Origin of the sequence: Alteromonas gracilis (assembly GCF_002993325.1) — a bacterium.
Lineage (GTDB): Bacteria > Pseudomonadota > Gammaproteobacteria > Enterobacterales > Alteromonadaceae > Alteromonas > Alteromonas gracilis.
Genome location: NZ_PVNO01000025.1, coordinates 461,372 through 519,042 on the forward strand (window position 1 = coordinate 461,372; position 57,671 = coordinate 519,042).

Consider the following 57,671-nt stretch of genomic DNA (forward strand, 5'->3'; position numbering starts at 1 on the left):
TGGAGTGTTTATCGTATCCGGTGCTTTAATTCTCAAGTGGATTTATCAATCAAATCAAAATGCGCGTCATTTTGGTGCGAAAGATATGTCGTTTTCGCCAGGCTGGTCGATAGGTTTTTATTTCATTCCAATAGTATCGCTATGGAAACCCTATCAAGCGATGAAAGAAATCTGGCAGGCTAGTCAAAACCCAGCTGATTGGTCGGTTGTAAAAGTGAGTTCAATTCTAGGTATTTGGTGGTTTTTCTGGATTGCGAATAGCATGGTGGGGCAGGCGGTGTTTCGAATGTCCAGAAGAGCAGAAGAAATCCCAGAAATTATGAATGTAAATTTGGTCTCACAGGCTTCAGAAATCATTTCTATTCCTCTAGCGCTAATTACATGGTTACTGATTAAAAACGTTTCTAGAGCCCAGCTCGCGTTGCACAGGAATGGTGATAGTCGGTCAGAAGCTGATGAGATATCAGAGCTAGAGCCAGCAAATTGAAGTTAGTTAGCTTATCACTTAGTTAGTCTTATAAAGAACGTAATACCCGCTAGAAACGAGTATTGATTAAAAGTGCTTTAAAATACTCTTTATTGATTAAAATAAAACGTTCTGGCTTACTAACGCATTATTTTTCCGATGAGTTTTCAACTATGCGATTTAAAAACAGAACACTAGCCTTCGTCGCTATTTCTCTCTGCTGCGCGTTTAGCCTAAATGTTAGCGCAAATGAGCCCTTTGAATTGATGGGTGTGACTACGCAAACCGGAGAGAAAGCATCTTATCTTGCGAAAGAAAGAAGTATAACCTTGCCGGTAACGGTGATTAACGGAAAAAATGACGGCCCTGTCTTACTGCTTACCGCCGGGATCCATGGCGATGAGTTTCCATCTATGTATGCGCTACAACAACTCCAGCAAAGCATCGATCCAAAGGAAATGAGTGGTGTGCTGGTTGTGTTGCATTTGGCAAACTTAGACGGGTTTCATGGAAATAGAATTGCGTTAAATCCTAAAGATGAAAAAAACCTGAATAGAGAATTCCCAGGCAGTGCACAAGGCACACCGACAGAGCAAATAGCTGAATTGTTGACTAGGGAATTTATCAGCAAAACCGACTTTTTAGTTGATATGCATTCAGGGAGCGCAAATCAAACATTGCTTAATCACGTTTATTCCCCTTTTGTGGGCGATGAAGAACTCGATGCGTTAACTTTTGAATTTGCAAAAGCAACGGGTATGCAGCATATCGTTATGTATGGCGACAGACCTAGAGATCCAAACAACTCGATTTCTTATCCAAATACGGCGATGACCAGAGGTAAGCCAGGCCTTACAACGGAGATAGGTCATTTGGCGCAGTCAGATGAGGCGTCTATTGCTGAAGCACTGAAAGTTGCTACAAATACAATGTACTTCTTGAACATGTTGCCAGGTAAGCCCGTTGAACACCCTGAGCCTGTTATTTACGAAACAATTAAATATCCATCAAGCACAACCACTGGCTTTTTCAGACCGTCCAAGGCAACAGGAGACAAGGTTAAGAAAGGGCAAGAGGTGGGAAAGGTAGTCGATTACTTTGGTAATCACGTCGAAACTATTCAAGCACCTGTTGATGGTACCGTGATGATGGTCAATCAAATGCCTGCAATTAAGAACGGGCAATCCGTAATGGCTATAGGTGTTGAGCAGTCTGAATAACCGAGTTGATGATTAAAACAGGCGTTATGATCTATTTCGCCCACTTAAACCAATAAATGTTAAAGTTATTTCACAAAATTGTGATTAAGGAATGATATGGACTTTCTTTTTAACGTATTAATTTGGGTAGGCGTGGTTATTTTCGCCATTTTTTTTATTGGTTTTATGGCAGCAGCTAAATTAAATAAACGCCAAGACGCTAATAGTGCACGAACCTCTAGTGAAGATGTACGTGAAGGCGAAAGGCCCAGCGAATAAAATAAATAAGGGTTTTTGCTTTATCTACGCTTAACGTAAATAAAAAATAATTATTTTCACCCCTTTCTTTGAGTTCCCCCGTTTAGTGAAAAAAGGGGGAACATTATGCAAACTACCATACTACCAAGCGCTAATTCACAGCACCTATCACAACATGGTGTTCTACCGTTTGAGAAAGCGCCTCTACTGAAACGCACTGTTAGTACCGCTGTAATCGCAGTTGCGGGTGGAACCGTCACCGCAGGGCTTTTTGTCTTGATGGCAGAACTTATTAAGCAAGATGAGGTAAACACAAGCGAAGCGCCACCTGTGCTTTTTGAACCCATCATTTTCCAGCCTGAAGATGAGCGCACTATTACTAAAAAGCCCATTGCGCCCATTGAGCAAGTAATTAAAACGCCACCACAAAAAGTTGTCGAACTCGATCCTGAGCCCAACGATGGCCCTGGCAATTTTGATATAAAATCACACATTCCTAATACAGAATTAGACCTATCGATAAATTTGAATAGTGCTCAAGGTGATATGCAGGCTACACCTCAATTTAGAGTAGATCCTACTTATCCACCAGAAGCTAGTCGTGATGGTGTTGAGGGCTGGGTCAAGCTTGGGTTTACGGTGACTGCTAGTGGCGCTGTATCTGATATTGAGGTACTAGATTCACAGCCCAAGCGGGTGTTTGATAGAGCCGCACGCAGAGCCCTTAAAAAATGGAAGTACAAGCCCAAGCTGAATGGCGGTAAGCCTGTTAGTCAGCCAGGTATGGTTGTAGTATTAGATTTCAAACTAGAACAATAAGGATTGCCTATGAGTATAGGCGCAAGCTTACAAAACCTGTTTCAAGGTAAGCGCGAAAAAGCGTTGGGTGTGAGTGAAAGGCTGATGCTGCAGTACAGCGCAAAGGGTGATGAAGCATCCTTAGCCGCACTTTTTGATTTACACAACAACAAGCTATTCTATTTTCTAAAGGTGTTGAGCGATAGCACAGTAGCTGAAGATATTTGTCAGCGCACTTGGATAAAAGTTATCGAAAATAGTCATTTGTTTAAGAGCGGCGACAACTTTCAAGCATGGCTTTTCACCATTGGTAGGCGAACGCTTATAGATGAGTTAAGAAAAAGCGCCAAGCTTGAATATAACAACGACGCGGTTGAATTGTTCTCGTCAGGTGAATTGACAAAGCATGCCCAGTCTACGATAGAAGAAGATGTGGCAAAAGGGTTAGAAAAAGACGTGTTCAAGGCTTGTATTCAGCAATTGCCTTACAAGCAAAAAGAAGCGCTTTCGCTACAGCTTGAAGGGTTTGGACTTAGGGAAATAGCCGCCATTTGTAGCGCTGAAAAAGAAACGGTCAAAACACGAATACGATATGCAAAAGACAGTCTTAAAACTATGCTGGAGAAATTGTAATCATGTCTATTTCAGATAAAGAGCTACAAGATGCATTTAGACGCAGCCAGCAAATACAGAAGCAAAATGGTACATCATCCGACAAGGTAAACGCCCGTATACGCGCCAATGTGCTTGCACATAACAAGGCTAAAGGACGTGAAAATGAAAAAGAACGTATGTTTGAGCTCGTGGGCTCGCATGTTCGCGCCTATTTTGCTTCTTCAACCCTGCGATTTACCGCGGTGGCATTTGCTATTGTAGCTATGCTAGGAGTATATAATGTTGGAACATTCCAAAGCCGTTTTTTGCCAAGTAGGCAAACCGCTGCACATACTGTAGACATTGTTCACTACCACGGTTTTGAAGGTGAAGATAAATTACTCGCTAATAAAACGAGTAACGACTATCAAGCGCGTTTCAACGCCTACACGCGCCAATATGTTGAAAGTAACTTAGTCGCTAAAGCGGTAACTCTGCAGCCAGCTACTTTGCAGTCGCAAGATGGGGACTGGCTTCTAGTGAATTGTAATAAACAGCAGGTTGTGGTTTCTGAAAACCTAATTACATCGTTGAATATAAACGGTCGCATACAGGGAGATATTAGTGTTGGTGCTAACGTGGCGCTGGCCCTAGATGCACAGGGAAGAATACTTTCGATTAAGCAATCAAATAAGCCGCTGATATGCTGATAAGAATAGAGCAGGGTATATAAATTCGTAAACGAGGCAAGGGCAGTAATGTTTCGCTCAAGCCTCGCCTACGAACAGTGTTTCGCAGTAAGCTTATTTGTCTAGATCGTGTGCCCGGAAAGCGTTGGGAAGTAATTCACCAATAGTGGTTTCAAATGTTTCTCCACTTTGACTTACCATGGTAACGGGGGTTTCATCAGGCGCGAACTCAGCAATTTTCTGCCTACATCCGCCGCAGGGGAAACAGAATTCGTCGTTGGGGCTGGCAATAACAATATGTGAGATGCGCTTTTGGCCTTGTGTCACCATATTGCCGATGGCGGTTGCTTCTGCACATTGTCCTAACGGGAATGCAGCACTTTCTACATTACAACCAGAGAAAGTGTCGCCTGTCGGAGTGAGCACTGCAGCACCAACTTTGAAATTGGAATAAGGTGAATGAGAGTTTTTCTGTGCGTCAAAAGCAAGTTGTGATAGTTCTTCTAAATTATTTTTCTTCATAGCTACCTGTGTTAACCACCCAATACGCTTTACTTTTATCATCAAATGCGAGAAGGTTGGCGGCATTAACGCCGCGACAAGCGTATACTAAATACTCAGGCGGTTTTTTCTTTTTTTATAGAATGCTTTTTTACCATGCGCAGAAACGTTAGTCTCATCTTTTTTTCTATATTCGCTGCTATTTTAACCGGTTGTGCACAAACACCACCTGTTTCAGAAAGGCCTCAAATGGGAAACTTGCTTTTAGCCGAGCCTGCGCCCGTTAATCCGCGTTCCGAAATGGCAATTGCCCGTTACAATCAAGTTTTAAGTAGTCCGGCGCTTTCCGATGAAGACAAAGCCGAGCTACATTTTCAACGTGGAATGCTCTATGACAGCGTTGGCTTAGGTGGCCTTGCTCAATTTGATTACTCTCAGGCGATAAACTTAAAGCCTGACCTCGCTGAGGCCCATAATTCGATGGGCATTCATTACATTCAGCAAAACGATTTTCTTCAAGCCTATGACGCATTCGACTCTACTTTAGAAATTAACCCGGATTATGATTTTGCATTTTTAAACCGGGGCATTGCGTTGTATTACGGCGGAAGAGCAGAGCTTGCAATTACTGATTTAAACCGCTTCTTTGAAAAAGATGACACTGACCCGTTCCGTGCTCTATGGGCGTATTTTGCTCATCATGACGTGTCTGAGCTTGATGGACAAACCTACTTAGCGTCTATTCGACCTACGCTAAACAATGACCATTGGGCAACAACGCTGGTGGATTTGTTTCTAGGTACCGTTAATGAAAATGACGTGCTTAATTCGTTGCTTGACGGAGTGAAAAGCCAAAAAGAGCTGACAGACAGATTATGCGAAGCGTATTTCTACTTGGGCAAATTCCACAGTCACCGCGGAAACAGTGGCGTAGCGTCTAACTACTTTAAGCTAGCGCTTAGCACTAACGTTTTCGATTATGTTGAACACAGATACGCAAGAATGGAGCTTAATCGTTTGCGTGAGAACGCAGTAAGCACACCAGAAAACGAAGAGTAATAGACCTATAATATGCGAGGCCTATTTCTAGCCGTGTTCGCGCTGCTTATTGTTGCTGGCGACAGTGGGCGATATGCACCTCAACTTATCGCCAATGCATTAAGCGTGCTCCAACTGCCACGAATTAACGACGATTTAGTTGGAGTTGCAAAAACGCCAAATGATCAAACGTCATCTTTGTCACACTCTTCTGCCAGTCAAACTACAGAAGCGCTCGCGTTACTCTGGTTGGCATCTAAGCAGGGCAGTGAGGTGGCGCAATCTGCGTTATTAATGCAATTTGAAAAGGCGCACGAAGAACAATTTGCCCCCCAAAACGGTATAGAAGAATCAACCGCTACTTATTATCTCGAAAAACTCGTCAATCTTGAAAACGCAGATGCGGCATGGCTGCTTTATCAGATTCTAGGAGAGGAAGGCGCGTCTCAGCGCTTTATGCGCTTAGCGGCATTGGGTGATGTCGCTGAAGCTCAGCTTGCATTTGCAATGTCGACAGAATCACCAGAAAAGCGTGAAAAGTGGTTGATCCGGGCAGCTTCGCAAGATTACTTGCCTGCTCAAGCAGCATTGGCTGATTGGTATCTTTTGCATGGACAACAAGCCCTTGCAAAGCCTCTTTTAGCGGCAACAGCGACACTAGATATGCAAAGTGCTTTTAAGTATGCCCGATTACTGTGGGATGAGGGCGAATACTCAAAAGCCAAAGAACACTTCCAATTCGCTGCTGAAAAGGGTCACCTACAAGCAAAGAAAGCCTTAGAAGCGACTGGCCTCTACACGCCATTCTCTGAAAGCCAAGCGATAAAACTTGCAGATTCATTTAGTTGGGAAAGCAAAGCAGATTGCCTGCAGCGGATACAGCCATTTGCAACAAGCTTGGCCACGATTATGCGCGCGCACAGTCTTTATCAATCGTTTGAAAATGATGAGCGTTTAAAAGGGCTCTCTATCTGTCTTGCTCCACCAATTTGGCTTAAAGCCGACGTACTGCGCTGCAATCCAGACTTCAACAACACGGGCGTTTTAGGTTGTAATATCACGCCTTTAGCAAGTATTGCCAAAAAGCGTAAGTTTAGTCATGCCGTTGTTGTGGCAGAGCAAGGAAAAGCGAATGTTCAAAATGGGGTAATGTATTTAGATATCAGCGACGCATACTCGGTTTTCGTTCATGAACTGGCCCATTTCGCTGGCTTTGCTGATGAGTATCCTATTGGCAAAGGAATGGCGAAGAGACTGTGTGATGAAAACGATATCAGTGACTTTTCGCCCCCTAATCTCATTGTCGACTCGGAGTTCTGGTATGCGCCTTACGCCACGGTTAACAACTGGCTGGATATAGACCCTGCTACAATAATCGCGCGCGCTAAAACCTGTACAGTATTAGGGAAAAACAGCTATAAGCCAAGCCGACGGATCACTTTTATGGAGCATCACGACAGCGGTGTGATCCCTCCTTTATATCTTGTGCTTTGGCAACAGCAGCTCGAAAGACAAAATGTACAGCGACCTATATCGATGAATTTTTTTCAAGCCTTCCACAACAGTGGAAATCAAAAAGAAGCGGCACACTGGTTAGCAGAATATGAAGCTTTTACGGGTTCTAAAGGGTAGCTAACCTGTTTTTCAATAGCAGCAAATGCGCCTCATATTCACTTAAATAAGTAAATAAATATAGGCGCAATATTTTCTAGCTTTCTAATTGAATGTGTTCGTAACCATTTTTGATACGAGACGTGTGGTCTTAGTCGTGAAGGGTATGCTTAAGTTCGCGAACCCACATAGACGTAGCGCCGCAAATTGCCACTGGCATTACAATAAAGTTAACCACAGGTATAAGAGAAAAAACATTAACCATCATTCCGAAGGTCATCGCTTTGCCTTTGTGTTCGCCTAAGTGCAAACGCATACGAGTAAAATCTACCTTGTGATTATCGTAAGGATAATCGCAGTATTGAATAGCCATCATCCATGCGTTAAATAAAAACCACAGTATTTGACCGATGACGGGGAGAAAGAAAAATAATAGTAAAAAGCCAATGGCGCGAGGCACGTACCAGATGAATTTTGTGAATTCTCGGCCTACGGTGCGAGGAATATCTTTAACCAAAGACATTACGCCTTCATCGCCTAGGTCTTGACCAGTTAAATGTCGCTCTACTTTTTCTGATAGCACCCCATTGAAAGGTGCGGCTATCCAATTAGCGAGGGTGCCAAAAATAAGCGCGAAAATTAAGAGTACGCTGATTACCGCTAAGGGCCACAAGAAAAAGCTGATTGCTGTTTTTATCCAACCCAACCATTCTGGGACAAGGTCTATAACATAGGCAATGCCCATTTCTATCTGGCCAAATAAGAAATAAAAGGCCACGGAAAACAGCACTAAGTTGATGGTAAGAGGCACAAAAACAAAACGCTTAAGCCCTTTGGTTTTAATAAGCGAGAAGCCTTCAAAAAAATAATGTACACCACCTGAACTCATTCCTACTCCTTTTGCGTGAAAACGCCACGTTTTATGACTATCTGCTTTATCATACGCGCAAGGCGCAAACTCTGCCTCACTCACTTAAATGGTAATTGTTACAAGCTGTTAGATTTGGTAGAGTCGAAACATAATAACAAAAGAATCTTACGTGTGATTGCATCATTCCAAATTCGTCAGCTTTTTCGTTCGTACTTCTTGCTCTTTCGGCCGCTGACTCTGTTTTACAGAGGAATGATGTATGCGACTTAAAAAGATAAAGCTCGCGGGTTTTAAATCCTTCGTCGAGCCCACTACCATTCCTTTCCCCGGTGAAATGACGGCTATTGTTGGCCCTAATGGATGCGGGAAATCAAACGTTATCGACGCCGTTCGCTGGGTTTTAGGAGAGAGTTCCGCAAAAAACTTGCGTGGTGACGCTATGACCGACGTGATTTTTAACGGCTCATCTTCCCGTAAGCCGGTCGGGCAATGCAGTGTCGAACTCGTTTTCGATAATAGCGCGGGGCGTATAGCCGGTGAATTTGCCAATTATAATGAGTTGTCTGTTAAACGTTTAGTTACACGCGATGCTACTTCTACCTATTTTCTTAACGGCACCAAATGCCGCAGACGGGACGTAACGGATCTGTTTTTGGGAACAGGGTTAGGACCACGTTCTTATGCCATTATTGAACAAGGCATGATTTCACGGCTAATTGAGTCTAAACCACAGGATCTCCGCGTTTTCATTGAAGAAGCCGCAGGCGTTTCAAAGTATAAAGAACGTCGCAGAGAAACTGAAAATCGCATAAGGCACACACAAGATAATCTTGAACGATTGAATGATGTTCGTGATGAACTTGGCAAACAGCTTGAGAAACTACAGCGGCAAGCTGCCGCTGCTACCCGTTATAAAACACTACGAGCACAAGCCAGAGAACTCAAAGGTCAGCTAGCGGCTATCCGCTTTCTAAAAAATAGTGAACACATAGAAGCGTTACAAAAGCAGCAGCAAGCCCTCCAGCTTGAAGTTGATGACTTAGTTGCAAGGTTACAAGGTGACGAGGCAGGGCTTGAGTCATACAAAGTTAAGCAGGTAGAAACCAAACAGATTATTGATGATCTGCAGCAACAGCTTTTTACAACTAGCAATGCGATAACCCGTCTTGAGCAAAATGCGCTTCATGCTAAACAGCGTAAAGTGCAGGTAGAGCAAGAGTTAGCACGAATTAGCGAGCAGCATGAAGTGCTCAACCAATCCATTGAGGAAGCGCAAGAGGCACTTGCAGTATCAAGCGAGGCGCTAGAAAGTATTGAACCCGAAATTGCGTTGAAAGAAGCTGAATTAGAAAGCGCGAAAGAGCGGTTCGAAGATGCTGAGCAAGCGCTGAGAGAATTTAACGCAAAAGCCCGAGAGCAAGAGCAAACTTACAATCAACTGCGACAAAATGTGCAGCAGTGTCACAGCCAAATTCAGTCGACAATGAGCATGCAGCTGCGAACATCGCAGCGAATCAGTGAAATAAACGATGAATTAACACAGATAAATAACGAAGATTATACGAATCAAATTGCGTTGTTGACCGGTCAATGTGAAGAAATTGAACTTGAGATAGAAGAGATTCAAGCCTCGCTCGGTGCTGTAGACGAGATGTCCTCAAATCAAAAAGCTCAGGTTAAGGAATTGGAATTGACGCTTCGCGAGGCGCAGGGAAAGCTGCAAACAGCACGCTCGACTATGGCTGCACTCGAAGCGCTTCAACAAGATGCGACTCATAATGACGATACTCGTCTTGAGGGTATCGAAAAGCTGTGGCAACAATTTCAGCCTAAAGAGAGCTTAGCACCTTGTGTCGAAGCCATACTACAACATGTAAAAGACCCAGTTGTTGCAACGAGCCACAGTATTGAGGCGCTTCTTAGTCAACAAGAAAGCTTGCCCAGCGGAATAAAAGTTTTTTCGAATTCGGCGTTTGTTACCAACGCAAAATCAGGTTCACTGGCGAGCGCGTTAGTTAATGAAGTTAGTGAGCAAGGTGGAAGCCCTCAAAACAACGTGTTGTCGCGCAATCGCGTGCCGGCATTTTTTAATGATATTTATCTTTGCGAAAATGATGAGGAACTTACCTCTCTAATTAATAGCGTTACTGATGATGGTAAAAAGCTGCATTCCTATTTTTCAAAGGGGTTTACTAGCTTCATTTCTCCATCAGGACTATGGGCAAGTGAGCAATGGGTTGTGAAGCCTGGTGAGGTGAATGACGGTGCATTGCAAAGGGCAAATAAAATTCAGGCACTTGGTTCTACTGTTGAGGCTACCGAGCATCTAATCGCGGAAGTTGAAGTGTCACTGAATAACGCGCAGGATTCACTTGCAGAAACTGAGGCACAAGCCCTATCACTCAAACGCAATATAAGTGAAAAAGAAAATCAGCTTACCCAGTTAAAGAACAAGCTATCACTGCTTGAAATGCAGCAAGAACAGCAGTCTTCACGTACTACAAAGCTTAATGAGGAACGTGAGAAGCAAGAAATTATGCTAGCTAAAGAAGAGGAGCAACTTGCGCAACTTTCGGAAAAGCTAGAGCTTCAAGAAGCACAAATTCTTGAACATGAAGTGCACATTGATGAAGTGAACACCAAGCGTGAAGCTAATGAGCGAAACACCACAGAACTGCGCGCTTTGGTAGACTCACTTACCTCGCAAAATCATGAGCTTGCGCTTAAAAAACAGCAGCTAGAAAATCATCAAAATCTATACAGTCAACAGGTTACACGTAACCTTCAGCAGCGCGAAGAATACATCACAAATAAAGATAGGTTAATGCAGGAGCTCACTCAGCTTACTTCGCCACAGGAAGTGCAAGCGGCCGAGCTTCAATCGTTGCTTGATAGTAAAGCGGAACTTGAAGAAATGCGGCGCACAAAGCAAGCGGCGCTAGACGATATAGAACAGTGGCTACGTGAGGCTGAAAAAGGCCACCAATTGCTTGGAAAAGATATCCAGGCGCGCCAAACCAACATCGATAAACTTAATATAGATATTGAAGGGTATCGAGTTCGCGCGAACACTATTTTGGAGCAGCTTAATGAAACTCAGCAATCACTAAAAAGTATCCTTGAAACGCTACCAGATGATGCGGAGGAAACGCGGTGGCAGGACGACCTTGAAAGAACCCAAGCAAATCTACAGCGTTTAGGCGCAGTCAATCTAGCCGCGGTGGAAGAATATGAAACCCAGTTTGAGCGAAAATCTCATCTAGATACTCAGCATAACGATTTAACCGAAGCGCTTGAAACCTTGCAGTCAGCTATTCGTAAAATCGATAAAGAGACGCGCACTCGCTTCTCTGCAACATTTGAGCAAGTAAACGAAGATTTGAAATCACTCTTTCCAAAAGTGTTTGGTGGGGGCTCTGCTTATCTTGCGTTAACCGATGACGATTTACTTGAAACGGGTGTGACTATAATGGCTCGCCCTCCCGGTAAGAAAAATAGTACGATTCACCTTTTAAGCGGTGGAGAAAAAGCGTTAACCGCTTTATCATTGGTGTTTGCTATTTTTAGATTAAATCCAGCACCATTTTGTTTGTTGGATGAAGTAGATGCACCATTGGATGATGCAAATGTAGGGCGCTTTTGTAACCTAGTGTCAGAGATGTCACAAACAGTGCAGTTTATTTATATCACCCATAATAAAATAGCGATGGAAATGGCAAGTCACCTTACCGGTGTAACCATGGCGGAACCTGGTGTTTCTCGCATGGTAGCGGTAGATGTTGACGAAGCTGTCGCCTTCGCAGAAGCATAACAAAGGGCGAAAGAAATTAAATGGAAGATCAATTACGTCTATTTTTACTCCTAGGGGGCACGGTATTCATTATTGCAGTGCTAGCCCACGGTATTTGGAAAATTCGTAAAAACAGTAAGCCAGCTGCAAAAGAGCGGTTAGAGCCAAGACAATGGCAGGATGCTGATGATAACGATGTCGATTCAGAATCGCAGGAGGGCTTTGACGAGCTAGGAATTGGTGCAGTAAGAGTTGTTGGACAACCAGAAGATGCGAAAAGCGCGTCGTCAAATGCTTATAACGACGATGAACGTTTAGTTGAGCATGACGTGGTTGATGCAGACCTTCATACAAAAGCGCCGCAATCTGAATCATCTAGCGCTTATAAAGAGACGATTACCGGCGAAAGCCGAGAAGACGCTGTAGGCGATGGGGACAAAAACAAGCCCTCTAATCAACCTCACAAAGCGCCGCAACCTGATGAGCCAAAACTTTATGGGTCTGTGGTCACCAATCCAAAGCCTCACATGAAGGGGGTGTCCCGTTCTGCAGATACCTTATCGAGTGACGGTAGTGGAACTGCATTTCCAGAACCTCCAGGTTTTCTACTTCGGGAAGGTGCGGATGAAGAGGTTTCAACACCGACTCAAGGTGTAACATCAGCTGAACAAAGTAACTGTAACGCAGAATCAGACAATGTACCTGGTACTTCAGACAGCGAATTCCATCATTTACAAGGCAATACTGCTTCGACAGGCGAATACGCTGATACTCAAAGTGAAAAGCCCCGTGAAGAGCAACGCAGAGCGGCGCAAAAGTTTTACATTGATCCTACGGTTGAAGAAGAATTGGTAGACACTGCTCCACCTGCAAGAAATGAGAGGGAAGTGGCTGACTTCAGTTTAGATGCGCCTGAAGAGCCTCATAAACCAAGTGATGCGCAACAAGAAAATGAACAGCCAAGGCGTTTTGCGCGTAGCAAGCGCAGTAAATCGCCAATTAGAAGACGGGAAGAGCCAAACTTTGGCGACGATCAGATGCGCATAGACTTCGACACCAGCGAAGAAAATATCTCTGACTATGAACGAGGTAGCTTCAATGCAAATGGCACTGAAAACACAGAGAATGGAAGTTCAGCGTCTAAGGGCAAGTCGTCTAGTATTGACCCTGAAGTTTTGGTATTAAACGTTAGAACCCCAGAAGGTGAACCAATTTCTGGCGCTGCATTGTTACCCATGTTACTTACGCTTGGATTCAAATTTGGCGACCAAGATATATTCCATCGTCACGTTAACTCTAACGGTAAGGGGCCTGTATTATTTAGCTTAGCCAATATGTTTAAACCTGGGGTATTTGATATCGATAACCTTGAAACGTTTGAAACCCAAGGTGTTTCCTTATTCATGATTCTACCTATCGAAGGCGATCCGCATCAGGTGTTTAATATGATGCATAATGCGGCACGTAAACTAGCCGATGAATTTGGCGCTCAGGTTTTAGATGGAAGACGTAGCGTTTTAACTAAACAGGGTTTGCAGCAATATGTTGAGAAAATTCGTGAGTTTGAACGCAAACGAATGATCTCCCGTAATTAGCTTACCTAAACGCTATTTTTTGCGCTTTCACTACGCTCAAGGACTTGGCTTATACCCAAGTCCTTTTCAATTAGATTGAGCGAAAGAGTGGCTGATTCATTCTCACTTTTAGTGGAATGACGCTAGCGCGTTGTTATTGGTGCCTGAAAAAAATAAATCGTTGTCTCAAGTTATTTCAAAAGACAACACCCTGTAAAACTCTCAATTATTAATACGTGACAACAATTTCCATGTCTGACACTTTAGAACAAGCACAACAAAAAGTTGCCGAGCTTCGCAACACCCTAAATGAATACAACTATCAGTATTATGTACTTGATGAACCGTCTGTTCCTGATGCGGTCTACGATCGAGACATGCAGGCGCTAATTGCGCTAGAAAAGCAATACCCAACGCTCCTAAGTCCAAATTCACCGAGTCAAAAGGTGGGGGGAGCGGCTCTCTCATCATTTGAACAGGTTACGCACGATATGCCAATGTTATCGCTAGACAATGCCTTTGATGAAGAATCATTGCTTGCTTTTGAAAAGCGATTGAAAGATCGATTGAAAGACTCAGCAACTATGGACTTCAGCTGTGAGCCTAAGTTAGACGGTCTCGCAGTGAGCATCTTGTATGAAAATGGCGAGTTGGTTCGCGCAGCAACGCGTGGTGATGGTCAGGTAGGGGAAAACATCACCGCAAATGTTCGCACTATTTCTAATGTGCCTTTAACGCTTCGCGGCGATCATTATCCCGCTCGTGTTGAAGTGCGCGGTGAAGTATTTATGCCAAGAGAAGGTTTTGCAAAACTAAATGAGCAACAAAAAGAAACCGGAGGAAAGGTTTTTGCTAACCCTCGTAACGCAGCAGCAGGAAGCCTGCGCCAGCTAGATTCAAAAATAACGGCTAAACGCCCGCTGATGTTCTACGCCTATTCATTAGGTGTAGTACAGCCTGAGAGTTTCACTTTACCCTCTACACACAGTGCGCGATTAGCGCAACTTGGCCAATGGGGTTTGCCTCTTTGCCCTGATATTGATACTGCAGAAGGCGGTAGGGGTTGCCTCGACTACTACAACCGTATTCTAGAAAAGCGTGATAACCTGCCGTACGATATAGATGGCGTGGTTTTTAAGGTTGACCGCATCGAACTTCAAGCTGCGCTTGGATTTGTGGCTAGGGCACCACGCTGGGCGATAGCACAAAAATTCCCGGCGCAGGAAGAAGTGACTACTTTACTTGATGTTGAATTCCAAGTTGGACGTACGGGTGCTATAACTCCAGTTGCGCGACTAGAGCCGGTATTTGTTGGTGGCGTAACGGTATCGAATGCAACACTTCACAATCAAGATGAAATTACGCGCTTGGGCGTGAAGATTGGTGATACGGTTGTTATTCGTCGCGCCGGTGACGTTATTCCTCAAGTGGTATCAGTTGTAGAGGCTAACCGTACAGGTGATGAAACCGACATCACTTTTCCAAGCCAGTGCCCAGTGTGTGACTCTCAGGTTGAAAAGCTTGAAGACGAGGCCGTTGCACGCTGCACAGGTGGTTTGATATGTGCAGCGCAGCGTAAACAAGCACTTAAGCACTTCGCCTCGCGTAAAGCATTTGATATCGACGGTCTGGGAGACAAATTAGTTGACCAGCTTGTAGATGCTGACCTGGTTCATAGCCCCGCAGACTTTTTTACGCTTTCATTGGGTGACGTAGTTGGCCTTGAAAGAATGGCGGAAAAGTCAGCGAGCAAGTTGTTATCTTCGTTGGAAGCATCGAAGAAGACTACCCTTGCGAAGTTTCTTTATGCATTAGGTATACGGGAAGTTGGGGAAGCGACCGCTGCTAATCTAGCCGCGCACTTCGAGACCCTTGAAGCTATTCGAGACGCATCGCTTGAAGCACTAGTTGAAGTGCAAGATGTAGGTGGTGTGGTAGCTACGCATATTTTCAATTTCTTTAATGAGTCTCATAACACAGATGTAATTGATGCACTTTTAAAAGAAGGCGTGCATTGGCCAGCCATCGAAAAACCTGATTCTGAAAACCTGCCTTTGGAAGGTAAAACTTGCGTTATTACCGGTACACTTAGCGAAATGGGACGCTCAGATGCAAAAGCACGGTTACAGTTATTAGGAGCTAAAGTTGCCGGCTCGGTAAGTAAAAACACTGACTTTTTGGTTGCTGGAGAAAAAGCGGGCTCAAAACTTACAAAAGCGCAGGAACTTGATGTCGAGGTATGGGACGAAGCTGCCCTGATAGCGTTTTTGTCTGAGCACGAATAATCTGACGTGCCCTTTATGAGTTTTTTGTAAAGGGCATAGAGAGTAATCCGAAGATATCAATTTCGAAAGTGCCCATATCGAAAGGGCTTATCAGTGAATCTGATTTCATCATAAAAAACGCCACTTCAATGAAGTGGCGTTTTTATTTATCCGGTGATGAAATACACCTTAAACCTTAAGGTCTAACAATATTTTAGTAAGGTAATGGTTTAACTTGCTTGCTGACTACGCAATTGACGACGTCTTTCCCATGCCTTTTTAACTTGAAAGCGCCAAACCCAATTTAACGAAAAATATCCCGCCAAGCCAAACACCACCGAGCAAATACCACAGCCCACTAAAAATGCCGGCCCTATAGTATTAATACTTTCCACTACCCAATGCCAGCTGAACTGGAATTCAAAGTGTTCAGGTTTGGTCCCAAGTACAGTAGTTCCAACTTTGTATGCGCCGTAAAATATAGGAGGAATAGTGAAGGGATTAGTTATCCATACGGTTGCCACGGAAAGCGGTAAATTCACTCGAAAAGGAATGGCTAAACCAGCAGAAAGCCACATCTGAAAAGGCACTGGCCAGAACGCGAAGAATAGACCGATTCCAAAAGCGCCAGCCGCTGAACGCCGATTTAGGTGCCATAAATTAGGCTCGTGTAGGACGCTTCCGAATATTTTTAAAGCTTTGTTTTGCTTGATGCTTTGATGGCTTGGCAAAAAACGTCGAATAAATTTCTTAGGCATAAATATCAATGCATCTCGAAAAAAAATCAAAAAAGACAGAACATGGACCAATACTGCGTGTTTTTACTTAAACCATATCCGATAACTAGAAGTTCCTACGTAAAAACATGGTCAATAGTATCACAATTTGGCTAAGCTGTTTTTGCGCTGGCGCAATAAGTGCAGTTTTCTGGCGAGAACTTCCCTCTACACAAAGCATGGCGGTAATGCTTGCCTCACTTGTAGTAACCAGCTCGATTATACTGTTCTATCAAAACCACGGTAGCATTGCTGGGCAAGCAGTGATGGAAGTCCTGCTGTGCTTGGCGATTAATGGTTTGTTTGTAGGTGTTCTATGGGTGGCGAGTTTAGGGCATTTTTACTATGCTTGGCAACTGCCTCAGCACAAAATTCAACAAGATGTCACAATAGTAGGGCGCGTTATCTCTGGCGGATGTGTATCAGATGATTTGCTTAACGGGCAAGATTACCATCAATATACTGTAGCTATTCAGTCTGTAGACGGACAAAGTACACGGGAATTTTTAAATCCTCCATTCTTTAAAGCATTGTTGTTTGCCGGCCTTAAATTTAAGGTTAGGCTCAGCCATTCCCACTATCGCGCTGAAAATCATGGCGTTACTAGCCATTCATTTACTTTTAGGCGTAGCGACGATGAATCTCTACCCAAAAAAGCAAAGGCATCCTGCTTGCACGATGGAGACGTTTTTACTGCGGTAGCTAAACTAAAGCCCGCTTATGGCGTTGCGAACCCCGTTGGTTTTAGTCGACAGCAATATTTAGTGAGTCAGTTTATCTATGCAACTGGTTACATTAAGGCATTACATATAGAAAGGACTTTCCACAAGCACAGCCATCGTAACGAGCTAGCCGATTGGTTGTCGTTTTTGAGTCTTACACATCACTCATGGTGGAGTGCATTGTTACTTGGTAATAAAACGCACTTTACTCAAAACGACTGGATCCTATTGCAGCGCACAGGAACGGGGCATTTGTTCAGTATTTCGGGTATGCATCTATCGATAGTAGCTGGAGTGTGCTTGCTTGTATTCGTTCCATTCATTTTTATCCTAGTGCAAATATTTGAGTTATTACGCACGCTAAGACGCTTTGCTTCGTTGCAGGTAGTGGGGTTTTACGCATACAAAACACAGCATAAAGGTTGCTTGTTTGGTTTAAAAAATACTGGCCTTAGAGTATGGGTTTTAGTTTGTGTAATTGCCGTATGTTACTTATATGCGCTATTAAGTGGTATGGCACTGCCAGTAGTACGCGCTTTACTTCTACTTACACTTGGTTGCCTACTCACGATATTCAAAGTGGCGTGGAGGTCAGTTAATATTGGCTTGGCCATGCTAGCACTATGCTTACTGCTATTTCCTTTTTCTGTACTAAACGCGAGCTTTTACTTGAGTATTGGTGCAGTTATTTGCATCTGGTTTTTTATAAACACGCTTAGCATACAGCGAGAACCCTGGTATTTCGCAATAATAAAACTTCAATTAGCGTTGACGGTTATCATGATGCCGCTGACGACTATTTGGTTTGGCAATGTGAGCGTTGTATCGCTTGTCGCTAATCTATTAGCGCTGCCCGTTATAACGCTTTTGTTACCGATTTGCCTTATTTCGCTACTCATTAGCTATTATTTTAGTACATTTTTTGTTGGTAATTTTGCTGTAGAAGTACTGAAATGGAGTGACTACCTATTCGGCTATTTGCTTTCACTCTTGGCTTTTTTGAGTGATCTAGATTTGAGTGCCTTTACGCTATTTATAGACACATCAAGTGCACTTTGTTTTTTAGGCGCTATCATTCTTTTCTGTTTACCCTACTGGCGATTTAAGCGCCTTTGCATAGTGTTACTCTCGCTACCGTTGGGTACCTCCTTAATCCAATGGTTACCGCCTAATGATGAGATTTGGGCGCTGCATGTGCTTGATGCAGGGCAGGCCAGTGCCATCACTGTTACCAAAGGTGATAGAGCCATCATCATCGACTCTGGCGCGCAGTTTCGTGGTATTGCTATGACAGCCACGCAACATCTGTTTCCACTGCTTGAAAATCTTAAAGTGAAGCACGTGGACCATGTTATTCATACCCATAGTGATAATGATCATGCCGGCGGTCTAAGTACAGTGATGGCACACCCCATTGCAGGTAATGCCACGTTTTACTCTCCAACCTTTGGCTGCGAAAGAGATACAATGTTTGATTGGCAGGGGTTAACCATCAGTTTTTTGTGGCCACTAAAAGGCAATGATCAAGATAATAACGCGATGTCGTGTGTTGTCAGAATTGCAGCTCAATCTGGTAGTGTGCTTATTCCAGGTGATATCGAAAAAGAAAGTGAGTATGCTTTAATTACCAAGGAGTTAGCGGGAGGAACGTCAGCGCTTAATGCGGATATATTGATTGCGCCACACCACGGAAGTAAGACCTCCTCAACGGATATTTTCATTAAGCATGTGGCACCGAAAGCGGTAATTTATACCCAAGGGTACGAAAATCGATGGAAGTTCCCAGCGTTAAATGTTGTAGAGCGCTATAAGCAGCACAACGTACAGCAATACCTTACTAGCTCAGAAGGCTATACCCTTGTAACCTTTAGGAAAGGGAGTTTTGAAGTGAATACGCTACGTGGTGATTTGAAAAAACGATGGTATTTAAAGGGCAAGCCACCGCGACACCTTTAAGCTGGTTTCTACGGAATCCACTGACTGCTGAGCGTAGTTTTGGCAAAACCTTTAAATGAGCTGCAACTGACCACACATTACTCAAGTCGTCGACAGACTAATCAATTTTATCGCTATATTAGTGAATTAAAGCGAGAACGAGTACAATAGAAAAAACGCGTTTTTGCCAACGTTTTAGACAGGTTAAAATAACTACATGCAGAAAGCCGACAACTCGGATTATCAAATTAAACGTTTTTTACAGTATTTAAAGGCGTACAAAGTTCCATTCGTATTTGCCATTATCGGTATGATTGGCTATTCCGCGGTAGATACGTTTGTATTCTCTCAGCTTCAGCCGATGATTGACGAATCTCTTGGGAAAAACGATCACGACTATCTTCGTTTAGCAGCCTTTGCAATTGTACCGCTATTTTTGCTGCGTGGTGTGTTCAATTTTCTAGGCAGTTATACGCTGAGCTGGATTGGTGCACAAGTTGTGATGCGCATGCGCCAACAGTTGTTTGAAAAATATATTCATTTACCGGTGTCTTTTCACGATCATCACGCGGTGGGTGGCTTAATAAGTAAGGTTACGTACGATACCGAGCAAGTGGCTAACGCTTCTGGTAAAGCGCTGCTTACTTTAGTGAGAGAGGGGGCGTTAGTAATAGGTCTTCTTTGCGTCATGTTTTATTACTCGTGGCAACTATCGCTAATTTTTCTTCTCATTGGCCCGGTGGTTGCGATTATCGTGTCTATTGTTAGTAAACGGTTCCGCGTTGTTAGCAAAAATATCCAGCAATCTATGGGAAACCTTACCTCTTCGGTAGAGCAGGCGGTAAAAGGTCATAAAGTTGTGATCATGTTTGGCGGTCAGGACATAGAGCAAGAGCGCTTTAAACAGAAAAACAACCATAATCGCCAGCAGTCAATGAAGCTGAACGTCACGTCTATTTTAAGTGTGTCATCTATCCAAGTTATTGCATCCATAGCACTTGCCGTAGTTTTATTCATTGCCAGTACACCAGGCATGTTAGAAAAGCTTACCGCTGGTGTTTTTATTAATGTCGTGTTCTGTATGGTTATGCTGCTTAAGCCTCTTAAACAATTGACCACTATTAATAATCAATTTCAAAAGGGAATGGCTGCGTGCGCCAGTATTTTCGAAATCCTCGATGAAGCGGATGAAGAAGACCAAGGTGAAACCAAAATCAAGCGAGCTACGGGCAAAATAGAGTTTGATGACGTTACCTTTTACTACCCAGGAAAGCAGACGCCAGCATTAACCAATGTAAGCTTCACCGCCAACCCCGGGCAGTCCATTGCACTAGTAGGGCGTTCAGGAAGCGGGAAATCTACTATATCTTCTTTGCTTACTCGTTTTTATGTTCCGCAAAAAGGGCAAATTCGGCTAGATGATGTTGGGCTTAACGACATCGATTTGAAAGACCTGCGCGCTCAGTTTGCAGTGGTATCTCAAAACGTCACTCTGTTTAATGACTCTATCGCTAACAATATAGCTTATGGCGCTCGGCAGAATGTTTCGCGCAAAGAGATAGAAAATGCAGCTAAAATTGCGCATGTTGAGGAATTCCTCGCAAACCTTCCTGATGGTTTAGATACTGTTATCGGGGAGAATGGCCTTATGCTCTCTGGTGGTCAACGTCAGCGCATAGCGATTGCTCGCGCCATACTTGCAGACGCACCTATACTTATCTTAGATGAAGCTACATCAGCCCTTGATACAGAGTCGGAACGTTTAATCCAAGACGCATTAGAAACATTGCAAAAACGATGCACCAGTATCGTGGTAGCACACCGTTTGTCTACAATTGAAAATGCAGATTGCATTATGGTGGTAGAACAAGGTGAGATTATTGAAAAGGGTAAACATGACGCGTTGCTTGAAAAAGGCGGCCATTACGCACAACTTCATGCACTGCAGTTTGGTGAGACAAAGTGAGCCAAAGGCAAAACGCTACCCTTCACGATAAGTGGTATTTTGGTCACGGGTTTGTTTGGGTTTTTGCGCCGCTCGCTTTGCTTTTTTACTTCGTATCCGCTATTCGACGACTATTATTTAAAATAGGGATTAAAAAAGCATTTAAAGCTAAGGTCCCCGTCATCGTAGTGGGCAATATATCTGTTGGCGGCAATGGCAAAACCCCCGTGGTTTTAGCTTTGGCGACTTACTATCAAGCGAGAGGCCTAAAGGTAGGTATTTTAAGTCGCGGCTACGGCGCTAATTCCCCCGTATACCCAAGATTAGTGAAAGGTGATGACGACGCTTCTGAAGTAGGCGATGAACCCAGATTACTGGCAATCCGCAGTCAGTGTGATGTAGTGATTGATCCCATACGGGCGAGGGGAGCTGCCTACTTAACGAGTGAATTAGATTGTGAACTGATAATTTGCGATGATGGATTGCAGCATTATGCGCTTCATCGAGATGTTGAAATTGTAGTCATGGATGATAGAAAGGTAGGTAGCGGATATTTGCTTCCAATGGGACCGCTTCGAGAAGGCCAATGGAGACTGGGTACCGTAGATGCTCTTGTTCATAACAGCCGTTCTATGCCAACATTTGATAGTGCAGTATCTCCACAATTTCTTATGACGTTAGTTCCTGGAGACTTCACATCAGTTTCTAATAGGATGAAAACCACAACGGTAGAAGAAATTAGAAAGCTTCCCTGTAGTGCAATCGCAGGTATCGGTTCTCCTCAGCGCTTTTTCAGTCAGCTTAGGGAAATGGGAATTGACTTAACGGTAACCCATCCTTTAGCCGATCATCACGCTATCTCGTCGTCTGACATTCCAGATGGAAGGGTGCTAATGACAGAAAAGGATGCAGTAAAAGCCGCACCATTTGCACATAATGAATGTTGGTTTTTGCCTGTTAGTGCGCATTTAGCCCCAGATTTTTTTAACTTAATAAACGTGAAACTTGCAAACGCAGGTTTAAATATTCACCAGAACGGACAGGAATAACAACAATGGCGTTCGATAAAAAACTTTTAGAAGTTTTAGCTTGCCCAGTATGTAAGGGAAAACTCGTACTAAACGAAGATAGCACCCAGTTAGTGTGTCGGTTTGATAGGTTAGCCTATGAAATTAAAGACGGTATTCCAGTGTTAATAGAAAGCAAGGCAATATCACTGTCGCTAGACGAAGTAGACGCGACTCGCTGATAACCCGTTTAACTAGTAGACAGTAAGGGCGAAAGAAATATATGTCATTTACAGTTGTGATCCCCGCTCGATACGGTTCAAGTCGTTTTCCTGGCAAGCCATTAGCACTTATCGACGGAAAACCCATGATACAACATGTGGTTGAACGTGCCACAGAAGCGGGTGCTGATAACATCATTGTAGCTACGGATGATGAACGGATTAAAAATGTAGTTCTTGGCTTTGCTCACGTATGCATGACTTCAGTAAACCATCAGTCAGGGACTGAGCGTATCGCAGAGGTCGTAGAAAAAGAGAGAATTTCTCCCGACACAATAGTGGTGAACGTTCAGGGAGATGAACCCTTTATTCCTGCCCAAAATATTAATCAGGTTGCTACTAACTTAGCGAATGCGCCGCAATGCCACATGGCTACATTGTCGACGCCTATCGCGAGTGTTGAAGATGTATTCAATCCCAACATTGTAAAGGTAGTGGTTAATCAAAAAGGAGAGTCGATTTATTTTTCACGCTCGCCAATACCGTTTGAGCGGGATTATATGATGGCTAACCCTACGTCTGCTAATACCGCACTTTATAATCGTCATATCGGTATTTACGCCTATCGTGCCAATTACATTAAACAGTACGTTTCATATGTGCCAAGCGCTCTTGAACAAATTGAGTCACTAGAGCAGCTTCGCGCAATATGGTACGGCGATAAAATCCACTGTGAAGTAGCGTCGGCGCCACCGCCTGTTGGAATTGATACGCCGGAAGATCTAGAACGTCTTTTAAAGACTATAAAATAGCGAAGTAAACGTGATGATTCGTTTTATCTGGTCTTCGCCAATTGGGTGTAATTGGCTTACTCACACGTTTATTTTTAAAATTATAAGACTGATTGAAGCACATAAAAAATAACAAGGGATTCGTTATGAATGTAGTTATTACAGGTGGTAACCGAGGCATTGGCCTTGCGCTTACCAAGCAATATAAAGCAAGAGGCGCGAAAGTTTATGCGACGTGCCGTAATAGTTGCGACGAGTTAAACAGTGCCGGCGTTAACATTGTCAGTGGTGTCGATGTAGCACGGCCGGAGACGTTGGCTGAAAAACTGGCGCCCTTGATGGACGTAAAAATTGATTTGCTTATCAATAATGCAGGAGTGCTTGGCCGAGAGAGTATTGATGACTGGGATCCCAACACGATTGATTATCAGTTTCGCGTTAACGCGATGGGACCGTTATTAGTATCTCAAACGCTATTACCAGCACTAGCAGAGGATGCAAAAATAGCGTTGATAACAAGTCGAATGGGCTCCATGTCTGATAACGGCTCGGGTGGGTATTATGGCTATCGCATGTCAAAGGCCGCGTTAAATGCTGCAGGTGTATCGATGGCAAATGATCTTAGGGCGAAGGGAATTGCAGTTGGCATTTTCCACCCAGGATTTGTGCAAACCGAAATGGTTAACGGAGCGGGCGACATCGACGCTGATACGTGCGCAGAGCGTTTGGCTAGTCGTATTGATGAGCTTACTGTAGAAAACTCTGGCCGCTTTATTCACTCAAACGGTGAAGAATTACCTTGGTAGCGTGGCTCAAAATCACCGTTAACTAAAGGTTTACTAAGCCTTAAATGCGAAAAACCCTATCGAAAAAAAGTAATCGATAGGGTTTTTTTATTGCCAGGTATAACAGCAAGAGTTCTGGTAGCGCATTGATGTAATGTGTGTAACTCTGGATTGATTATTTATTCTGCGGTATCGCCGTCTTCGTCTTGGTCTTCAGAAAGTACGGCCCACACATCGTGTTCGTTAGCGTGGATGACTTCAGCCCACACTCGATCGCCAGGTTTAACATCGTAAACGCCGTTTAGATGAACTAAACCATCCACTTCAGGTGCATCAGCGTAGGTGCGACCAACGGCGCCTTCCGCATCAACGCTGTCGATGACGACTTGATACTCATTTCCAATTCTCGCTTGTAACCTAGCAGCGCTTATTTCGCCTTGTACTTCCATAAAGCGAGCAAGACGAGCTTGTTTCACCTCTTCTGGTACAGGATCAGGTAAATCATTTGCGCGAGCGCCTTCCACAGGTGAGTAAGCAAAAGCGCCAACGCGATCAAGTTGTGCTTCACGTAAGAAGTCTAGCAACTCTTCAAATTCTTCCTCAGTTTCCCCTGGAAAACCTACTATAAAGGTTGAACGAATTACTAGAGAAGGGCACTGTTCACGCCACTTCTTAACACGCTCAAGCACGCGTTCAGCACTACCAGGGCGTTTCATCAGTTTCAGGATGCGCTTGTTTGCGTGCTGGAATGGAATATCTAAATAAGGAAGGATTTTACCTTCATTCATCAGTGGGATCAGGTCGTCGACATGAGGGTAAGGGTAAACGTAGTGAAGACGAACCCAAATCCCCATTTCACCTAACTTTTCGCATAGCTGCTGCATATGAGTTTTAACAGGCATGCCATTCCAAAAACCTGTTCTGTGTTTTACATCCACGCCATACGCACTGGTGTCTTGAGATATAACCAGAAGCTCTTTAACTCCAGCATCTTTTAAGCGCTTCGCTTCATCGAGCACGTTGCCGACAGGGCGGCTAACAAGGTCGCCTCGCATTGAAGGAATAATGCAGAACGTACAGCGGTGATTACAGCCCTCTGATATTTTCAAATAAGCGTAATGACGAGGGGTTAATTTTACCCCGTGGTCGGGGATGAGGTCTGCGAAAGGATCATGTTGGGGCTTTGGCAAGTGTTCATGCACTTGCTCTACAACAGTTTCATAAGCATGAGGGCCAGTAATGGCCAGCACGTTTGGATGAAGCTCTCGGATTTCATCCTCTTTCACACCAAGACAGCCGGTTACAATAACTTTGCCATTTTCTTTTAGCGCTTCTCCGATGGTGTCTAACGACTCTTCAACTGCTGCATCTATAAATCCGCAAGTGTTAACGATAACTAGATCGGCGTCGTTATAGGTAGGAACAACATCATACCCTTCGGTTCGAAGTTGAGTAAGAATACGCTCAGAATCAACCAAGTTCTTAGGGCAACCTAAGCTAACAAAACCAATTCTGCTGCCAATGCGTTGGTCTGAAGGCTTGTTTTCACTAAGCACTTTCACGGGCGTCTCAAGCGTTGTGGTTTTGTTTACTACTTTGTTTGGATCAAACGTTTCTACTGTCATCTAAAATATCACCTGGCAAATGACTGTCTCTAAAATGGCCGCGGATTATACAGTAACTCGCATTAATACGCAGTAGTTTTAAGCGATAAATCGTTGCTAGTTTAATGTAGATGATAAAGCATCAAAACACGAATAGCAGGTTACAAGCGTTGTAGAGTGTTGTGACACGGTACGAACTTTGAGCAGTACGAACTCTAATAAAAAAGGCGAGATAGAGACAAGCTTTTAGGTTAGACAGCGTATTTGAAAATTAATGTGTTTAAAAAAATGAAGTCACCCCCACCTTGAACTTTCCTGAAGAAAAAATTCCCATTAGTTAGAACGCTTACGTTCTATGATGAATAGTAGAGATGACAAAAGTGAACGCATGCTAAAACTTCCACTCTCATGTTACGACGAGTCAGGGCGAATACTGCCTCCTCGATGGTTATACGCTGTGTTTATTTTGTTATGCATCGATTGGCTAGCGTTTATTTTTTCACTGGCGTCTCGAACCCAAACCAGTGAGCTACTCGCTTTTTTCTATCCGCAAAAAGAAAGTTTAGGTATTGGATTAGTCGCGAGCTTACCGGTTCTTTTAGCCCTTGTGTTGGTTAGCCAAAGAGATAGGCTGTGGAAAAAAGGGTATACAAGATGGCGCCGCCTAGTCATCCCACTTGCACAGTTTGGCGTACTGCTTCTACTTAACACACAACTTTATTATGCAATGCACCATCACTGGGGTTTTGAAGCCATTACTGGCGTAAAAATTGTTTTTTATGGCGTTGCGCTTTACGCTATTTCGAAAAGTCGCCATTTAAGATGGATGATAGAAGATTGGGAAGCGCCTAACCCATGAAGGCGCTGTTTTGGTGTAAGATTTTAGCCACTAGTGAGTGAATTTGTGATTGGCCAATGCCTTTTCGTAGTAAGCGAAAACGCTTACCTGGCTGTCGTTAACCAAACGTTCATAGCAAATTCCCGCAAATGCATAGGTATTATCACCGACTTTTAAAAATACGGTTGGCGCTTGAGGATTTGACTGGTCATATATCCATTCGCCGTCTAATTGCGCTTTTAGGATTTCACCAATATACGCACCAAAGATATTACAGATAGTAAATACTGCCTCATCTTCCAACGCTAAATCGTGATATTTATCTACAAAGCTAAGTAAAACGTCGTCAACTAGCGCAATACTCTCGGGAGTCTTATCCAGTACAATATTGAACTCATCGGATGCGGTTACTATCGCGTCTTTTGCGCAATCTGACATTAGTTTATTGAGTTCATCAGGTGACATATTATTCTCCTTCTCACCGAGAATGGCATTGGCATACATGCCAATATTCTAGTTTTTTTAAAACCCGTGACGGTAGCTTTGTTAAAGCGTTTTCTGCCAGATTGTTTAACTTAGCGCTAAGTTAAAACTTAGTTTCTGGGTCTAACGAATAAAACACGTTAATTAAAATTATCTGCCGTCAGCACGTTACTGTTATTTTGCTATTGTGCGTAACTTATCGGCTAAAGTCTATTTTTGTCCAGTTAATCTATTGATTACGCTAGCAGCAGCGAACATACCGAAGGTGGCTGTTACTGTGACTACCGCACCAAATCCACCCGCACAGTCAAGACGCGTGCCGCCTTCCATCGCTGATTTATTGTAGCAAACAGAGCCATCTGGCTGTGGATAGCGCAGCTGTTCTGTTGAATAGATACATTCAACGCCGAAACGGCGCTTGGGGTTTTTACTGAAATTATAGTTTCGACGCAGTTCACTGCGTAGCTTTGCTGCGAGAGGATCTTGCGTTGTTTTAGCTAAATCGCCTTTAGTAACTTGTGTTGGGTCTATCTGCCCCCCAGCGCCGCCTACTGTAACAATAGGAATTTTATTGCGCTTGCAGTGCGCTATCATCGCGGCTTTAGCACGTATGCTGTCAGTAGCATCAACAACAGCATGCATTTCTTTGGTTAAGAGCGAGGCGGTATTTTCAGGAGTGACAAAATCTTCAACGCAGTTTACTTTGCAATTAGGATTTATTAGCGCGATACGGGACGCAATGGCCTCGACCTTTGGTTCACCTATCGTATCTGAAAGTGCGTGAATCTGACGATTTGTGTTCGTTACGCAGACATCATCGAGGTCAATAAGCGTAATGGTACTGACACCCGAACGGGCCAATGCTTCGGCAGTCCAACTTCCTACACCGCCTATGCCGACAACGGCCACATGACTATTGGCTAAATTGTTAGTTTGTTGTGCACCGTACAAACGTACAATGCCGCCTAAACGAGGATCATCAGACATGCTTCAATTCACTAAATAAAAAAATAACAAGGGTATGGATATGCGCTAATGATCGTAGTCACTGCTGCAGGGCGCGCATCATCTCAAAAGTGATGACCAAAAATCAACACACTCCAGTTTTTTCGAATAATAAATCCGATTTAACGCAACATACGTTCTACACAATACATGGTTTAATAACCAAATAGTTTAATAAACGTTAAAAGGATAGGGAATATGGGCTTACTCGTTGATGGGCAATGGCAAGACAAATGGTACGACACGAGCAAAAGCGGCGGTAAGTTTGAGCGACAAGCGTCTAAATTTCGCGACAAAATCAGCGATAGTGAGGAGGCGTCGTTCCCTGTTGAATCAGGTCGTTACCATCTTTACGTATCGTTAGCTTGTCCATGGGCACACAGAGCGCTCATATTTAGAAAACTTAAGGGCTTAGAGAAGCATATTGATGTTTCCGTAGTTCATCCTGAAATGCTCGACAACGGATGGGAGTTTAAAGACTACCCAGGCTCAACGGGCGATAAGCTTTACGGATTTGATTACGCACATCAAATCTATACTAAAGCGGAAGCTGAGATAACAACGCGTGTTACCGTGCCCATCCTTTGGGATAAAAAAACTGAAACTATCGTTAATAATGAGTCAGCAGAGATCATACGTATTTTTAATAGTGGATTTAATTCTCTTACCAACAATGAAGATGATTATTATCCCGAGGCTCTTCGCGAAGAAATAGATACCATTAATAACATGGTGTATCACGATATTAATAATGGCGTGTACAAGGCCGGGTTTGCAACTACGCAAGAAGCGTACGAAGAAGCTGTTAATGCAGTGTTTAACGCGTTGGATTTAGTAGAAGAAAGACTAAGTAAACAGCGTTACTTAGTGGGTAGCGAAATAACAGAAGCTGACTGGCGCTTATTTACTACCTTGATTCGTTTTGATGCGGTGTATCACGGACACTTTAAGTGCAACAAAAAGCAAATTGCAGACTACCCCAGTATTTACGGCTATATGAAAGAGCTTTATCAAGTGCCGAGTATCGCTGAAACGGTGAATTTTGAGCATATTAAAAGGCATTATTACTATAGTCACACAATGATAAACCCGACACAGGTCATTCCCGTGGGGCCAGAGCAAGATCTTATGTCATCCCACGGCCGTGAAAAAATAGGAAGCTAGAGCGTCAATGTAGACAAATGCCAATATTAAAAGTTAAACAAAAAATGCTGTTTGTTATAGCGAATTGTAGGTGAGTACAAGATATGTCAGTTGAATTAAATGGACCAAAAACGATAGAAAAGGTCGTTTCGGGTATGGCTACCAGTGACGGTGCGGGCGTGTCACTAACGCGTATTATCGGTCAGCCTGACCTTCCTCGTTTAGATCCGTTTCTTATGTTAGATTTTTTTGGCTCAGATAATCCTGGTGAGTACATTGCCGGCTTTCCACCTCATCCTCACCGCGGTTTTCAGACTGTTACTTATATGTTGGCAGGTAAAATGCGCCATAGGGATTCTGTAGGTAACGAGGGAGTGATTGATGCGGGCGGCATTCAATGGATGAACGCTGGGCGAGGTATTATTCACGAAGAAATGCCAGAGCAGGAAGAAGGGCTATTACAGGGCTTTCAGTTGTGGGTAAACCTTCCTGCAGTAGAGAAAATGTCAGCGCCAAACTATCAAGACATACAGCCCGATAGCGTGCCTACAGTACGCAGTCAAGATGCTGTCATCAAAGTGTTAGCAGGTGAAATTGATGGTGTTGAAGGGCCAGTTAAGACAACGGCGGTTTCTCCCACCTTTTTAGACATTATGCTAAGAAGTGGAAGTTCTGAAATTGACATAAATTCAAATGAAGCAACGTTTATCTATGTTTATGAAGGCAGTTTAACTGTTAATAAAGATAACGCGAGTAAAGAATCTGTACTGCGTGATGGAGAGCTTGGCGTGCTGTCGAAAACGGGCACGACGCTTTCTGTTTATACCAATACAGAGTCCAAGTTCATTATGGTGTCAGGCAAACCAATCAATGAGCCTGTAGTGCAATATGGACCTTTTGTGATGAACACTCAGCAGGAAATTGTTCAGGCATTTAACGATTACCAAAGTGGCTCTTTAGCGAAGTAGCGAAGTAGCGGCAAGGATTGTCTGTCTTGATTAGACTCTGGGTAATTTAACTGGGCTTTTGAACGTTACCTTTTTATTGGGTTCAGCAAGGAGCAACCAACGCAATGCATTTTGAAAACGTCGCCGAAAGTATCAACATCAAGGCGTTTTCCATAACAGTACCTACTTCGAACTCGCACTTTAAATTCGTGAATTTAAAGTGCGACCGCAAAACGTTGCGTTATTCAAATTGAATTAGTAATTCACTTCCTCTAATGATTTAATATCGATATGTCTATTCTCTTTTACGACAATAACAAAAGGGCGGTATGCGCTTGTTAGTCGTAAAAGGCGATAATGTAATCATAAATAGTTAAAACACAGGGAATTTCGATTTAAATGGCAACCCCAATTACCTGCTTTAAAGCGTACGATATTCGTGGCGAACTAAACGCTCAACTAACCGAAGAAGTAGCCTATCGAATTGGCTATGCTTTTGCGCAAGAATTAAATGCAAAGACTGTTGTTGTTGGTAGTGACGTGCGTCTTACATCAACACCATTAAAATTAGCCTTGAGCGCAGGTCTTATTGACGCTGGTGCAACGGTGACTGATATTGGTATGGCAGGAACCGAAGAAATCTATTTTGCTACAAAGCATCTTGGTGTTGATGGTGGTATTGAAGTTACCGCTAGCCACAATCCTATTAACTACAACGGCATGAAATTGGTAAAAGCGGGTTCTGTGCCCATCAGCGGTGATACAGGCCTGAACGCTATTAAAGAAAAAGCAGAAGCTTTAGAAGATAGCTATGTGTCAGAAAGGCTAGCGCATTATACAAACGGTGCGGCCATAGATGCGGACGCATTCTTTAACGGTACTGCGCATGTGGTAGAAGAGATGCTTTCTCAGACTGACAAATATGCTGTTAAGTCGTGTATGTCTGACTATGTTTCTCACATGCTTTCTTATGTGAATTTAAGCAATTTTACGCCGCTGAAAGTAGTAGTGAATGCAGGAAATGGTGCGGCGGGACCAGCGCTAGACGCTATCGAAAAAGAAATGGAAGCGCAGGGTGTGCCAATTGAATTTATAAAAGTACACCACAATGCAGATGGCACATTTCCAAACGGTATACCTAACCCGTTATTACCTGAGAATCGCGCTGACACGGCTGATGCGGTTAAAGCGTCAGGTGCTGATTTCGGTATCGCTTGGGACGGCGACTTCGATCGCTGCTTCTTGTTCGACGCAGACGGTGAATTTATTGAAGGATATTACATCGTAGGCTTGCTTGCTGAAGCATTCATCGAGAAAAACACAGACAGCAAAATTATTTACGATCCACGGGTGTACTGGAATACAGAGGACATTGTAGCCAATGCAGGCGGCACACCCATTAAGTCGAAAACAGGCCATGCTTTTATTAAAGAGCGTATGCGCAAAGAAGATGCTGTCTACGGCGGTGAAATGAGTGCTCATCACTATTTCAGAGATTTCGCATATTGTGACTCGGGTATGATCCCTTGGTTGCTGATTGCTGAATTGGTGTGTGTGAAAAAGCAAACCCTGGCTAGCATGGTTAAAGCGCGTATCGAAGCATTCCCATCTTCTGGAGAAATTAATAGCAAGCTAAAAGATGCTGATGCAGCACTTGAACGAGTTACAAACAAGTATAAGCCACTAGCTAGCGTAGTCGATACTACCGATGGCTTAGGTCTCGAGTTTGGCACATGGCGCTTTAATTTACGTAAATCGAATACAGAACCAGTAATTCGATTAAACGTTGAGAGTAAGGGCGACATTGCGCTAATGGAAGAGAAAACAGAAGAGTTACTATCGATTATTCGCGATGAATAAACGCTGCATTATATAATTTAAATAGCAAAGCGTTAGATAAAAAGCCAAGGCGATAGTATTAAAATATTATCGCCTTTTTTGTTATGTCATTTCATAAAAATATATTATTCAATAGTTTAAAATGGTTATGCGTAACTATTTGTTGGCTGTTTTTTAGCGTCATCCCATGTTAAGGGAATGTATTGAAGTTATTTTTCATCACTACCACACATGACTTCAACACTGTGCTACTAGTTTGAAATAAACCAGGACCACAAACATTTTTCCGTCCTATACAAGCAAATAAATCATCCATGCGTGGCAGATAACGACTACGCTCGTTAATCCCATTCTCAAACTAATATAACTAACGACCTCTTCTTTAGGCAGGCTAAGAGTGAACTTGTCATAGATTAATACCGCGACGTAGCTAAATGACAATACGCCAAAAACTTTCACATCATGTGAGAACACCAAACACAGCCAACCAATAATAGTCGGTAACATAGCGATCAACATTTGTTTATCGTAACGTTGGTTGCTTATTGCGTCCCACCAGTGGATGCCGCCAAAAAATGAAAGCAGCACAGCAGAATATTGCACAAAGTAAACCGCACTTTGGGTTATCGATAACAGGTTAAGTTGATATGCCAGAGGCATCGCTACAAAAGGAATAAGGCCTGCAATACCTAGAAAAACTGCAGAGTAGGGCATTGATGTTCCTTGTAAATAAAAGGGTTAAAACAAAAATAGCGCCATGAAGGCGCTATTTCTACTATTACATGTAGCTCTTAGTTCAGTATTTTCTGACTAATTACTTAATTGGCGTGTATTTACGCTGGTTGTGACCAGTATAAAGCTGACGAGGACGACCAATTTTCTGTTTAGGGTCGCTCATCATTTCGTGCCAGTGTGAAATCCAGCCTACTGTGCGAGACAGGGCGAAGATACACGTGAACATATTGGTAGGAATACCAATCGCTTTAAGTACGATACCTGAATAGAAGTCAACGTTCGGGAACAGTTTCTTCTCTGCAAAGTATGGGTCGCTAAGGGCAATCTTTTCAAGCTCCATCGCTACTTCAAGCAGTGGATCTTTCACGTTAAGTTCGCTCAATACTTCATGACAGCTTTCACGCATTACTGTAGCGCGAGGGTCATGGTTCTTATAAACACGGTGACCGAAGCCCATTAGACGGAACGGGTCGTTCTTGTCTTTAGCGCGCGCGATGAACTCTGGGATACGATCAACAGTGCCAATCTCTTCAAGCATGTTTAGGCATGCTTCGTTCGCACCACCGTGAGCAGGGCCCCACAGTGACGCCACACCTGCAGCAATACACGCGTAAGGGTTAGCGCCTGATGAACCCGCAAGACGTACAGTTGACGTAGAAGCGTTCTGTTCGTGGTCAGCATGAAGCGTAAAAATACGGTCCATCGCACGTTCAACAGCAGGGCTGATCTGAAATTCTTCTGCCGGAACAGAAAACATCATATTTAGGAAGTTTGCAGCATAGCTTAAGTCGTTGCGCGGATACACGAATGGCTGACCTACGTTGTACTTATAGCACATTGCAACCAAAGTTGGCATCTTAGCGATTAAACGATGAGCACTGCGAACACGCTGCTCTTCATTTGATACGTCCAAGTCGCTGTGATAGAAAGAAGACATTGCACCAACTGTACCGCATAGCATAGCCATAGGGTGTGCGTCGTTACGGAAACCGTGGAAGAACATGTTTATTTGTTCGTGAACCATGGTGTGACGTGTGATTGTCTCTTTGAACTCTTCGTACTGTTCTTTAGTCGGTGCGTCACCGTGAAGTAGCATGTGACAAACTTCTAGGTAGTCTGCGTCACGCGCTAGTTCTTCGATTGGAAAACCGCGGTGTAATAACACACCTTGAGCGCCGTCAATATACGTAATTGAAGACTCGCAAGATCCTGTCGCCATAAAACCAGGGTCGTACGTGAAATAACCGTGTTGGCCTAACGTACGGACATCGATTACATCTTGTCCTTCGGTGCCAGACAAGATAGGAAGTTCGATTTCCTTACCGCCGGCTTTAAGAATGGCTTTCTGATCTGCCATAAAATGCTCTCCTCAGAATGGTTCTGTTTGCAGCGAAAACGGACGAAAATATCCGCTTCGTTGGGAAAAGTGGGCGTATTTGTACTTTATTATGTACCAACAAGTCAATTTAATTGCATATTTGCACAATAAATATTCCGAATTGCTTAAAAGAATACTAGCAATCAGATAACGATTAATTAACTTTATGGATTGTCACTTTGCCCGATACGTCGCAATTATCAATGGCTTTTCACAAAAGGTAAACCACCGATCGATAATTATATTAACAGCTTAGAGTAAAAAGTAACCTCTCAACGTTTAATAAATACGCATTCAGATTAAAAGTGCTTAATTTGCCATTGATATACATAGTTATTCCGAAAGGCTACTGATAAACTTACAACACTGTAATTGCGCTCGTTTAAACGTGTTGCATCCAATTTTGATCTCTTTTAATACTATATAATTATCAAAATTATGTGGATAGCGACTAAAGTCTTACTACGGCACAAAAAATTGTAATTATATACTACGCTGGATATACTCAGCGGTGCTTGAACGTCAGAATATTTATTCTGTTACAAGCATTAAAGAATAATTCACAAATTGTTAACAACTCAGTGGATGAGGCAATTAACAGGTTAAAAATCGAATTTACTTACTCAGGACATAAAAAAGGTAAGAAATTCATTATCCCCTACGGATTAAACAGGCATACATTGTGAAAAAGCAAAGACCAGTAAATTTAGAACTCAATACTATTAAATTTCCGCCCTCTGCTATTTCGTCAATTCTCCATCGCGTTACCGGTGTTGCAATGTTTTTCGCGCTACTATTTGTCATTTGGGCATGGGCAGTTTCTGTTCATTCGTCTGAAGGTTTTGCGAACGTACAAGCAATCATGGACGGTTTCCTTGGAAAATTTGTCGCAATTGGCACAGCCTCAGCGCTGACGTATCACATTCTAGGCGGCCTAAGACACGTTGTTATGGATTTAGGTCACTGGGAAGAATTAGAGTCGGGCAACACAAGTGCGAAAGCAGTAATCGCGCTTTGGGTTGTACTGACCGTAGTATTGGGAGTTGCATTATGGTAACCAACCAAGCAAGCATTAAGCGTGACGGCGTACAAGACTACGTCTCTCTTCGCGCAACAGCAGCAATAATTTTCGCGTACTCGGTTTTCATGGCGTGGTTTTTTATCACCACAGACAATTTAACGTTTGTTGAATGGCGAGGGTTATTCTCTGGCCTAGCTATGAAAGTTTTCACATTGGCAGCACTAGTAGCAGTGATGATCCACGTGCGCATCGGCCTATGGCAGGTGCTTACAGACTATGTTAAATCAGCAGGTCTGCGCGCTGGACTACAATATATATTAAATATCATCGCATTCGGCTATGTAGCTGTTGGCCTATTCGTACTGTGGGGAGTGTAAAATGAGTTTACCCGTTCACGAGTTTGATGCAGTAGTAATTGGTGCTGGCGGAGCAGGTATGCGCGCGGCACTGCAGATTTCACAATCTGGTAAATCATGCGCACTGTTATCTAAAGTATTTCCAACCCGTTCTCACACTGTGTCAGCACAGGGTGGTATTACCGTAGCACTTGGTAATTCACACGAGGATAACTGGGAATGGCACATGTATGACACCGTCAAAGGTTCTGATTATATCGGCGACCAAGACGCGATTGAATATATGTGTAAGACTGGTCCAGAAGCTATTATCGAAATGGAGAACATGGGTCTACCATTCTCTCGTTTTGAAAATGGCAAAATTTACCAACGTCCTTTTGGCGGCCAGTCAAAGAACTTTGGTGGTGAGCAGGGCGCTCGTACAGCAGCTGCGGCTGACCGTACTGGCCACGCGCTTCTACACCTTCTTTACCAGCAAAACGTAAAGAACAAGACAAAAGTATTCTCAGAGTGGTATGCACTTGACCTAGTAAAAAACCAAGACGGTGACGTGGTTGGTTGTACCGCAATTGATATCGAGTCTGGTGAAGTTGTTTACTTCAAGTCTCGCGCAGTTGTTCTTGCTACAGGCGGTGCGGGTCGTATCTACGCCTCAACGACAAATGCACACATTAATACCGGTGACGGTGTTGGTATGGCACTTCGTGCTGGTGTTGCGGTTCAGGATATGGAAATGTGGCAGTTCCACCCAACGGGTATAGCTGGCGCGGGTACATTGGTTACTGAAGGCTGTCGTGGTGAAGGTGGTTACCTTCTTAACAAAGACGGCGAACGCTTCATGGAACGTTATGCACCTAACGCAAAAGACCTTGCTGGTCGTGACGTTGTTGCTCGCTCAATGATGACTGAAATCCGTGAAGGTCGTGGTTGTGAAGGCCCATGGGGTACTCACATTAAACTTAAGCTCGACCACCTAGGTAAAGACGTTCTTGAATCTCGACTACCTGGTATCCTTGAGCTGTCACGTACGTTCGCGCACGTTGACCCAGTGAAAGAGCCTATTCCTGTAATTCCAACCTGTCACTACATGATGGGTGGTATTCCTACAAATGTTGATGGCCAATGTCTAACAGTTGACGAAAACGGTAACGATAAAGTCGTTAACGGTTTGTTTGCTTGTGGTGAAATCGCTTGTGTATCTGTACACGGTGCTAACCGTCTTGGCGGTAATTCACTACTTGACCTTGTTGTATTCGGTCGTGCGACTGGTTTACACCTTGGCAAGACACTATCTGAAATGGCACCAACACGTGACGCATCTGAGTCTGATCTTGAAGCCTCGATGACGCGTTTCAATCGTTGGGAAAATTCAGAGAAAGGTAAGGGCGAAGACCCAGTACAAATTAAGAAAGACTTGCAGAAATGCATGCAGCTTAACTTCTCAGTATTCCGTGAAGGTGAAGCAATGGCAGAAGGGCTTAAAGAGCTTAGCGAAATTCGCGAGCGTCTTAAGCATGCACGCCTTGACGACAAGAGCGCAGACTTCAATACACAGCGTATTGAATGTTTAGAGCTTGATAACCTAATGGAAACCGCGTACAGCACAGCAGTAGCAGCGAACTTCAGAACGGAGAGCCGTGGTGCGCACAGCCGCTTCGACTTCCCGGACCGTGACGATGACAACTGGTTATGCCACAGCATCTACGATCCGAACACTGATAAAATGCTTAAACGTGAAGTGAATATGGCGCCTAAGCTTAGGGAAGCATTCCCGCCTAAAGTGCGTTCATATTAAGAGAGGCAACGATCATGCAATTAACTTTTTCGATTTATCGTTACAACCCAGAAGTAGATGCGAAGCCTCGCATGCAAGACTACACTCTAGAAGTAGAGGAAGGTCAAGACATGATGGTGCTAGACGCGCTACTTGCACTTAAAGAGCAAGATCCGACGCTTTCTTTCCGTCGCTCGTGCCGTGAAGGTGTATGTGGTTCAGACGGTGTGAACATGAACGGCAAAAACGGCCTAGCATGTATCACTCCGCTTTCTGCACTAGGCAAAGGCAAAATAGTAGTTCGTCCACTTCCAGGTCTGCCAGTAGTGCGCGACCTTGTTGTTGATATGACGCAGTTCTATACACAGTACGAAAAAATCAAGCCGTTCTTGATTAACGACAGCAAGCAGCCGCCGGCGCGTGAGCATTTGCAGTCGCCAGAAGAGCGTGCAAAGCTTGATGGTCTTTACGAGTGTATCTTATGTGCCTGTTGTTCAACGTCATGCCCATCATTCTGGTGGAACCCTGACAAGTTCATCGGTCCAGCCGGATTACTACATGCTTACCGTTTCCTTATCGATAGCCGTGACACTGCAACTGAAGAGCGTCTTAACGACCTTGATGATGCATTCAGCGTATTCCGCTGCCACGGTATCATGAACTGTGTAAGTGTATGTCCTAAGGGCTTGAACCCGACGAAAGCGATAGGCCAAATTAAGTCTATGCTTTTACAACGGGCTGTTTAGTACTATAGTCTGATAACTTTTTAAGTTATAGATGCGATAAGCTAAATAGCCATCCACTTAGGATGGCTATTTTTTTATATATTCTCCGTTATAACACTTGGTTATGCTGAGAATAACCTTATAATACATCTTGATTGTTAACTAGATTTTATAAAACGTAGCAAGGCAAATTAAATGCAAGAAAGCGTGATGAAAGCGTGGTGGGATTCCTCGCACATGGCAGGTGCCAACGCTGCCTATGTTGAAGAGTTGTATGAAACCTATTTAGAAGACCCGCAAAGTGTCTCTGAAAATTGGCGACAAATCTTCGATAACCTCCCCAAAGTCGATGGCGTAGAGTTAGAAACTAATCATACAACTATTAAGAATCAATTTAGGCAACTTGCTGCGTTAGGGCCAACAGCCCGTATGTCTAGTCCTTCAGTGCCTTCCGCGAATGTGTCAGACGACAGGCAAGTTAAAGTTCTCCAGTTAATCAACGCATTTCGCTTCCGCGGTCATCAACACGCAAACTTAGATCCACTTGGTCTTTGGAAACAAGAGCGTGTTCGCGATTTAGAACTTTCTCATCACAGTCTTTCTGAAAACGATTTTGATACCGTTTTCAACGTAGGTTCATATGCTATTGGCAAGGAATCTATGCCGTTGGGTGAATTGTTCAAATCACTTAACCGCACATATTGTGGTTCTATCGGTGCTGAATATATGCACATCACCGACACAGAACAAAAACGCTGGCTACAGCAAAAGATTGAGTCTGTTCAGGCAAAACCCGAAATTTCTCGCGATGAAAAATTAGCGATTCTTAAAGGGTTGACTGCTGCTGACGGCATGGAAAAATATTTGGGTTCTAAATTCCCAGGTGCTAAGCGTTTCTCGTTAGAAGGTGGCGATGCACTAATTCCAATGCTTAAAGGGCTTATCACCAAAGCGGGCACAGCGGGTACCAAAGAAGTAGTTATCGGTATGGCTCACCGTGGCCGTCTGAATGTGCTAGTAAACGTATTGGGTAAAAACCCATCAGTGCTGTTTGACGAGTTCTCTGGTAAACACGACGACTCGCTAGGCGCAGGTGACGTAAAATACCACGCAGGTTTCTCTTCAGATTTTGCTACGCCAGGCGGCAATGTTCACCTAGCACTAGCGTTTAACCCGTCTCACCTTGAAATTGTTAATCCCGTAGTTATGGGCTCTGTGCGTGCACGATTGGCTCGTCGCAACAACGACACTAACACCGTACTGCCTATTACAATACACGGTGACTCTGCTATCGCGGGTCAGGGCGTGGTTCAAGAAACCTTTAACATGTCACAGACTCGCGGTTTTGCTGTGGGTGGTACAGTTCGTATCGTGGTAAACAACCAAGTTGGCTTCACTACGTCGAAAACAGAAGATACCCGTTCGACCCAGTACTGTACTGACATTGCAAAGATGGTTCAGGCGCCTATTTTCCATGTGAATTCAGACGACCCAGAAGCCGTTGCGTTTGTTACACAGCTAGCCCTTGAATACCGTAATAAGTTTAAGAAAGACGTCGTAATTGACCTAGTTTGTTACCGTCGTCATGGTCACAACGAAGCGGATGAGCCAAATGCTACACAGCCGTTGATGTACCAAAAAATTAAAAAGCACCCTGTGCCACGTGCAATTTATGCCGACCAGCTAATAGCTGAAGGCGTAATTGAGCAACGTGACGCGGACCGCTTTCTTGAAGAATACCGTGAAGCACTAGACCATGGCGCATGCGTGGTAGAAGAGTGGCGCCCAATGACTGAGCACAGCGTAGACTGGTCTCCTTATCTTGGTCATGACTGGGACACGCCATATGACGGTGCGCTTTCAGTTGAAAAGCTTAAAGAGTTAGGTGAATCAATCACCACTATTCCGGAAGAGCACAAACTACAGTCACGTGTTAATAAGCTCTATCAAGACCGTAAAGCTATGGTTGCCGGCGAGAAGAAACTTGATTGGGGTATGGCGGAAAACTTAGCCTATGCAACAATCGTTGATGCAGGTGAAGATATTCGTATTACAGGTCAGGATTCTGGCCGTGGCACGTTCTTCCATCGTCACGCTGTACTGCACAACCAAAAAGATGCTTCTACTTATATGCCTTTACAGCATATTCGCGAGGGGCAGGGTGAAATTGAAATCTACGACTCTGTACTTTCAGAAGAAGCCGTAATGGCCTTCGAATATGGTTACGCAACGGCTGAACCTACGTGTTTGACTATTTGGGAGGCGCAGTTCGGTGACTTCGCTAACGGTGCGCAGGTCGTATTCGACCAATTCCTAAGTTCAGGTGAAGCGAAATGGGGTCGTCTGTGCGGTCTAACAGTATTGCTTCCTCATGGCTACGAAGGTCAAGGCCCAGAACATAGCTCTGCACGTCTTGAACGTTTCCTTCAAATGTGTGCTGACCACAACTGGCAAGTGTGTGTGCCTTCTACACCTGCACAGGTTTACAACATGCTTCGTCGCCAAGTGGTGCGCCCTATGCGTAAGCCACTTATCGTAATGTCGCCTAAGTCACTATTGCGTCATCCTCTTGCGGTATCTTCACTTGAAGAGCTAGCAGAAGGTAAATTCCACAACGTAATTGGTGAAATTGATGATATCGATCCGAAAGGCGTTAAGCGCGTTGTAATGTGTTCGGGCAAGGTTTATTACGATTTGCTAGACCAGCGCCGTAAAAATGAGCAAACAGACGTCGCAATCGTCCGTTTGGAGCAACTTTACCCATTCCCACAAGAAGAATGCGCTAAAGTTGTGGCACAATACAGCCACGTAAAAGATTGGGTTTGGTGTCAAGAAGAGCCTCAAAACCAAGGCGCTTGGTACTGTAGCCAACACCACTTCTGGCAAGCAATTCCAGATGGTGCGAAATTAACATATGCAGGCCGTGATGCATCCTCGTCACCTGCAGTAGGTTATGTATCCGTTCACAACCAGCAACAAAAAGCCCTGGTTGAAAACGCACTCACAATTAAATAAGGAACAGTAATGACAATTGAGATAAAAGTTCCGGTTCTACCTGAGTCAGTTGCCGATGCCACCATTGCAACCTGGCACGTAAAGGCCGGTGACGCAGTTAAACGAGACCAGAACCTGGTTGATATTGAAACTGATAAAGTAGTTTTAGAAGTTGTGGCGCCAGCGGACGGTACAATTGGTGAGATCCTAAACGAAGAGGGTGCAACTGTTTTAGGTGAGCAAGTTATTGCTAAACTAGAAAAGGGTGGTGCGGCTGCATCGTCTGAAGCGAAAACAGAAAGCAAAAAAGAAGAAGATTCTAAATCAGATGCAGCGCCTGCGGCTTCTGGCAAAACCTCTGACGTAAAAGTTCCAGTACTTCCAGAATCAGTGGCTGACGCGACAATTGCAACGTGGCATGTAGCGGTAGGTGAAGCCGTTTCTCGCGACCAAAACTTGGTTGATATTGAAACTGACAAAGTAGTACTTGAAGTTGTTGCTCCAGCTGACGGTTCACTAAGCGAAATCATTGCCGAAGAAGGTGCAACGGTAACTGCTGAAGAAGTGATTGCTAAATTTGTAGAAGGTGCTGCGAGCGGCGCGTCTACTCCAGCGGCTTCAGAAGAGAGCGATGACAGTGACGACAGCAGCGATGCGCTTAGCCCATCTGTACGTCGTCTACTAGCTGAGAAAGGCGTAGATGCGTCTAAAGTTAAGGGTACGGGCAAAAACGGTCGTATTACTAAAGAAGACGTTGAAAAGTATCTTAAAGGTGGTGATAGTTCAGCGAAGGCTGCGCCTGCGGCTTCTGAATCTGTACCAGCAGAGTTGCCAACCGGCAACCGCACAGAGAAGCGCGTTCCTATGACGCGTCTTCGCAAGACGATTGCTAATCGTCTTCTTGAAGCTAAAAACTCTACAGCAATGCTTACTACGTTTAACGAAGTGAACATGAAACCAATCATGGACCTTCGTAAGCAGTATCAAGACAGCTTCGAGAAGCGTCACGGTATTCGCCTTGGTTTCATGTCTTTCTACGTGAAAGCGGTAACTGAAGCGCTTAAGCGTTTCCCTGAAGTTAATGCGTCTATCGACGGTGATGACATCGTTTATCACAACTACTTTGACGTATCGATTGCTGTTTCTACACCACGCGGTCTAGTGACTCCAGTACTTAAAGATACTGATACACTGGGTATGGCGGGTGTTGAAAAAGGAATCAAAGAACTAGCACTAAAAGGTCGTGACGGTAAGTTGTCACTGGCTGAACTACAAGGTGGTAACTTCACTATCACCAACGGTGGTGTGTTTGGTTCACTAATGTCTACACCAATCATTAACCCGCCACAGAGCGCAATTCTTGGTATGCACAAGATCCAAGATCGTCCAATGGCGGTTAATGGTAAAGTAGAAATTCTACCAATGATGTACCTAGCACTTTCTTATGACCACCGTATTATCGATGGTAAAGAATCAGTAGGGTTCTTGGTAACCGTTAAAGAGATGCTTGAAGATCCAACACGTCTACTTCTAGACGTGTAAGACTTTCGTCTCACGGAATTGTGGTTAGGTGCTTAGCTTGTGTATGCTAGCTTGGCGCCTAACGCAACGCTGATATTTTCCCTATAATATCAGTCAAACTAATCAAGTCGCATTTGCGGCTTTTGTCTTACTAAAAATCGGATAGAAACACCATGAATTTGCATGAATACCAAGGTAAGCAGCTATTCAAAGAATACGGCTTGCCTGTTTCTGAAGGATACGCAGCAGACACTGCTCAAGGTGCTGTAGAAGCGGCTGATCGCATCGGCGGTGAAGAGTGGGTAGTTAAGTGTCAGGTACACGCGGGCGGTCGCGGTAAAGCTGGCGGTGTAAAGCTAGTTAAAAACAAAGACGACATTCGCGCTTTCGCTGAAAACTGGCTAGGCAAAAATTTGGTGACTTTCCAGACTGACGAAAACGGTCAGCCTGTGAGCAAAATCCTAGTTGAATCTTGCACAGATATCGCAAACGAGCTTTACCTTGGTGCAGTAGTTGACCGTACAACCCGTCGCGTTGTATTTATGGCTTCTACTGAAGGTGGCGTTGAGATTGAAACTGTTGCAGAAGAAACACCAGAGAAAATCCTTAAAGCTGAAATCGACCCAATCGTAGGCCCTCAGCCTTATCAAGCACGCGAAATGGCGTTTGCTCTAGGTCTTTCTGGCGTTCAAATTAAGCAATTCACTCAAATCTTCCTTGGCCTAGCTAAGATGTTTGAAGAGCTTGACGTTGCGCTTATCGAAATTAACCCGCTAGTTATCAAAACTGACGGTAACCTACACTGCTTAGATGCAAAAGTAGGCATCGATGGTAACGCACTATATCGTCAGCCTAAGCTGAAAGATATGCAGGATCCTTCTCAAGAAGATGCGCGTGAAGCTCACGCAGCTCAGTGGGAACTAAACTACGTAGCGCTAGACGGTAACGTAGGTTGTATGGTTAACGGTGCAGGCCTAGCAATGGGTACCATGGACATCGTAAACCTACACGGCGGTAAGCCAGCTAACTTCCTTGATGTTGGTGGCGGCGCGACTAAAGAGCGTGTAGCTGAAGCATTCAAAATCATTCTTTCTGATGACAATGTTAAAGCGGTATTGGTTAACATTTTCGGTGGTATCGTACGCTGTGACATGATTGCAGAAGGTATTATCGGTGCGGTTAAAGAAGTTGGCGTAGAAGTACCTGTTGTTGTACGTCTTGAAGGTACCAATGCAGAGCTTGGCCGTGAAGTTCTAGCGAACTCAGGTCTAGATATCATTGCTGCTGAATCGCTAACTGATGCAGCGCAGAAAGTTGTTGCTGCAGCGGAGGGCAAATAATGTCTGTATTAATTAATAAAGATACTAAAGTAATTTGTCAGGGTTTCACTGGCGGTCAGGGTACATTCCACTCTGAGCAAGCGATTGCTTACGGTACGCAAATGGTTGGTGGTGTAACACCAGGTAAAGGCGGTACTGAGCACCTAGGTCTTCCAGTATTCAATACTGTACGTGAAGCGGTAGAAGCAACTGGCGCAACTGCGACAGTTATCTACGTACCAGCACCATTCTGTAAAGATTCAATTGTTGAAGCTGCAGACGCGGGTATCGAGCTAATCGTATGTATCACTGAAGGTATCCCAACGCTAGATATGCTTTACGTTAAAGAATACGTAAACGCAAAAGGCGTTCGCATGATTGGTCCAAACTGCCCAGGAGTTATCACTCCTGGAGAGTGTAAAATTGGTATCATGCCTGGCCACATCCACAAACCTGGTAAAGTAGGTATTGTTTCTCGCTCTGGTACACTTACGTACGAAGCGGTTAAGCAAACCACTGACGAAGGTTTCGGCCAGTCTACCTGTGTTGGTATCGGTGGCGACCCAATTCCTGGTTCAAACTTCATCGACATCCTTCAGATGTTCCAAGATGACCCACAAACTGAAGCTATCGTGATGATCGGTGAGATCGGCGGTACTGCAGAAGAAGAAGCTGCTGCGTTCATCAAAGAGAACGTAACTAAGCCAGTTGTTTCTTACATCGCTGGTGTTACAGCTCCTCCGGGCAAGCGTATGGGTCACGCTGGTGCAATCATCGCAGGCGGTAAAGGTACTGCTGACGAGAAATTCAAAGCACTAGAAGACGCAGGCGTTAAGACTGTACGTTCACTTGCTGAAATCGGCAAGGCGCTTCGCGAAACTACAGGTTGGTAAGCTAACGCATATTAATTCGTTTAAAAGCCCGCTTTAAGCGGGCTTTTTTATGCCTGTATTAAAACGTGGGCTGCTTTAAATTGCTTGCAAACGTATTCACCTTGTTAAGGTTGCGTTTATACGTACTCTTATTTTATTAACCAAATAACATGAAGATGTTTCTAATGAAAAAAACTGCGTTAGCTTGTTTCGCTTCTTTGTTGTCATGCTCAACGATGGCTGATGAATACCTAACTTTTTTTATGGCTGGGCAATCTAATATGGATGGCTATGGGTACGTTTCTGAACTTCCAAGCGACTTAGTAAAAGAACAAGACGTGATGATTTTTCATGGAAATGGGGTTTTCGACAATCAAGATAACGGCGGTGTAGGGAAGTGGGGCAAACTTAAACCTGGCCACGGTACAGGCTTTAAATCGGATGGCAAAAGCAATACGCTTTCAAAGAGATTTGGAGCAGAGTTAACCTTCGCCAACGCAATACAGCAGCAATATCCCAATAAAAAAATTGCCATTATAAAGTATGCAGTTGGTGGAACCGGCCTTGCGCTTAACACAGGTTACAGTAACTGGTACCCTAATTTTACTGAAGGTAGCGGCCTCAATCAGTACGATTTTGCACTAGAGACTATTAAAAACGCCTACGCGGTTAGTGATATCAATGGCGATGGCAAGTCAGACACGTTAAAACCTATGGGTATTATTTGGATGCAAGGTGAAGCCGATGCACACGCAAGTGAAGCGTCAGCCAATGCATACCTTACTAATTTAACAACTATGATGAACTTGTTCCGTGCTGCACTTAGGGAAGATGATTTGCCTGTGGTTATCGGTAAAATCACCGATTCCGAAATGGGCGAAGAAGATATTATGCCTTACATCCATCGGGTGCACTTAGCACAGCAACTTTTTGTTGAATCAGATAACTGCGCTACTTATATGTCTAATTCTGATACCTATACCTACGGTGATGATCCTTGGCACTATACGAGTAAGAGTTTTATACAAATGGGGAAGGACTTTGCTTTATCGTATAAACAGATTGCACAGACCTGCAGGACTTTTAAACGTTAGTAATTATTCGACATCCAAATTTCGCTAATAATATGGGGCTTTGTACTTCACGACGTTTAGTTTTTCGAAAATCTATTCCTCTTATAAATATTTCCCCTATAGTTTATTGTCTTTCATTAGCTATCTGGAAATAGCCCCTAACTCTGTCACCACAATTTCTTTATTTTGCCCCTCAACGTAATGATTTCGTATTCGCGCAAGCGTCACATTGCTGTCAATTACAAACGAACGTTATTTTGAAAAAAAACGTCTCAGTCAACGCGTAACATGAAAATATATTTCATAAATATTTTACAAGTTCACGGTTTTATTGGCTTTATGTTGTAAAATTACGTAAGTTTTCACCCTGCACTTGTTAATACTGTGTTGCATAAATTTTATTGAATACGTATGCAGGCAATTGTGCAAGACGTGTGTCCTCTATAGGATTAGCCCACATGATGTATTGTCATTTTTTTGTCATAAGAATAACAAAAAGACAACAACTATAACCGTATGGGACACCCGTTTTATGAAACAATTTAAACCCAACCTAATTAAAGCTGCACTTATTTCTGGCGGAATGGCGTTTAGTAGTGCGCCGGCACTTGCGCAAGAAGCAAACACCGATGCTGTTGATGAAGCTGAACTTGAAGTTATTCAAGTAAGCGGTATTCGCGGCAGTCTGCAGCGTGCACAAGCAATCAAAATGGATAACACGTCAATTGTAGAAGCGTTATCTGCTGAAGACATTGGTAAGCTTCCAGACACAAGTATTGCTGAGTCAATCGCTCGTCTTCCAGGTTTAGCTGGTGAACGACGTAACGGTCGTACTAGCGGTATTTCTGTTCGTGGTTTCAACGAAAACTATGTGGGTACTACGCTAAACGGTCGCGAGCTATTAGGTATGGGCGATAACCGTGGTGTCGAGTTTGACCTTTACCCTACGGAAATTGTTTCAAATATCTTAGTTTATAAAACACCTGAAGCTGGCCTAATGACCCAGGGTATCGGTGGTACTGTTGATATTCAAACCGTTAGCCCACTTAGTGCGCAAAAAACGGTAACAATCAACGGCACGTATGAGGCAAACCAAGAAGAGGCAGGTAACCCTGATTTTGATAATGAAGGTCATCGCCTGTCTTTTAACTACGTAGATCAGTTCGCAGACGATAAGCTTGGTGTGGCGTTAGTTATCGCAGATATGGAATCACCACGTCAAGAACAGTATTTCCGTGGGTGGGGATATGCAAATGCTAACCCAGCCAACGCTGCCGAAGGTGTTGAAGTACCTGAAGGAACAGTGATTCTTGGTGGTCATGATTCATTTACGCGTTCAGCAATGCTAGAGCGCACATCAGTTGCCGGTGTAATTGAATACGCACCTACTGATAATTTGAAAGTTCAGTTTGATGCGCTCTACATCGATTACGAAGAAAATGATGCCCGTCGTGGTGTTGAAGAAGGTGGTGCAGAGTGGGGAACCGGTGCGTACACTATCACTGGTGTTGAAGACGGTCTTGTAACGTCTGGCTACTATGATGGTTTCTTATCTGTAATTCGTAACGATTCTCGTCAACAAAAAGCTGAACTGACTACTTTCGGCCTTAATGTTGAATATACTATCAACGATAATTGGACAGCAACGTTAGACGTATCAACAGGTGAAGTGGATAAAACTATCACTGACATCGAGAGTTACTCAGGTGTGGGCCGAGCCGGTATCGACGGTCGTCCACTTACGCCACGTGCATGGACTATGACATCTACAGGTGCGGTTTACAGCGATCATCCTACTCTTGATAGTGTTGATCTGGCAGACCCGAATGCTATCTTCCTTGCCGGTCCGCAGGCGTGGGGGGGCTCGCTAGGCCCTGTAGAACGCTTCCAAGGCGTAGAAGGCTTTGGACCAAATACAGCGCAGGACGGTTTCGTCAACGAGCCGATTTTTGAAGAGACACTTGATGCTGTTCGCCTTGACCTAGAAGGTTTTGTTGAGTGGGGCGTCTTCACTAAGTTGACTGCGGGTGTTAACTACCAAGAACGTGAAAAAACTAAAGATAACAATGGTGCTTATCTAACGTCGCCAGCATGGCCAAGTCAAGAACTGGTTCCAAACCCAATCGGTACAGCAGACCTAAGCCACATCGGAATTGACGGTGTCGTAGCTTACGATGGCCTTGGTTTGTACAGAAGCGGCTACTACATCGAGACAGAAGCGGAACTATTTGAAAATGGTCGCTTGGGTGACTCATACACTATCTCAGAAGATATCCTAACCGCATATGCGAAGTTAGACATTGAAACAGAAATTGGCGACGTACTGGTATTCGGTAATCTTGGACTACAAGTTGTTAACGTTGACCAATCAGGTTCGGGCTTTAACACCACTACCGGTCCTACTGGGTTTACAGCAGTAACTCCACTGTCGGATGGCGATTCCTACACAGATGTGTTACCGACTTTGAACTTGAGCTTCGAAATCGCTGAGAACCAGTTTATTCGTACCGCTTTAGGAAAAGTGATTAGCCGTCCTCGTATGGATGACATGCGCCCGAATAACACAGTAAGCTTTACTTTTAACGACCAGCAAATCATATCGACCAATGTTGCTAATGGTCCATGGTCTGCAAGCGCAGGTAATGCGCGCCTAAGACCGCTTGAAGCGAATCAGTTTGATATAGCTTACGAAAATTACTTCGCAGACTCAGGTTACTTTGCCGCTAGTTTCTTCTATAAAGACCTGACTAACTGGCACGTAGCTGGACAAACTGTTGGCGATTTTAGTGAGTCTTACATTGAAGGTTTCCACGAAACGTCTGGTGAAACTGACATCAATAACGATGGTGTACTAGATGAAAACGATATCGTACCACCAGGTACATTTAACGGAATTGTGAGCTTCCGCGAAGATGGACTTGAAGGGTTTGTACGTGGCTGGGAGCTTCAAGGTAGTCTACCGTTTGACATGATCCACGATTCACTAGAAGGGTTTGGCGTGTTTGCGAGTGCAACCTTCCTTGATGGTGAGTTAGAAAATGGTGAAGCGGTACCAGGTTTATCTGAAGAGACTTACTCACTAACCGCTTTCTATGAAAGCAATGGTTTTGAAATTCGTGTGTCTGGAACTAAACGTGATGCGTTTGCTACAGAAACTCGTGCTATCAGCCTTTCTCTAGCACCTATTGAAGATAACGGTGTTAAACAGATAGATGCGCAGATTGGCTATGATTTCAGTGAGTCTGGAATTGAGTATCTTGAAGGGCTTCGTGTTACGCTTCAAGGTCAAAACCTGACTGACGAGCCTACTGTTCGTGTCAACCCAGGTGACAGTCGTCAAATTACTGAGTACCAAAGCTACGGACGTAACTTCCTACTTGGTTTCAACTACACGTTCTAAATAGCTATCTGCCGCTTGTTGTAAACAAGCGGCGGATAAAGAATGTTGTAAATGAGACGCTAGTCAATATTATGAAATTTCAAAGCCCCAAAACTGTAATATGTGTTGGGGCTTTTTGTTGTATAGCAAAACGGGTCGTGTTATCAAAGTGTGGTAGGTCAGCGGTGTAGAGTGATGGCAGAAAATATGTACGATAAAGCTGTAAAAAAGGTAGTAGTGGTTGGCGGTGGAACTGCAGGATGGATCTCTGCAGCAGTGATTAAGCGTTTAATTGGTACTGACTTAACGGTTACTTTGGTTGAATCTGAAGACATTGGAACAGTTGGCGTAGGCGAGGCGACAATACCTCCTATTATTACGCTGAATAATGTTCTCGGGATAGATGAAAAAGAATTCTTACGAGAAACCAATGCCACAATGAAACTTGCCATCAAGTTTGAAAATTGGCGGGTTAAAGGCGAGGACTATTTTCATACCTTCGGCGCACCTGGAAAAAGTTACGCTTTCTGTCATTTTCATCACTATTTTAAACGTGCACAAAAACTAGGGCTTACCGACTCAATCTGGGAATACGATTTAAACTACCTTGCCTGTAAAGCGGGTAAATTTGCTCATATAAAATCTCCAGATCCAATTATAGAAATGCCTTATGCTTACCATTTCGATGCGTCGCTTTATGCGCGCTTTTTACGCAAAAAGTGTGAAGCAATGGGAGTAACTCGTAAAGAGGGCATTATTCATGATGTCACGCAAGATAGTGAGAGCGGCTTCATCACAGGGGTAACGTTGAAAGACGGTGAACATATTGAAGGCGATTTATTTATAGACTGTTCAGGCTTTAAAGGCCTTCTTACCCAGCAAACGTTGAACACAGGCTATGAGGATTGGTCTCACTGGCTACCTTGCGATCGCGCTGTTGCTATTCCTTCAGAGCGACTAGAAAAAACCTTACCTTACACTCGCTCCATAGCACATTCTGCCGGCTGGCAATGGCGTATTCCACTTCAACATCGTAACGGTAATGGCCTTGTGTATAGCAGTAACTATTATACTGACGAACAAGCACTGGATATATTGTCGAGTAACCTAGACACCAAGCCACTCGCCGATCCTAATTTTATTCGTTTTAAGACTGGAAGAAGACGCAAGCAGTGGAATAAGAACGTGATCGCCGTTGGGCTTTCAAGCGGTTTTCTTGAACCCCTTGAGTCAACGAGTATTCACCTTATTCAATCTGCCGTGGTTAGGCTTATCCATTTGTTCCCACACGAAGGGTTCAAGCAACGTCAAATTGACGAGTATAATAAGCAATCAAAGACCGAGTACGAACAAATACGAGACTTCATTATTCTGCATTATCACGTGAACGAAAGAACTGACTCGCACTTCTGGAAAGACTTACGAGAAATGGATGTACCTGATAGCTTAACGCATAAAATCGAGCTATTCAGAGAGTCTGGTAATTTATTCAGAGAACAAAATGACTTGTTCCTTGAAAGTTCTTGGCTACAAGTACTGATGGGGCAAGGTATAGTACAAGGTGATTACCATCCTCTGGCTAACGCATTGTCTGAGCAAAAACTGCAAGAGTTGATGCAAAATATCAAACGTATTAAGAATGAACCCATCGGAAAAATTGCTACTCATGACGACTTCTTGAAGCAGTTTTGTGGTTAGCCGTTTGATATGAATAGACCAATGAACATTGTTATTGCCGGGGGCGGAACTGCCGGCTGGATGGCGGCTAACTATTTTGCACATAAATGGCCCTCGGACAAGGTTAAAGTAACTCTTGTTGAGTCTCCCGATATAGGCATTATTGGTGTAGGCGAGGGTTCTACACCGACATTAAAACGCTTCTTTGAAGAGCTAAAAATTAAAGAAAGTGATTGGATGCCTAAGTGTAATGCAACCTACAAAGTAAGCATTCAGTTTAATGGCTGGAGCCCTAGTTCCGGTGTTAAACATTATCGCCATCCCTTTATCTCTCAAACAGATACGTTTACTCAGCGTGCTTTTGAAGTGAACTGCCGTACCCGAAGGTTGGGGCTAGATACTCACGTTACACCTGAAGACTTTTTATTAAATGGCGTGTTGGCTAAGCAAAACAAGGCGCCGATAACTCCTGATAATTTTCCATTCAGAATGGAATACGGTTACCATTTTGATAGCGCATTGCTAGGCAACTATCTGCGTGATGTTGCGGTTGAAAAAGGCGTTACTCATATTAGTGCGGTAATCAGTGACGTAGTACTTCATCTTAGCGGAGACATAAGTCACCTTGTAACAGAAAAGGGTAACATTGAGGGAGATTTCTTCGTCGATTGCACCGGATTTTCTTCCCATCTATTGCAACAAACCCTAGGCGTTAAGTTCAATTCTTACTCCGATAACTTGTTTAATGACTCTGCGGTAGTATTACCTACACACGCTTACGAAACCATTCCGGTAGAGACGCAATCCACAGCACTCTCCAATGGTTGGTGTTGGTCAATACCACTACAAAACCGCACGGGAAATGGTTATGTCTATAGCGCTTCACATTTAACGAAAGACAAGGCAGAAGAGGAGTTGCGGCGGCATCTTGGACTTGAAAACAGCGATGTGGAAGCTAGACATCTTAAAATGAAAGTCGGGCAAGTAGCGCAGCATTGGCAGAAAAACTGTTTAGCATTAGGCCTATCCCAAGGGTTTATAGAACCGCTTGAGGCAACCGCACTTCATTTGGTACAGATTTGTATTGAGTATTTCTCCGATACACTTGAAAAGAGCGGCTTTTCTAGTAAAGAGAGCGCAGCTTACAATGCCTTTGCCAAAGAGCGTTTTGATCGAGTACGAGACTACATCGTCGCGCATTATAAGCTTAATACTCGTGATGACAGTGAGTATTGGCGAGCGAACAGAAATAACATGGTGTTGTCGGATTCACTCAAGTCTTTAATCTCTACATGGTTTCAACGTGAAGATCTCACCAGTGAGATAAATCGTCAGAATATTGGAATGCACTGGGACTCTGTATCATGGCATTGTTTATTTGCTGGATATGGCGCGTTTCCGCCTTTAGAGCAAAATCAACCAGGCCGTGGCGATTTGTACAGTGAGCAAAAAATTGAACGTTTTATTCAAGGCTGCGCGTTAAATTTTAAACATCATAATAATGTGCTTCAGACACAACAAAGCTAATAATGACAATCTTGAAAGCCAAGGACGGTTAGTAAGATTGTTATATTTATCCATAAGTAACTGCGCTGGCCTGCTTAGCCCCTGCATATAAATATTATAAAAAACAATAAATTCCGCACAATGTTTCATTTATGTTTAACAATTGTAAATGAATACGTATGCATAGCATTGCTCCCTTTTTATACAAACCAGTAGTATTTGGTGTTGAAGTATAAGAGGCATTTTTGGGTGTGGTAGTCCTAAAAATGTCGATAATAAACAAGGATGGGACACCAATGAAAACATTTAAACCCAGCACCATTATGGCGGCGCTTATAAGCAGTGGAGTTGCCTTTAGCGCTTTTCCTCTTTATGCACAAGAGTCACCTGACACACCTTTAGATGAAGTTGAACGACCACAGGAAGATACCTTAGAGCGTATCGAAGTGCGTGGTTTCAGCACTAGCTTGATTCAATCACTTAATCAAAAACGATTCTCGGACACAGTCTCTGAACAGATTTCTGCGGACGACCTTGGCGGGCTTCCTGACGTTTCTATGGCAGATGCACTGACACGTCTACCGGGTATCTCTGCTGTAAGAACCGGAGGACAAGCTGCCCAGATTAACATTCGTGGTCTATCAGGTGACTTCGTGTTTTCTACGCTAAACGGTAGAGAGCAGGTATCCACCAGCGGAAGTCGCGCCATTGAGTTTGACCAATATCCGTCCGAACTAATTAGTGAGGCAGCGGTTTATAAATCACCCAAGGCGTCGCTTATTGAAGGCGGTATTGCGGGTACAGTAGAACTGAAAACAGCATCACCACTGGCTATTGAAGAGCAGCATAAGTTCAGCGCCAACATGCGCGGTATGTACAACGATAGAGCATCAGAAATAAGCGATGCTACTGAATATGGTCACAGACTGAGCTTTTCCTATCAAGGTAAGTTTTTAGACGATACGTTAGGTGTGTCTTTGGGGTATGCCCGTCTATTCCAACCCAGCGTTTCAACGCAATTTATTGGTTTGGCATATAACGGTCAGGTAGATGTTGATGGTCTAGAAGGGGATACAGATGGGCCAGCAGATTGCCCAAATTGTGAACTTATCTCAGAAGGCTTTGAAATGCAGCACAAGGGCGGGGAAGAAACCCGCGACGGTTACGTGGCTGCGTTCGAGTGGGCGCCCATCGATACCTTTACATTAAAAGCTGATGCCTTTATCTCTAAATTTGATTCTGAAGCATTTGCCCGCGGTTTTCGCGTAAAGCTAGGCGGAATTAATGCTGGTATCACGAATCCCGTAGTGGTGAATAATAATGTCATCGGCGGTACTTTTTCACGCACAGACAATAGCTTCACCCGTGTTGAACTGGTTAACGACGACAATCAAGATTTCGACAGTGTAACCAACTTAGGTATTAATGCCAGCTGGGAAATATCACCCGATTTAGCGGTTCAGTTTGATGTATCCCGTTCAAGCGCTGAGAGCGACTTCAGGAATGGTTTACTGTGGTCGCTGGTTGGTGAAGACGCGACAGCAACCAACCCAGTTTTTGATGAAAACGTTCAAATATCTTATTTGCTGAATGGTTTGAATCTCCCTGATATCGGCTTCAATCAAACAGATGCCTTTACTGACTTAGACCGCGTTATGGTAAGTAAGTACGGTATTTATCCGTTTGAAAATAAAGATGAGCTAGATGCTTATCGTGTCGATTTTCAATATTATGTGGACGTGCCTATTATTTCTGGCTTTGAATTCGGCTATCGTTATTCAGACCGGGAGTACAACAACGATCGCTCGGTCTTTGAATACGGAAACGACAGTGCATTTTCAGTGAGCGAGCCGCCGCTTCGGCTGACGTCTGACATGGTCGAGCAAGTTGACTGGAGTGGTGACTTTGGCTACTTCCCAAGTTATCTTTCTGTTGATCTAGACAGTGCACTTAATGCATGGTTTCCAAGCGGTAGGCCTCAGCCTGTTCAAACATGGGGTCCGGGCGCAGCTGGTGTTATTAACGGGCCTGGCACAGGGCCCGCTACAGCATGGACACTGCAAGAAAGCGGAGATGTATTTGAAACGGTAAACTCGGCCTACTTAATGGCTAAGATAAATACCGAAATAGGCAGTATTCCTGTTACGGGAAATGTGGGTGTTCGCTACGTTAAAAGTAAACAGAGCTCAACAACGCTGCAGCGTGCTACCCAGCTAATTCAAGACTTAGAAACAGGCACGTCAGTTGAAGTTAGCGACCCTATCGCAGGTGCGCAAAATATTACAGACGATGTTGGGCTTATCAACAATTTCTATCGACCAGCCTTGATAAGTCATGAGTATTCAGACGTACTGCCCTCTATCAATCTAAATTTTAAGCTGACTGATGACACACAGCTTCGCGTGGCAGCAGCAAAAGTAATGGGTAGAGCGCCAATTAACCGTTTTGCGGCAAATGCATCTACTACCATTGAAACGGTTACTGCTTTCCAAGACAGAGATTCGGGTGAAATTACTTTATCGAACCCTACCGCAAGAGTTAGTGGTAATGCCCGTAATAGCCCCTACTTAGAACCGTTTTACGCCACGCAATACGACGTGTCTTGGGAGTATTACTTTTCAGATACAGAAGGTGCTTTGGTTATCGCTGGTTTCTACAAGGACATTGAGTCGTTTGTGGAAGACATTGAAATAGAGCCTTATGATTTTGAGGCAAACGGCATTGTTATTCCTGACAACGTTAGCGTTCCGGTTTACCTAACCCCAGAGTTTAACGGCCAAGAGGCTGAGCTTGCTCGCGATGAGAACGGCGATCCTATCTTCGTAACCGTTCCTACGGAAAATGGTAGCTACAGTACGGCAGTTAACAACGCTGAGGGCGGTTACATCAGAGGCCTTGAAGTCGCTTATACCCAAATATACAGCATGCTGCCTGGTTTGTGGTCAGGGTTAGGGGTTAGCGCCAGCTACTCTTACACCGAAAGCGAAATTCAGCGAACTCTCGGCGACGGCGTTTACGCTGCAAATTTACCTGGTCTTTCTGAGAACGTAGCGACGCTAACGGTTTTCTGGGAATACGAAGGTTTTGAAACCCGCTTGTCTAGTCGATATCGCGATGCGTTTGTTTCGCAACAGGTAGCGGTAAACGATCAAGTGGTTAACTTCGACGAAGAATTGGTTATTGATTACCAAGCATCGTACGAAATTAACGACAACTGGAGCCTACTATTTCAGGTTAATAACTTAACCGACGAGCCAACTAAGAGCTATTTCGCCTCAGAAGAGCAAACCGGCACTATTCAGTACTTTGGCACCCAATATTACCTAGGGATGACATACCAACTATGAAAAACAACATCCTAGGCAATTTATTTAGCGACTCGAAGGAACATTCGGTTGCCAACAATAGCGAAAATATTCAGGAGAATTTTATGTTTACTAAAAAGAGAGTAGTGCGCGCAGCGTTACTTTTAGTAGGCGCTTATACACTTGCAGGATGCGGAGGTTCGGGCGTAGAGTCTGGAACAAACGATTTACTTACCTGTGATGTGCCAAATGTTCCAAACGCAGCAGGTACGGCGTGTGAGCCGCCACCTCCTATTCAATGTGATGCACCGCTTGTTCCTAACGAAGCAAATGATGCCTGTGAAGCTGGTGCCGACCCAAGTCTCCCTGCTCCTGTATTTACTCCGTCATCTAATCAAGCTGTGCTTTACTATAATCGCGCGTCAGTGGATGCGGATAACTCAAGTAACGACACTGCCTACGAAGGTTGGAGGTTACATACTTGGAACAACGACGAGTGCGACGCTTATGCCGACGCCGATACGGATTGGGCAAACGGTCGTATTCATAGCGGCATCGATCCAAACTATGGTGCGTACTGGATCTTAGACCTTAAAGACGATTACGGAAGCTGTCATAACTTTATCATACACAAAGGCACTGATGATGCTGGAAAAGAGATGGGAGGTGGTGACTTCCAAGCCTCGCTTTTACAGGATGATGAAACCTTTGTGCGTATGAACTTTACGCTTTCTGGTGAACCAACGATCTTTGAATTTCCAATTATGTCCCTTGGTCCACAGCCGGTTGATATAGAAGGCTTTGGCGCTCATTGGTTAGATGCGAATACGATTTTATGGGACGTTCCAGAAACCGTTTCGCAAGTGAAACTTCACTACTCAGCACAGGCTGATTTAGAGAGCACGCTAGAAGAGGGTATTAACGGTACTCAAATAACGTTAATGAGTACAACACTTACCGAAGAGCAATCTGCACGCGCCCCTCACTTGTCTGCCATGCAGGCGTGGCAAGGCGAATGGTCAGTTGAAGACGCGAAAACTGTACTCACAACCCAGGCCGTTGTTGGTGGATATGATGCAGACGGTGAACTTGTAGCAGCAACCGGTATCCAATTAGCAAACGCCATTGACGCGCTGTACACGATGAGTGACGATGATGCTGACGAAGCACAGCTAGGTGGCATTTACACAGACGCAGGTATTACCGCTGCACTCTGGGCGCCTACTGCTTCGAATGTCGACCTCTTGCTTTATAACAACAAAACGTTAAGTCAGCGTATAGATATGCTGCGTGATGACGCGTCAGGTGTATGGCGTTATGAAGGCGATATGTCGCTAGATCGCCAGCTTTATCGCTACGAAGTTACGGTATATCACCCAATCACGGGTAAAGTAGAAACACTGCTTGTGACAGACCCATATTCTGTGTCACTAAGCACGAACGGCCGTTTCTCTCGCTTTGTAAACCTAGCAGATGATGATTTAAAACCAGAAGGTTGGGATACTCACACCATTCCGACGGTAGAAAATTATGAAGATGCGGTTATTTATGAAGGCCACATACGTGACTTTAGTGTGCGCGATATGTCTACGTCTGAACAAAATCGTGGAAAATACCTAGCCTTTACCGAAGAGGGAACGGCACCGGTTGAGCACCTTAAAAAGCTTGTAGAAGCGGGGTTAACCTATTTCCATATCCTTCCGGCGAATGACATCTCAACTATCGATGAAGACCCAACTAACACGGTGGATTTGTACGATACGGTGGGCAAACTTTGTCGCCTAAATAGCAGTGCTGCAGTATGTGAAGAAGAAAACGCGAATACACTATTAATTGACGTTTACAACTCATATGACCCGTTATCGCAAGCGGGTAAAGCCCAGCAGTTGACTAATGACTTACGCAATGTAGATACGTTCAACTGGGGTTACGATCCGCACCACTTCAATGCTCCCGAAGGTAGCTATGCGTCGAGTGCTGAAGGTGTTGAGCGCATCGTAGAGATGCGAGCGATGATCCAGGCACTTCATGAGATGGGGCTTCGTGTTGCACTTGATGTGGTTTACAACCACACCAATGCATCGGGTGTCTTCAGCAAGTCTGTTTTGGACAAAGCAGTTCCGGGTTATTACCACCGTTACGAAGTGGACACTGGCGCGATAGTGCGTGAAACGTGCTGTGATGACACCGAGCCACGCAATGTCATGATGGAAAAATTCATGGAAGATTCACTGCTTATGTGGACTGAGCATTACAAGTATGACTCGTTTCGTTTCGACATTATGAGCCAGGCAACCAAAGATACCATGGTACGTCTTCGTGATGCTGTGCAGGCTATCGAT

The 57,671-nt window shown here is 44.0% G+C and carries 43 protein-coding genes (2 of these 43 running past the window's edge); 35 read left to right on the top strand and 8 right to left on the bottom strand.

The genetic code is table 11. From position 1 onward, the window contains the following. The 6 genes from C6Y39_RS10635 to C6Y39_RS10655 all read left to right on the top strand — a co-directional run. Positions 1-487, top strand: the 3' portion of a protein-coding gene (locus tag C6Y39_RS10635; protein ID WP_240618865.1) for a DUF4328 domain-containing protein. The gene continues 227 nt to the left of window position 1, outside the view; 487 of the gene's 714 nt are visible here — the last part of the coding sequence; the start codon falls outside the window, past its left edge; it ends in the stop codon at positions 485-487. Positions 488-639: 152 nt separating this feature from the next. Beyond that, positions 640-1,686: a succinylglutamate desuccinylase/aspartoacylase family protein gene (locus tag C6Y39_RS10640; protein ID WP_240618866.1), complete on the top strand. Its 1,047-nt coding sequence runs from the start codon at positions 640-642 to the stop codon at positions 1,684-1,686. Positions 1,687-1,782: 96 nt separating this feature from the next. After that, positions 1,783-1,944 (top strand): hypothetical protein, encoded by a 162-nt coding sequence (locus C6Y39_RS18760; protein WP_167390647.1) that lies wholly within the window; start codon positions 1,783-1,785, stop codon positions 1,942-1,944. Between the two features lie 105 nt (positions 1,945-2,049). Continuing rightward, entirely contained in the window at positions 2,050-2,742 is a 693-nt protein-coding gene (locus tag C6Y39_RS10645) for an energy transducer TonB (protein WP_105931222.1), read from the top strand. Between the two features lie 9 nt (positions 2,743-2,751). Continuing rightward, entirely contained in the window at positions 2,752-3,354 is a 603-nt protein-coding gene (locus tag C6Y39_RS10650) for an RNA polymerase sigma factor (protein ID WP_105931223.1), read from the top strand. Positions 3,355-3,356: 2 nt separating this feature from the next. Beyond that, positions 3,357-4,025 carry a hypothetical protein gene (locus tag C6Y39_RS10655; protein ID WP_105931224.1) on the top strand — a complete coding sequence of 223 codons (669 nt, stop codon included), beginning with the start codon at positions 3,357-3,359 and terminating at the stop codon, positions 4,023-4,025. A gap of 93 nt (positions 4,026-4,118) precedes the next feature. Here the strand turns inward: C6Y39_RS10655 and cdd are convergent, their stop codons facing one another. Then, the gene (gene cdd, locus C6Y39_RS10660; RefSeq protein WP_338065010.1) at positions 4,119-4,526 is read right to left on the bottom strand and encodes a cytidine deaminase; all 408 of its coding nucleotides are present in this window, start codon (positions 4,524-4,526) and stop codon (positions 4,119-4,121) included. Positions 4,527-4,661: 135 nt separating this feature from the next. On the opposite strand from cdd, the gene nlpI reads away from it, so the two are divergent. Together nlpI and C6Y39_RS10670 are read left to right on the top strand one after the other, a co-directional pair. Then, positions 4,662-5,564, top strand: coding sequence for a lipoprotein NlpI (gene nlpI / locus C6Y39_RS10665; RefSeq protein WP_105931226.1), 903 nt, complete (start codon positions 4,662-4,664; stop codon positions 5,562-5,564). A 12-nt stretch (positions 5,565-5,576) separates the two neighbouring features. Next, a complete protein-coding gene (locus tag C6Y39_RS10670) occupies positions 5,577-7,175 on the top strand; it encodes an SEL1-like repeat protein (protein ID WP_105931227.1) in 1,599 nt (532 codons plus the stop codon). 130 nt (positions 7,176-7,305) lie between these two features. On the opposite strand, the gene cysZ is transcribed toward C6Y39_RS10670, so the two are convergent. Continuing rightward, complete coding sequence (gene cysZ / locus C6Y39_RS10675; RefSeq protein ID WP_105931471.1) at positions 7,306-8,043, bottom strand: sulfate transporter CysZ; 738 nt, start codon at positions 8,041-8,043, stop codon at positions 7,306-7,308. Positions 8,044-8,284: 241 nt separating this feature from the next. Between cysZ and smc the strand changes: the two genes are divergently transcribed. The 3 genes from smc to ligA all read left to right on the top strand — a co-directional run bounded on the left by smc (position 8,285) and on the right by ligA (position 15,674). Beyond that, entirely contained in the window at positions 8,285-11,836 is a 3,552-nt protein-coding gene (smc, locus tag C6Y39_RS10680; RefSeq protein ID WP_105931228.1) for a chromosome segregation protein SMC, read from the top strand. Between the two features lie 20 nt (positions 11,837-11,856). Next, a complete protein-coding gene (gene zipA / locus C6Y39_RS10685) occupies positions 11,857-13,410 on the top strand; it encodes a cell division protein ZipA (RefSeq protein ID WP_105931229.1) in 1,554 nt (517 codons plus the stop codon). 230 nt (positions 13,411-13,640) lie between these two features. Beyond that, positions 13,641-15,674 carry an NAD-dependent DNA ligase LigA gene (gene ligA / locus C6Y39_RS10690; protein WP_105931230.1) on the top strand — a complete coding sequence of 678 codons (2,034 nt, stop codon included), beginning with the start codon at positions 13,641-13,643 and terminating at the stop codon, positions 15,672-15,674. A 209-nt stretch (positions 15,675-15,883) separates the two neighbouring features. Here the strand turns inward: ligA and C6Y39_RS10695 are convergent, their stop codons facing one another. Beyond that, positions 15,884-16,411 (bottom strand): DUF2062 domain-containing protein, encoded by a 528-nt coding sequence (locus tag C6Y39_RS10695; RefSeq protein ID WP_105931472.1) that lies wholly within the window; start codon positions 16,409-16,411, stop codon positions 15,884-15,886. A gap of 107 nt (positions 16,412-16,518) precedes the next feature. Between C6Y39_RS10695 and C6Y39_RS10700 the strand changes: the two genes are divergently transcribed. From C6Y39_RS10700 to C6Y39_RS10725, 6 genes are all read left to right on the top strand, one after another. Continuing rightward, positions 16,519-19,107, top strand: coding sequence for a DNA internalization-related competence protein ComEC/Rec2 (locus C6Y39_RS10700; protein WP_105931231.1), 2,589 nt, complete (start codon positions 16,519-16,521; stop codon positions 19,105-19,107). A gap of 196 nt (positions 19,108-19,303) precedes the next feature. Beyond that, complete coding sequence (gene msbA, locus C6Y39_RS10705; RefSeq protein WP_105931232.1) at positions 19,304-21,052, top strand: lipid A export permease/ATP-binding protein MsbA; 1,749 nt, start codon at positions 19,304-19,306, stop codon at positions 21,050-21,052. Next, the gene (gene lpxK / locus C6Y39_RS10710; protein WP_105931233.1) at positions 21,049-22,080 is read left to right on the top strand and encodes a tetraacyldisaccharide 4'-kinase; all 1,032 of its coding nucleotides are present in this window, start codon (positions 21,049-21,051) and stop codon (positions 22,078-22,080) included. The genes msbA and lpxK overlap by 4 nt, the downstream gene beginning before the upstream one ends. Positions 22,081-22,085: 5 nt before the next feature. After that, the gene (locus C6Y39_RS10715; protein ID WP_105931234.1) at positions 22,086-22,280 is read left to right on the top strand and encodes a Trm112 family protein; all 195 of its coding nucleotides are present in this window, start codon (positions 22,086-22,088) and stop codon (positions 22,278-22,280) included. 41 nt (positions 22,281-22,321) lie between these two features. Further along, entirely contained in the window at positions 22,322-23,071 is a 750-nt protein-coding gene (gene kdsB / locus C6Y39_RS10720) for a 3-deoxy-manno-octulosonate cytidylyltransferase (RefSeq protein ID WP_105931235.1), read from the top strand. Positions 23,072-23,196: 125 nt separating this feature from the next. Continuing rightward, a complete protein-coding gene (locus tag C6Y39_RS10725; RefSeq protein WP_105931236.1) occupies positions 23,197-23,856 on the top strand; it encodes an SDR family oxidoreductase in 660 nt (219 codons plus the stop codon). Positions 23,857-24,014: 158 nt separating this feature from the next. Here C6Y39_RS10725 and rimO read toward each other — a convergent pair whose 3' ends face one another. Beyond that, positions 24,015-25,460 (bottom strand): 30S ribosomal protein S12 methylthiotransferase RimO, encoded by a 1,446-nt coding sequence (rimO, locus tag C6Y39_RS10730; RefSeq protein ID WP_105931237.1) that lies wholly within the window; start codon positions 25,458-25,460, stop codon positions 24,015-24,017. A gap of 367 nt (positions 25,461-25,827) precedes the next feature. Between rimO and C6Y39_RS10735 the strand changes: the two genes are divergently transcribed. Continuing rightward, positions 25,828-26,298 carry a DUF2919 family protein gene (locus tag C6Y39_RS10735; RefSeq protein WP_105931473.1) on the top strand — a complete coding sequence of 157 codons (471 nt, stop codon included), beginning with the start codon at positions 25,828-25,830 and terminating at the stop codon, positions 26,296-26,298. 30 nt (positions 26,299-26,328) lie between these two features. On the opposite strand, the gene C6Y39_RS10740 is transcribed toward C6Y39_RS10735, so the two are convergent. After that, on the bottom strand, positions 26,329-26,742 hold the full coding sequence (locus tag C6Y39_RS10740; RefSeq protein WP_105931474.1) for a hypothetical protein: 414 nt from the start codon (positions 26,740-26,742) through the stop codon (positions 26,329-26,331). Between the two features lie 228 nt (positions 26,743-26,970). Further along, the gene (gene tcdA, locus C6Y39_RS10745; RefSeq protein ID WP_105931238.1) at positions 26,971-27,747 is read right to left on the bottom strand and encodes a tRNA cyclic N6-threonylcarbamoyladenosine(37) synthase TcdA; all 777 of its coding nucleotides are present in this window, start codon (positions 27,745-27,747) and stop codon (positions 26,971-26,973) included. 216 nt (positions 27,748-27,963) lie between these two features. Between tcdA and C6Y39_RS10750 the strand changes: the two genes are divergently transcribed. From C6Y39_RS10750 to C6Y39_RS10760, 3 genes are all read left to right on the top strand, one after another. Continuing rightward, complete coding sequence (locus C6Y39_RS10750; protein ID WP_105931239.1) at positions 27,964-28,929, top strand: glutathione S-transferase family protein; 966 nt, start codon at positions 27,964-27,966, stop codon at positions 28,927-28,929. 83 nt (positions 28,930-29,012) lie between these two features. Next, entirely contained in the window at positions 29,013-29,876 is an 864-nt protein-coding gene (locus C6Y39_RS10755; RefSeq protein ID WP_105931240.1) for a pirin family protein, read from the top strand. Positions 29,877-30,254: 378 nt separating this feature from the next. After that, positions 30,255-31,715, top strand: a complete 1,461-nt coding sequence (locus C6Y39_RS10760) for a phosphohexomutase domain-containing protein (protein WP_105931241.1) — start codon at positions 30,255-30,257, stop codon at positions 31,713-31,715. Between the two features lie 270 nt (positions 31,716-31,985). Here C6Y39_RS10760 and C6Y39_RS10765 read toward each other — a convergent pair whose 3' ends face one another. Together C6Y39_RS10765 and C6Y39_RS10770 are read right to left on the bottom strand one after the other, a co-directional pair. Beyond that, entirely contained in the window at positions 31,986-32,408 is a 423-nt protein-coding gene (locus tag C6Y39_RS10765; protein WP_105931242.1) for a DUF3429 domain-containing protein, read from the bottom strand. A 100-nt stretch (positions 32,409-32,508) separates the two neighbouring features. Further along, entirely contained in the window at positions 32,509-33,786 is a 1,278-nt protein-coding gene (locus C6Y39_RS10770) for a citrate synthase (protein ID WP_105931243.1), read from the bottom strand. A 703-nt stretch (positions 33,787-34,489) separates the two neighbouring features. Between C6Y39_RS10770 and sdhC the strand changes: the two genes are divergently transcribed. The 14 genes from sdhC to C6Y39_RS10840 form a co-directional block, all read left to right on the top strand. Beyond that, entirely contained in the window at positions 34,490-34,864 is a 375-nt protein-coding gene (gene sdhC / locus C6Y39_RS10775) for a succinate dehydrogenase, cytochrome b556 subunit (protein WP_105931244.1), read from the top strand. Next, entirely contained in the window at positions 34,858-35,205 is a 348-nt protein-coding gene (gene sdhD, locus C6Y39_RS10780) for a succinate dehydrogenase, hydrophobic membrane anchor protein (protein WP_105931245.1), read from the top strand. The genes sdhC and sdhD overlap by 7 nt, the downstream gene beginning before the upstream one ends. A 1-nt stretch (position 35,206) precedes the next feature. Continuing rightward, positions 35,207-36,979, top strand: coding sequence for a succinate dehydrogenase flavoprotein subunit (gene sdhA, locus C6Y39_RS10785; RefSeq protein WP_014949447.1), 1,773 nt, complete (start codon positions 35,207-35,209; stop codon positions 36,977-36,979). A 14-nt stretch (positions 36,980-36,993) separates the two neighbouring features. Beyond that, entirely contained in the window at positions 36,994-37,704 is a 711-nt protein-coding gene (locus C6Y39_RS10790; protein WP_012518362.1) for a succinate dehydrogenase iron-sulfur subunit, read from the top strand. Between the two features lie 174 nt (positions 37,705-37,878). Beyond that, positions 37,879-40,698, top strand: coding sequence for a 2-oxoglutarate dehydrogenase E1 component (sucA, locus tag C6Y39_RS10795; RefSeq protein ID WP_105931246.1), 2,820 nt, complete (start codon positions 37,879-37,881; stop codon positions 40,696-40,698). Between the two features lie 9 nt (positions 40,699-40,707). Beyond that, positions 40,708-42,219 (top strand): 2-oxoglutarate dehydrogenase complex dihydrolipoyllysine-residue succinyltransferase, encoded by a 1,512-nt coding sequence (gene odhB, locus C6Y39_RS10800; protein WP_105931247.1) that lies wholly within the window; start codon positions 40,708-40,710, stop codon positions 42,217-42,219. Positions 42,220-42,371: 152 nt separating this feature from the next. Next, positions 42,372-43,538: an ADP-forming succinate--CoA ligase subunit beta gene (sucC, locus tag C6Y39_RS10805; protein WP_012518365.1), complete on the top strand. Its 1,167-nt coding sequence runs from the start codon at positions 42,372-42,374 to the stop codon at positions 43,536-43,538. Further along, on the top strand, positions 43,538-44,410 hold the full coding sequence (gene sucD, locus C6Y39_RS10810; protein ID WP_105931248.1) for a succinate--CoA ligase subunit alpha: 873 nt from the start codon (positions 43,538-43,540) through the stop codon (positions 44,408-44,410). The genes sucC and sucD overlap by 1 nt, the downstream gene beginning before the upstream one ends. A gap of 164 nt (positions 44,411-44,574) precedes the next feature. Further along, a complete protein-coding gene (locus tag C6Y39_RS10815) occupies positions 44,575-45,483 on the top strand; it encodes a sialate O-acetylesterase (RefSeq protein WP_167390648.1) in 909 nt (302 codons plus the stop codon). A gap of 511 nt (positions 45,484-45,994) precedes the next feature. Beyond that, the gene (locus C6Y39_RS10820; protein WP_105931250.1) at positions 45,995-48,862 is read left to right on the top strand and encodes a TonB-dependent receptor; all 2,868 of its coding nucleotides are present in this window, start codon (positions 45,995-45,997) and stop codon (positions 48,860-48,862) included. A 174-nt stretch (positions 48,863-49,036) separates the two neighbouring features. Then, complete coding sequence (locus tag C6Y39_RS10825) at positions 49,037-50,539, top strand: tryptophan halogenase family protein (protein ID WP_240618867.1); 1,503 nt, start codon at positions 49,037-49,039, stop codon at positions 50,537-50,539. Between the two features lie 9 nt (positions 50,540-50,548). Then, on the top strand, positions 50,549-52,045 hold the full coding sequence (locus tag C6Y39_RS10830) for a tryptophan halogenase family protein (protein ID WP_105931251.1): 1,497 nt from the start codon (positions 50,549-50,551) through the stop codon (positions 52,043-52,045). A gap of 275 nt (positions 52,046-52,320) precedes the next feature. Continuing rightward, a complete protein-coding gene (locus C6Y39_RS10835; protein WP_105931252.1) occupies positions 52,321-55,371 on the top strand; it encodes a TonB-dependent receptor in 3,051 nt (1,016 codons plus the stop codon). A gap of 83 nt (positions 55,372-55,454) precedes the next feature. Next, positions 55,455-57,671, top strand: the 5' portion of a protein-coding gene (locus tag C6Y39_RS10840) for an alpha-1,6-glucosidase domain-containing protein (RefSeq protein ID WP_167390649.1). It continues 2,112 nt past the right edge of the window; 2,217 of the gene's 4,329 nt are visible here — the first part of the coding sequence; it begins with the start codon at positions 55,455-55,457; its stop codon lies beyond the right edge, outside the window.

What these genes read in the sequence shown, in the direction of transcription:
- C6Y39_RS10695 (WP_105931472.1), bottom strand. Translation starts at nt 16,411, where the DNA reads ATGCCTAAGAAATTTATTCGACGTTTTTTGCCAAGCCATCAAAGCATC.
- C6Y39_RS10735 (WP_105931473.1), top strand. Translation starts at nt 25,828, where the DNA reads ATGCTAAAACTTCCACTCTCATGTTACGACGAGTCAGGGCGAATACTG.
- ligA (WP_105931230.1), top strand. Translation starts at nt 13,641, where the DNA reads ATGTCTGACACTTTAGAACAAGCACAACAAAAAGTTGCCGAGCTTCGC.
- C6Y39_RS10750 (WP_105931239.1), top strand. Translation starts at nt 27,964, where the DNA reads ATGGGCTTACTCGTTGATGGGCAATGGCAAGACAAATGGTACGACACG.
- C6Y39_RS10770 (WP_105931243.1), bottom strand. Translation starts at nt 33,786, where the DNA reads ATGGCAGATCAGAAAGCCATTCTTAAAGCCGGCGGTAAGGAAATCGAA.
- C6Y39_RS18760 (WP_167390647.1), top strand. Translation starts at nt 1,783, where the DNA reads ATGGACTTTCTTTTTAACGTATTAATTTGGGTAGGCGTGGTTATTTTC.
- C6Y39_RS10740 (WP_105931474.1), bottom strand. Translation starts at nt 26,742, where the DNA reads ATGTCACCTGATGAACTCAATAAACTAATGTCAGATTGCGCAAAAGAC.
- zipA (WP_105931229.1), top strand. Translation starts at nt 11,857, where the DNA reads ATGGAAGATCAATTACGTCTATTTTTACTCCTAGGGGGCACGGTATTC.
- C6Y39_RS10760 (WP_105931241.1), top strand. Translation starts at nt 30,255, where the DNA reads ATGGCAACCCCAATTACCTGCTTTAAAGCGTACGATATTCGTGGCGAA.
- sucA (WP_105931246.1), top strand. Translation starts at nt 37,879, where the DNA reads ATGCAAGAAAGCGTGATGAAAGCGTGGTGGGATTCCTCGCACATGGCA.
- tcdA (WP_105931238.1), bottom strand. Translation starts at nt 27,747, where the DNA reads ATGTCTGATGATCCTCGTTTAGGCGGCATTGTACGTTTGTACGGTGCA.
- C6Y39_RS10765 (WP_105931242.1), bottom strand. Translation starts at nt 32,408, where the DNA reads ATGCCCTACTCTGCAGTTTTTCTAGGTATTGCAGGCCTTATTCCTTTT.
- cdd (WP_338065010.1), bottom strand. Translation starts at nt 4,526, where the DNA reads ATGAAGAAAAATAATTTAGAAGAACTATCACAACTTGCTTTTGACGCA.
- sucC (WP_012518365.1), top strand. Translation starts at nt 42,372, where the DNA reads ATGAATTTGCATGAATACCAAGGTAAGCAGCTATTCAAAGAATACGGC.
- smc (WP_105931228.1), top strand. Translation starts at nt 8,285, where the DNA reads ATGCGACTTAAAAAGATAAAGCTCGCGGGTTTTAAATCCTTCGTCGAG.
- odhB (WP_105931247.1), top strand. Translation starts at nt 40,708, where the DNA reads ATGACAATTGAGATAAAAGTTCCGGTTCTACCTGAGTCAGTTGCCGAT.
- C6Y39_RS10670 (WP_105931227.1), top strand. Translation starts at nt 5,577, where the DNA reads ATGCGAGGCCTATTTCTAGCCGTGTTCGCGCTGCTTATTGTTGCTGGC.
- C6Y39_RS10650 (WP_105931223.1), top strand. Translation starts at nt 2,752, where the DNA reads ATGAGTATAGGCGCAAGCTTACAAAACCTGTTTCAAGGTAAGCGCGAA.
- C6Y39_RS10820 (WP_105931250.1), top strand. Translation starts at nt 45,995, where the DNA reads ATGAAACAATTTAAACCCAACCTAATTAAAGCTGCACTTATTTCTGGC.
- nlpI (WP_105931226.1), top strand. Translation starts at nt 4,662, where the DNA reads ATGCGCAGAAACGTTAGTCTCATCTTTTTTTCTATATTCGCTGCTATT.
- C6Y39_RS10655 (WP_105931224.1), top strand. Translation starts at nt 3,357, where the DNA reads ATGTCTATTTCAGATAAAGAGCTACAAGATGCATTTAGACGCAGCCAG.
- msbA (WP_105931232.1), top strand. Translation starts at nt 19,304, where the DNA reads ATGCAGAAAGCCGACAACTCGGATTATCAAATTAAACGTTTTTTACAG.
- rimO (WP_105931237.1), bottom strand. Translation starts at nt 25,460, where the DNA reads ATGACAGTAGAAACGTTTGATCCAAACAAAGTAGTAAACAAAACCACA.
- C6Y39_RS10645 (WP_105931222.1), top strand. Translation starts at nt 2,050, where the DNA reads ATGCAAACTACCATACTACCAAGCGCTAATTCACAGCACCTATCACAA.
- sucD (WP_105931248.1), top strand. Translation starts at nt 43,538, where the DNA reads ATGTCTGTATTAATTAATAAAGATACTAAAGTAATTTGTCAGGGTTTC.
- sdhD (WP_105931245.1), top strand. Translation starts at nt 34,858, where the DNA reads ATGGTAACCAACCAAGCAAGCATTAAGCGTGACGGCGTACAAGACTAC.
- C6Y39_RS10790 (WP_012518362.1), top strand. Translation starts at nt 36,994, where the DNA reads ATGCAATTAACTTTTTCGATTTATCGTTACAACCCAGAAGTAGATGCG.
- C6Y39_RS10700 (WP_105931231.1), top strand. Translation starts at nt 16,519, where the DNA reads ATGGTCAATAGTATCACAATTTGGCTAAGCTGTTTTTGCGCTGGCGCA.
- C6Y39_RS10725 (WP_105931236.1), top strand. Translation starts at nt 23,197, where the DNA reads ATGAATGTAGTTATTACAGGTGGTAACCGAGGCATTGGCCTTGCGCTT.
- C6Y39_RS10715 (WP_105931234.1), top strand. Translation starts at nt 22,086, where the DNA reads ATGGCGTTCGATAAAAAACTTTTAGAAGTTTTAGCTTGCCCAGTATGT.
- C6Y39_RS10830 (WP_105931251.1), top strand. Translation starts at nt 50,549, where the DNA reads ATGAATAGACCAATGAACATTGTTATTGCCGGGGGCGGAACTGCCGGC.
- cysZ (WP_105931471.1), bottom strand. Translation starts at nt 8,043, where the DNA reads ATGAGTTCAGGTGGTGTACATTATTTTTTTGAAGGCTTCTCGCTTATT.
- kdsB (WP_105931235.1), top strand. Translation starts at nt 22,322, where the DNA reads ATGTCATTTACAGTTGTGATCCCCGCTCGATACGGTTCAAGTCGTTTT.
- C6Y39_RS10835 (WP_105931252.1), top strand. Translation starts at nt 52,321, where the DNA reads ATGAAAACATTTAAACCCAGCACCATTATGGCGGCGCTTATAAGCAGT.
- C6Y39_RS10640 (WP_240618866.1), top strand. Translation starts at nt 640, where the DNA reads ATGCGATTTAAAAACAGAACACTAGCCTTCGTCGCTATTTCTCTCTGC.
- C6Y39_RS10755 (WP_105931240.1), top strand. Translation starts at nt 29,013, where the DNA reads ATGTCAGTTGAATTAAATGGACCAAAAACGATAGAAAAGGTCGTTTCG.
- sdhA (WP_014949447.1), top strand. Translation starts at nt 35,207, where the DNA reads ATGAGTTTACCCGTTCACGAGTTTGATGCAGTAGTAATTGGTGCTGGC.
- C6Y39_RS10825 (WP_240618867.1), top strand. Translation starts at nt 49,037, where the DNA reads ATGGCAGAAAATATGTACGATAAAGCTGTAAAAAAGGTAGTAGTGGTT.
- C6Y39_RS10815 (WP_167390648.1), top strand. Translation starts at nt 44,575, where the DNA reads ATGAAAAAAACTGCGTTAGCTTGTTTCGCTTCTTTGTTGTCATGCTCA.